Here is a 57671-nt window from a genome sequence, read left to right on the forward strand (position 1 = left end):
CGGTGATCACCGCGTGCAGCAGGCGCAGCCGCTCGAGATAGAGCAGGCTATTGCGTCGTGCGTCCATTTCGGCCTTGACGGTCGAGCCGAAGCGCTTCTGCTCGCGAAAGGTCATGCCGAATGCGCGCACCAGCGACATATTGCTGATCACGTCGACGAGCTCGCCGTCGACGGCCGCAGCGCGCGCGGCGAACGCCTGGTGACGCGCGGAGCCGCGGCCGGCGAGCTTGTACAGCACGATGGCGAGAATCGCCGAACAGGTAAGCAGCGCGGCGGCCATGAGCGGATTCACTGCGATGATCATGACGATCGCGCCCATCACCGCGATGCATGGCGGCAGCACGTTCCACGCGGTGGTGTTCTCGGCGGTGTACACGGCGTTCGACGTCGCGGTGATGCGGCTCGCGAGCGTGCCGGGCTGCTTCTCGGCGTAATAGGTTGGCGAGTGACCGCTCAGATACTGAAACAGGTCGCGGCGCAGATCGCCGGTGACGACCACGAACGTGTGGGCGGCGAACCAGCCGCCGACGCGCCAGAGCAGGTTATCGGCGGCAATCAGGCCCACGAGGATCGCGAACGCGCCCCACAGCGGGCCCGGATGGTGGCGCCCCTGGCTCAGGACGTCGATCAGATGTTTGATCGCGTACTGCGACGCAAGCGCGCAGCCGACCGCGGCGAACACGCTTGCCAGCACCACCGAGTGTGCAAACGGATGGCGGCGGATGAAGCGAAACAGGAACGCAAGCGGCCGCTCCGCATAGCTCGCAAGCTTTGCGTTGTGGGCATTACGCTGGGCAATGGTGAGATGTTCCAATTGGGCGGGCTGTCGATTGAAGTCGGGTTAGGTCATCGGTCACGGGTAGCCTCGTAACACAGCGTAGGTTCCGCATTGTAAACATGCAAAAGCGAATTAGGCCCACGGAAAGACGAAATCCGGACACGTCACACGCGATTCATTTTGAGATGTCACGCGCACAACGTCGGTTCGCGCAACCCACTACCGGTGCAGGCGAGCGAGCGAATCGCGGTCTTTCGGGATACAATTACAGTTTGCATTCAATGCCGTCTGCCGGGCGGTCGTGATGCGGCGCGTTATACGCGCCGGCGCAACCTCCGCGGAAGCCCTCTGACCGGGCATGCAACCAAAGCATTTCGAAGCAGCATCGAAGCACAAACGGGGCCTACGGCGGCGCCTGCCGCGATTCAAGACGGTCCGCAACGTTGAACCCGGACCCGGCTCGGGCGCGAAGCCCGGATCGTACAACGGGGGTGCGACCGGGTTGCGAGTGCAATCCAAAAGTGGGACGGAAACCGCATCGAAATCGCACGTCCGGGGGGACGCGCAGCTACAGGCTCCCAATGTAGAACTGTCTTAGAAAACAAGGGTTTGCAAAGTGTTTCCCCTTTGTAACAACGTAAAGTCTTTGAAATGTACGTGCTGTTCGGCGCGCTTGGCATCGATAATGCGTGCTCGGTCAGCCCAGGATGGCTGACATTTGTCAACGGTTGCGCTTCCTGTGCGTTTACGGCGAGGCGGCGGGCGGCAGTGGCTGGCTCCGGCGTCCCTATCAGGCGATCCATCGCAGGATTTCTCGAAGAAGCAGGTGCGGGTCCGCGTCAGTCGCGGCAGTGCAACCTTGGCGAGCATGCGAGTCGCTTTTACAAACTGCAGTTACTTAGCCTGATCACTTAGCCTGATCTTTTACGAGGAGTTTCTCCACCATGCGAATCGCTCAAATTGCTCCGTTGCATGAGGCGGTTCCGCCGAAGCTGTACGGCGGCACGGAACGGGTCGTGTCCTACCTGACGGAAGCGCTGGTCGAGCAGGGCCATGACGTGACGCTGTTCGCAAGCGGCGATTCGCAAACCTCCGCGAAGCTTGAAGCGTTCTGGCCGCAGGCGCTGCGTCTCGATCCGACGATTCGCGACGTGATGGCTCCTCACATGCTGCTGCTCGAAGAAGTGCGCCGTCGCGCGGACGAATTCGACGTGCTGCATTTTCACATCGACTACTACCCGTTTTCGCTGTTCGCGCGCCAGCCGGTGCCGTTCCTGACGACCATGCACGGCCGTCTCGATCTGCCCGAACTGCAGCCGATCTTCAACACGTTCAACGACGTGCCGGTCGTGTCGATTTCGGACAACCAGCGCCAGCCGCTGCAGCAGGCGAACTGGCTGCAGACGGTCTACCACGGCCTGCCGGAGAACGTCCTTACGCCGATCCCGAATGTCGAGCCGGGCTACCTCGCGTTCCTCGGCCGCGTCTCGCCGGAGAAGGGCCTCGACCGTGCGATCCGCATCGCCGGCCAGGCTGGCATGAAGCTCAAGGTGGCCGCCAAGATCGACAAGGCCGACCGCGCCTATTACGAAGAAGTGATCAAGCCGCTGATGGCGCTCCCGCACGTCGAGTACATCGGCGAAATCGGCGAAGCCGAAAAGCGTGAATTCCTCGGCAACGCGCATGCCCTCGTGTTCCCGATCGACTGGCCGGAGCCCTTCGGTCTGGTCATGATCGAAGCGATGGCATGCGGCACGCCGGTCATCGCGTTCAAGCGCGGCTCGGTGCCGGAAGTGATCGAAAACGGCGTGTCCGGTTTCGTCGTCGAAGACGAAATCAGCGCGGTCGCCGCGATCAAGCGCCTGTCGCAACTGCCGCGCGCCGCGGTGCGCAAGGCGTTTGAAGCGCGCTTCACGTCGCAGGTGATGGCGCGTAACTACGTGGCAACGTACGAGGAACTTCTGCGCCAGAAGCGCCGCACGGTGTTGCGCGAAGTCAACGCGAGCTAGAGGCGCGAACCGGCCGCGCACCGCCGCCGCGACGGCGGCGGGTTGCGCCGGCACGACCCATCGACGCCCCGCGTGTGCATTGCACGCGGGGCGTTGTCGCATCTGGCTGCGGCGACGGCACCCGGCATGCAACAGGGCGGAATCCGGACCAGCGTGCAGACGTGCGCGGCGCGCGCCACGGTCGGCCTGGATCGCTGCGCCGGGTTGTGTTCCCGATGCGCCGTGCATTGAAAACAGCGCCCTGCACGCGCGCGGGTGAGCACGACGTCCAATATCCCTATAATGGCCGTGCCGCAAAATCGGTGGACTGCCGCACAGACAAGAGGAGAGGGCTTTGGCGAGAACGAAACAGACGCGGGCGAACGCCGCGCCGGGCGCCGGCACGATCTTCGCGCTGCGTGCGATCGGTCTCGTGATTCTCGCGCGATGGCTGTTCTCGATGTCCGATATGGACGTGCTGACCGCGCTGTCCGCGATGGCTTCGTCGCCGTGGGCCTGCATCAATCTCGTCTTTTTGTTTCTGCTGATCTTCCTGCCGGGCGCGCGCGCCCGCGCCGAGCGCCCGTTCCATCCGCTGCCGCAATGGCTGCGGCAGGCGCTGCGGCTTTTTGCGTTTCTCGGATTTCTGTTTGCTGTCTGGTCGGTCGGCGCATTCGCGTGGACCTCGGGCTGGCGGCGCGCGGCTCATGCGGTCGCGGCGACCAACGGCTGGCTGCTCGCCGCGCCGGCGCTCTACGCGGCCGTGCTGTGGATCTGCCGGCCGCGCGCATTGTGGCGCACGAACATCGGCGCACGCCGCTTTGCGATAGGCCGCTACGCGATTTCAATCGATAACCTGACACGCACCACCATTGTGTGGATGGAAAGCCGCAAGGTCGGACAGTACGATGCGCGCGAGCTTTCGGTGCGCTGGCCAGGGACGACGGCCGGCGGCGGCAGTCGCGGGTTCGCGCAGCGCGAGGTGCGGGGCAGCGTCGTATCGGGCAGTGCCGCGCCCGATGCCGCGCAGCCGCATGCTGCCGTTGCGTCGGATGCGCACATGGCGGCGCACGGCGCGTCGCCTGCATCTGGCCCTGATCCATCGCGGCAAGGCGCGGAATCCGGGTTGGCTTCCACGGGCGCAGATGCACCGGATGCCGCCTCGTCAGCTGGCGCGGACACTTCACCGCCGCCGGCCACGGCCGCCACCGCGACTGGCGGCGCGGCTGCCTTGCGGCCGCGGCGCGCCGGTCTTGCGGGCTGGCTGCGCCGGCCGAAGATCGAATTGATGTGGGACTCGCCGGCGGCCGCCGGACATAACCGTCAGACGGTTTTTCGTGCGCCGCTCGTCTCGGAAGGCGATCGCGCTGCTGCGCGCGCGCTCGATGCGAGTCTGCGGCAGGCCGGATAGGCGGAATCAGCGAGCGGCCGTCGATCAATCGCCGCGGCTGAACAAGACAAGCGAGAAATGCGTCAACCGCGACAACGCGACAACGGCGTGAAAGAACTGCGAAAAGACTCGAAATCATAGAGACACCCGTATGGAGACGCCCTTACTGATCCGCTGGTTGCTGGCCACGCTCCATCTGCTGGGCTATGGCCTTGCGCTGACCGCGATCATTGCGCGCACACGGGCGCTCAGCCGCTGCACGTCGGAACACAGCTTGCCCAGCGTGTTTCTCGCCGACAACGTCTGGGGCCTGTCCGCGCTGCTGATGATCGTCACGGGCTCGTTGCGTGCGTTCGGCGGCTTCGAGAAAGGCGCGTCGTTCTATCTGCAGGAACCGCTGTTCGAGGTGAAGATGGGCGCGCTCGTGCTGATCCTGCTGCTCGAAATCGCCCCGATGATCGCGCTGATCCGCTGGCGCATCGCCCTCAGGAAAGGCGTGCCGCCGCTGCTCGGTCGCGTGCATCAGTTCGCGGCGATCGGCTCGGTGCAGACCGCGTTGCTCGTCGTGATGGTGTTCGCTGCGACCGGCATGACGCGCGGCGTCGGCGTGGCCGGCACCGACTGGTAGTCGACTCCCGGCCGCAGCGCGAAGCGTTCCTCGCGACTCGTCATGGTTCCGACGCGCCGCGATGCGACACGTACCCGTCGTCCGTTTCGATTTCGGCTTTTTCAACATCAGATCTGGAACAACACGCCATGACTGACCCACAAGCGCGGATCTCGAGCGCGCGCAAGCCCTTTCATCGTCTTCTGTTGACCGGCGCGGCCGGCAATCTCGGCGTGCAATTGCGCGGCGCGCTCGGTGCATGGGCCGACGTCGTGCGCGTGTCGGACATCGCGCCGCTCAGCGCGGCGGCCAGCGCCGATCTTGCCGATCGCGCGGCCGTCGATGCGCTGCTCGAAGGCGTCGACGCGATCGTTCATCTCGGCGGCATCTCGATCGATGCGCCGTTCGACGATCTGCTCGAAGCGAACATCCGCGGCGTCTACAACCTGTACGCGGCAGCCGTGAAGCACGGCGTGAAGCGCGTCGTGTATGCGAGTTCGAACCATGTCGTGGGTTTTCATCCGGTCACGTCGGTCGTCGACGTCGATGCGCCGCTACGGCCGGATAGCCTGTACGGCGTGACCAAATGTTTCGGTGAAGCGCTGTCCCGCTATTACTTCGATCGCTTCGGTATCGAGACCGTGTGTCTGCGCATCGGCTCCTCGTTCGACGCGCCGAAGAACCGCCGCATGATGGTCACGTTCCTGAGCTTCCGCGATTTCATCGAGCTGGTCCGCTGTTCGCTGTTTACGAATCGCGTCGGTCACGCGATCGTCTATGGCGTATCGGATAACCCGACGAAGTGGGTCGACAATACGAAGGCGTCGTTCCTCGGTTTTCGTCCGCAGGATAGTTCGGAGCAGTTCGCCCATCTGTTCGAAGCGGTCGCGCCGAACGCGGATTTCGACGATATTGCGCAACGCTTTCAGGGCGGCCCGTTTGCGGCGGCGGCGCCGCTCGAACGCGACGCTTCGTAAGGGCACGCACGCCGCGGGGACGAGGCGGGCGGCCTGCTTCGCACCGGTTCGCGCGCTTGCCTTGCTCGCGTATCGTCTTCACACGGTCATGCTATGGTCGCACGTCGTCCGGCCGGTCCTGCCGCCGCTGCAACAAGCGTTGAACAACGATCGCGTGATCCGCAATGACCCGTTCAAGTCTTTTCCCGCAGAGGCGGCGCCGCGCGTGGCCGCTCGTTCTGTTGTGCGTCATCGTCGTCTTGCTGGCGACCGTCGTGCTGGCCGGCTGGCTGATGCTGCGCGCGAGCCTGCCGCAACTCGACGGCACGCATGATGCGCCGCTGTCGGCGCCGGTCACGATCGGTCGCGACGCGCTCGGCGTACCGACGGTACAGGGGCGCACACGCGTCGACGTCGCGTACGCGACGGGCTTTATCCACGCGCAAGACCGTTTCTTTCAGATGGACCTGCTGCGCCGGGTCGCCGCCGGAGAATTGAGCGCGCTGATCGGGCCGCCCGCGTTGCCGATCGACCGGCGCGACCGTCCATTGCGGTTTCGCGAACATGCGCAGGCGGCGCTTGCCGCGTTGCCCGCCGCCGACCGGCAACTGCTCGAACGCTATGCGGCCGGCGTCAACGACGGACTGCGCTCGCTGCGCGCGCGGCCGTTCGAGTATTGGGTGTTGCGCGCGCAACCCGTGGCGTGGCGCCCTGAGGACACGCTGCTCGTCGTCTACGCGATGTACTTCGATCTTCAATACGATCAGGTGACGCGCGTGCTGTCGCGCGCCGCGCTGCGCGAGCATGCGAACGGCGATCTGCTTGCGTTCCTGTTGCCGGCGACGAGCCACTGGGACGCACCGCTCGATAGCCCGAACCCGGCTGCGCCGAACACCGTGTCTCCCGCCTTGCCCGCAGAGCCGACGCAGCCCGCGCTGCCATCCGTGCCGGACGCGAGGCCGCCGTGGCTGCACGCCGTGCAATCCGCCTCCGGCAGCGAACCGGAGATAACCGGGCTCCTCACCGGCGTGCCGGGCTTCTCGCACGGTCCGGCGGGCTCCCTCAACTCGATGGTCGGCAGCAACGGCTTTGCCGTCGACGGTGCGCATAGCGCGCACGGCGGTGCGCTCGTCGCAGGCGATATGCACCTTGGCCTGTCGCTGCCGAATATCTGGTATCGCATGTCGCTCGTCTATCCGGCGCCCGACGGCGGCACGCGCCGTATTACCGGCGTCACGCTGCCGGGCGCGCCGCTGATCGTAGCGGGCAGCAACGGTCATATCGCGTGGGCGTTCACGAACAGCTACGGCCGTTTCGTCGATCTGGTCGAACTGCAGCGCGATCCGGCCGACCCGCTGCGCTATCGCGTGCCGGGCGGCGCATGGGAGAAGGCGCAGGTCATTCACGAGCGTCTCGACGTAAAGGGTGGCGCGAGCGTCGATCTGCCGGTCGTGCAGACGCGCTGGGGGCCGCAACTCGTCGTCGGCGCGCATGCCTATGCGCTGCGCTGGGTTGCGCAGGATCCGCAGGCGGTCAATACGAATCTCGTGCGTCTCGAAGACATCACGACCGTCGCCGATGCGTTGCATACGGCGCAGACGTTCGGCCTGCCGACGCAAAACTTCACGGTCGCCGACGCGCAAGGCCATATCGGCTGGACACTCGCCGGCCCCGTGCCGCGCTTTTCCGATGCGGACGTGAGCGCGGCGGCGTCTTCCGCGAACGCGGGCGCCGCGCCGTTGAGCCTACCGTACTCGTCCGCGACCTACGTCGGCTGGCAAGGCTATCTGCCGCCGGGCGCTTACCCGATGCGAATCGATCCGCCGGCGGGCCGCATCTGGACTGCGAACAACCGGCTGCTGCCGCTTCCCGAACTGGCCCGCATCGGCGACGCCGGCACCGATCTCGGCGCGCGCGCGACGCAGATCCGCGATGATCTGCTCGCGCTGCCGCATGCGACCGAGCGCGACATGCTGTCGGTGCAGACGGACGACCGCGCGTTCTGGATCGGGTTCTGGCGCCGGGTCGCGCTCGATGCGCTCGATGCGCGCGCGATTTCGGGTCACCCGCAGCGCGCGGAGTTTCGACGGCTCGTCGAAACCTGGGACGGCCGCGCCGATACGGGCGCGGTCGGCTATCGGCTCGTGCGTGCGTTCTACTTCTCGCTGTACGACGCCTGGTTCGGCCCGCTCGACAAGCAGATGAACAAGCTCGCGCCTCAGCTCGGTTATCGCGCGGCGAACTCGCGTTATGAGGCGACGATGGAGATGCTGGCCGATCGTCGCGCCTGGATACCCGACGGCTTCGCGGACTGGCGCGCGTTCATGCTCGAGCGCATCGACCGCTCGATCGCACAGCTGCCGCCGGGCACGAAACTCGAAGATGCGCGCTGGGGCGATCGCAACCGCTCGACGATCGCGCATCCGTTCGCGCGGCTGCTGCCGGCGTGGCTGCCGTGGGCGCGCGCGTGGCTCAGCACGCCGCGCGATCCGCTGCCGGGCGACATCAATATGCCGCGCGTGCAGGGGCCGGCGTTCGGTGCCTCGGAGCGTTTTGCGGTGTCGCCGGGGCACGAAGAGGACGGCATCTTCGAAATGCCGGGCGGCGAGTCGGGCAATCCGATGTCGCCATATTTCATCGCCGGTCACGAAACGTGGGTGCACGGCGACGTGGCGCCGTTTCTGCCGGGTGCGGCAGTTCATACGCTGACGCTCGAGTCGAACGCGTCGGCCGGCGCGCGATAAGGCAACGGCGGGCCACGTGGCCGCTTCGGGCTCATCGCCGCGAGTCAATCGTTGCGAGGAGGGCCATCCCTTCTTTGCGGACGACTGCGTTGAACACAGCGTACGAGACGCGTGTTTTCTCGCGGATAGCTTGCGCATTCGCACGTCAGCGCACCGGGCGAATCAGATAAATGTCGTGCGGGCGAAGAAGGCGTGTGAAGGGCGAGGCGGCACGATCGAGCCTGTGCGCGGCGGGACGGATAGACGGAGAAGGATGTCTTCGCCCGCGCGCTGATCACGCGCCGGCATGACGCGCCCGACGGCATCGGCCGTGGCTGCGCGTCGGCGCCTCCACGGACCTCGACATCATGATTCGAACGAATACCGCGAGAACGTTTTTTATCACTGGCGTAAGTTCGGGCTTCGGGCGCGCCTTGTCCGAAGCCGCGCTTGCGGCCGGCCATCGTGTCGTCGGCACGTTGCGCGACGAGAGCCAGCGCGCCGCGTTCGATGAACTGAAGCCCGGTTGCTCGTTCGGCCGCCTGCTCGATGTGACCGATATACCGGCGATCGCACCGCTCGTCGACGAAGTGGAGCGCAATGTCGGCGCGATCGACGTGCTCGTCAATAACGCCGGTTACGGCTATGAAGGGACGATCGAGGAATCGCCCGTCGACGAATTGCGCAAGCAGATGGAAGTGCATGTGATCGCGCCCGTCGCGATCGCTCAGGCGGTGTTGCCCTATATGCGCGAGCGGCGTAAGGGGCATATCGTCAATATCACGTCGATGTGCGGCATCGTCACGTTTCCGGGGCTTGGCTTTTACCACGGCAGCAAGTTCGCGATCGAAGGAATCACCGAGACGCTGTGCAAGGAGGTGAGGCCGTTCGGCATTCGCGTAACCGCGGTCGAACCCGGCAGTTTTCGCACGCGCTGGGCCAGCAAGTCGATGGTGCGCGCGGCGCGCACGATTACCGACTACGACGAGATGTTCGAGCCGCTGCGCGCGGGTCGCATGCGGCGCGATGGTCATCAGATCGGCGACCCGGCGAAGGCCGCGCAAGCGATTCTTGCGGTCGTCGATGCACCGAATGCGCCGACGCATCTGCTGCTGGGCACCGACGCGCTCGGCTTCGTGCGAAGCAAGTTCGCCGATGTCGAATTCCAGATCAAGGCGTGGGAGAAGGTCACGGTGTCGACCGATTTCGACGAATGAAACGCTTGATTGAAACGCGTGATCGGGCACGCGAGGGTATGCGTTGCCGGATAGTTGGACAGTTCGTCCTGGCGGTGACGCGCAGGAATATCGCTGGATCGCGAGGTGTTCTGTAGGTTATCGACACCGCCGCAGTGTCCCGTCAATCTGAGCCGGCAAGCGACACGATGTATACGGTACGTGGGCCGGCGCTTGAGGCCGATGCGGTGGTGGACCATGGCGAACGCTTAGCGACCTTCCCGCGGATGTCACTGTGGGTGTTACGGCGTTCGTTCTATCTCAAGGAGGCTTTCACATGAGATGGTCCGACCTCGCGGATACGGTTGCGCGCCACGCGCCGTTGATCGGCTCGGCACTTCGTTCACCTGATGCAAATGCGGGACCGGTGCACGCGATCGTTGCGTCGATCACCGGAACCGCCATCGACGACCCGGCCGCGGCAGCGGCTGCAATCGCGGCCGATTCCACGGTGCTCGACAGACTGCGCATTGCCGAAGCGCAAAGCCGCGCGGCGCTCGTTGCTTATGTGCTGCGTACGGGAGGCGGCGCGGCCGCCGCACCGGCGTTCAATGCGACGCGAGGCGCGCAGCCCGGCTTCTGGAAAAACCTTGGCTTGATGCGCTACGCCGCGCACCTGCGCAGCAACGATCGGTTGCGCAGCAAGTACTTCTTCATGCGTCCATTGCTGACGGCAGCCGTGGTGATCGCGACGATCATCGTCGTGTTTCTCGTGCTGCTCGGCTTTGCTGATCGTGCGTTGCACGATCCGTCGATTGCCGCGACCGCGGGCTGCGTGCTGATGTACTTCATGAGCGAGGCGCGTCTCGTGACCTCGTACTGGTTCGGTGCGACGCACGAGTCGAGAGACGCCAATGCGCTGGCGCGGCTGCTCGAAATGGGCGAGCGTCGCGAGCGGCTTGAACGTATCGACGGCATCGAAGGCGTGGAAGGCGTGGAGGGTTTTGAGGGCCGCGAAGTGGTCGCGCGTGAAGTCGAAGATTTCGTCGATGAGCGAGAAGTGGAAGAGACGCTGCTCGAGCGTTCCGGGCGCGGCGAGTTGCCGCCCACGGAGCGGACGGCGGCGGAGCTATTCGAGTTGAGGACGCCGCGCGTTTGAGAGGATGACGGAGCGCGCCGTGGCGCACTGGCGGCGATAGAAGCGGCAACAAAAGCGGCAACAAAAGCACAAAGCGGCAACCTGAAAGCAAAAGGCCCCCGGCAACTGCCTGAGGGCCTTTTTTCGCTTTTTACGCGGCTTCCCGCGAATTCTGGTGGGTAGTACTGGGATCGAACCAGTGACCCCTGCCGTGTGAAGGCAGTGCTCTACCGCTGAGCTAACCACCCGAAGAGCTGTGCATTATGTCAGAGCTTCACGACCCCGTAAAGGAATTTTTAAGCGCTTTGCGCGTCCGCATTCGCTTCGATGGCGGCGTCCACAGGCGGCGCCGGTTCGATGCGCCATACGCTCACACCCTTGAGCGCCTTGTCGAGATCGTTCAGTACCGCTTCGTGCGCGGCGAGTTCTTCATCGGTGGCCGCGAGCACGGGCAACTCGAGCGCCTCGAGCACGACACCGGGCGCCAGCGTCGCGCCTGCCGCCGCCGTATCGCCGATCATGTCGATGACGAGGCTTTCCTGGCCGCGCGTCATCGCAAGGTAGACCTCGGCGAGCAACTCCGAGTCGAGCAGTGCGCCGTGCAGCGTGCGGTGCGCATTGCTGATGCCGAAGCGGTCGCATAGCGCGTCGAGCGAATTGCGCTTGCCGGGGAACATCGTCTTCGCCTGCACGAGCGTATCGATGATGGCGGTACCGCAATGGTCGCAAAAGCCCGGCAGCCCGAGCAGCGAAAACTCGGCATCGAGAAACGCGATGTCGAACGGCGCGTTGTGGATGATCAGCTCGGCGCCTTTGACGAAGTCGATGATCGCATCGGCCACCTCCGCGAACTTCGGCTTGTCGCTCAAAAATTCGGTCGTGAGACCGTGCACCGCAAGCGCACCGGGATCGCTGTCGCGCTCGGGATTGACGTAGAAGTGCAGGTTGTTGCCGGTGAGCCGCCGGTTCAGCAGTTCGACGCAGCCGATTTCGATGATGCGGTCGCCGCTCTTCGCATTGAGGCCCGTCGTTTCGGTATCGAGGATGATCTGGCGCATGTCGGAATAGGCGTTGGTTCTTCAGAGGTCGGCAAGCGCGGCCACGCCGCGATTGGCCAGCGCATCGGCGCGTTCGTTTTCCGGATGCCCCGCGTGCCCCTTGACCCAGCGCCATTCGATCTGATGCTGCGCGACGAGCGCATCGAGCCGCTGCCAGAGTTCGACGTTCTTCACGGGCGTCTTGCCCGCGGTCATCCAGTTCTTCTTTTTCCAGCCGTGAATCCACTCGCTGATGCCTTTTTGCACGTATTGCGAGTCGGTATGCACGATTGCCTTGCACGGGCGCTTCAAGGCTTCGAGCGCGGCGATCACGGCCATCAGCTCCATGCGGTTGTTCGTCGTATTCGCTTCGCCGCCGAACAGTTCCTTTTCGTGCTCGCCGAAGCGCAGAATGGCGCCCCAGCCGCCGGGACCCGGATTGCCCTTGCAGGCGCCGTCGGTGAAGATTTCGATCAGATCAGACGTCATGAGTATTGTTGCGTGTATTGGGCGTGGCCGCGGGCGCGAGGCCGGCGGCGAGCACGGGTTTCTTGACCTTGACCGGGCCGACGAGGCGCATGGCGCGCACGCGCTTGATCGCCGTCACCATGTATGCGGCGCCGAAAATCGGCCACCACCGGTCGCCTGCGGCTTCCATGAACGCGTAGCGGTTGAGCCACACGTCGCTGACGAGGGGCGGACGATAGCAGCCGAAGCGCCCGCGATCAAGATCGAAGCCTAACAGCTTGATCCAGTCCTTGAGGCGCGTGAAGGCAATCAGGTCGTGCGCGGCGGGCACGAAAGGACGCCCCGTCATCTTGCCGACCGACTGCCGTGCGCCCCACAGCGACAACGAGTTGAAGCCGAGAATGATTAGCCGGCCTTCCGGCATCAGCACGCGTTCGGCTTCGCGCAGCAGCCGGTGCGGATCGCTCGTGAATTCGAGCGTGTGCGGCATCACGATCAGATCGACGCTTTGCGCTTCGAACGGCAGATCGAGCAGGTCGCACCATATGGTGCTGCGCGAGGGCGGCGAGTGGCGGCCCGGCAAGCCGCCCGCCTGGGCGTCGGGCAGGACGTACGGCGCGCTCGAGCCGCTTGCCGCATCGAGCACGAGAGCGCGGCCCGGCATGCGGTTTTCGCGCAGCGCATCGAGTTGCGGCAGGCCGAGCTGCAGCGCGTGAAAGCCGAACACGTCCGACACGACCCGGTCGAGCTGCGCCTGCTCCCACTGCAGCACGTAGCGGCCGGGCGGCGAATCCGTCCAGGCGGGCCAGTCTATAATCGATCGGTCAGACATGTTAGAGATGCGTCGCCTATGAATTCGCTTGAATACGTACCCGTCCCGGCCTTCGAAGACAACTACATCTGGCTCGTTTCCGACGGCCGCAATGCGGTGGCGGTCGACCCGGGTGAAGCTGCCCCGGTGCAGGCCTATCTCGCGAAACGGGGCTGGCGGTTGAGCGCTATTTTACTCACGCACCATCATCGCGACCACGTCGGCGGCGTGGCCGATCTGCTAAAAGGCCAGGAGAAAGACCAGGACTTGCCTGTCTACGGCCCCGCGGGCGAATCGATCGAGCATCTGACCTACAGACTATCCCACGGCGAGCGCGTCAGCATCGCCGAACCCGCGCTCGAATTCACCGTGCTCGATGTGCCCGGCCACACGAGCGGTCACATTGCGTATTTCCAGGCGGCGGACCCGCGCGGTACGCCTCATGTTTTCTGCGGCGATACGCTGTTCGCCTGCGGTTGCGGACGGCTTTTCGAAGGCACGCCCGCGCAGATGCTCGATTCGCTCGATTCGCTCGCGGCGCTGCCCGGCGCGACCGAGGTGCATTGCGCGCACGAGTACACGTTGTCCAATATCCGTTTTGCGCTCGCATGCGAGCCCGGCAATGCCGAACTGCAGGCGTGGCGCGACGAAGCAGCCGCGCGGCGCGCGCGCAACGTGCCGACCCTGCCCACTACGATCGCCCACGAACGCGCGGTCAATCCGTTCCTGCGCGCGGGCGAACCGGCCGTTCAGGCGACGCTCGCCGACGTGCTCCACGAAGCGGTGCCGGACCGTCTTACGGCGTTTACGCTAATGCGGGAATGGAAGAACAGATTCCGATAAAGCGCTTTGAAAAGTTCCCCTGACCCAGGCGCGTCTAAGGTAATCTTCATCTGAATCATCAAAAAGCCCGCCAAGCCCCAGATTTGGCGGGCTTTTTCACACATTTCTGATTGACGGAAACCGCGCTCTTTCGTACTATCGGCTGCAAATTCCAACCGCATTTCACTCTGCGGTCCCAATCCGCCGTCTTAACTCGCATTCAGTGGGTCGTTCCGGTCGGCGGTGTTTTTCCAGTAATTCCAGCCAGCCGTTTCAGGTTGCAGTTCCAGCCTTTTCGGGAAGCCGAGACGTTCATGAGATTTATCTTTAGCGCGTTGTTGGTCCTGATGCTCGCCGCGTGCGCGAGCCAGGGGCCAACGACCGTCGGTTCCAACACCGCCACCGCCTCGAATCCCGCCACCCAGCAAGCCGTAGCCGATACCCTTCGCAAGACCGCTTCCGCCAAAGAAACCATCAACGTCGACCAGGGTTCCGTCAATCAGTTGACGAGCGCGGATAGCGATCTATGGAGCCGCATTCGTCGCGGCTTCCAGATGCCCGACCTGCAAAGCGATCTGGTCGACATGCAGGTCAACTGGTACGTGCAGCGTCCGGACTACGTGCAACGGATGACCGAGCGTTCGCAGAAGTATCTCTATCACATCGTCGAAGAACTCGAGGCGCGGCACATGCCGACCGAGCTCGCGCTGCTGCCGTTCATCGAATCCGCGTACAACCCGCAGGCGCTGTCGGTCGCGAAGGCGGCCGGCATGTGGCAGTTCGTGCCGGGCACGGGCCGCACGTACAACCTCAAGCAGAACATGTGGCAGGACGAGCGGCGCGATGTGCTCGCGTCGACGAGCGCGGCGCTCGACTATCTGTCGAAGCTGCACGACATGTTCGGCGACTGGTATCTCGCGCTCGCTGCGTACAACTGGGGCGAGGGCAATGTGCAGCGGGCGATCGCGCGCAACGAGGCGGCGGGCTTGCCGACCGACTATCAAAGCCTGCGCATGCCGATGGAAACGCGCAATTACGTGCCGAAGCTCCAGGCGGTGAAGAACATCATCGAGAACCCGCAGGTCTACGGGCTCACGTTGCCGGAAATTCCGAACCACCCGTACTTCGTCACGGTCACCACGTCGCACGATATCGACGTCGACGTCGCCGCGAAACTTGCGAACATGACGCCGGAAGAATTCCGCTCGCTGAATCCGTCGTTCAAGAAGCCCGTTATTCTCGGCGCCACGCAGCCGCAGATTCTGTTGCCATTCGACAACGCCAGCGCGTTCGAGCGCAATCTGAAGTCGTATAGCGGGTCGTTGTCGTCGTGGACCACTTATACGGTGACCGAGCGTTCGCGCCCGGCGGCGATCGCGCAGAAAATCGGCGTCGACGCGGACACGCTGATGGAGGTCAACAAGATTCCGGCAGGCATGCGCCTGAAACCGGGCTCGACGATCGTCGTGCCGCGCGGCGATGACGATGACGAGGACATCAGCGCCGACATCGCCGAGGGCGCAGTGCTCGCGATGGAGCCGGACGTTCCCGATACGCGCAAGATGCTGATCCGCGTGCGCCGTTCGCAGTCGATGTCGTCGCTCGCGAGCCGTTATGGCGTATCGGTCGGTCAACTGAAGGGCTGGAATCGCACGCATCGCAACGAAGTGCGAGCCGGCCAGGTGATCGTGCTGCACGTGCCGGTCGGCCGGCGCGTGCCGACCGAGCCGGGCCCGGAGCGGCTCGCGACGGACGTGCGCGGCGGCGGCGTGCAGAAGATCAGTGCGCACGTCGGCGGCGACAGCGCCGAAGACCGCAAGCCATCGAAGGCCGAGAAAAGCAGCCAGAAGGCGCGCGGCAAGTCGGGCGTCGTGAAGGCATCCGGGCATGCTGGCAAGACGGGCGACGTGAAAAGGGTTTCGACGGCGGCTGACGCGCCGGCCGCGAAGTCGCCGAAAGCCGCGGCGCCTAGCCGCCAGAAGACCGCGGCTAACGCGAAGAAGGGCAAGAAGTAACCAGAACAGGCGGTATGCCGAGGATGTCGAAACATGCGCTGCGGGGGCAGCGCATGCAGTGCGCTCCGATACGCCTCGTTTATCCAGCGCCGCCACCTTCGTGGCGGCGTTCTCATTTAAGCGACTTTTTCACAAATCATTTATTGTTCTGGATCCGGCCGATCTCCCGTGAGCCCCGGCCAGGCCGCCTTTGTCCATTGTTCGTCCAGTCCAGCGCCGATGTTGTCGACCCCAGTCCGCGTTTTCCTGCTGTTTTCCGCCGGCTACTTCGTTTCGTACGTGTTTCGCGGTGTCAACCTTGGGTTCGCGCCTCTCATCACGCGCGAGATGGCGCTGTCGGCCACCGACCTGGGCTTGCTGACAAGCCTCTACTTCCTCGGTTTCGCCGGTGCACAGATTCCGGCCGGCGTGCTGCTCGATCACTTTGGCTCGCGTCGCACCACGGCGGGCATGCTGCTGTTCGCGGCCGCGGGCATCTGGGTGTTCGGCGCGGCGCATGGCATCGGCGCGATGATGATCGGGCGCCTGCTGATTGGTATCGGCGTGTCGGTGTGTCTCGGTGCTGCGTTCAAGGCGCTTGCGCAACATTTTCCCGCCGCGCGCCTGCCGCTCGTCAACGGGCTCACGATGGCGGTCGGCGGTCTCGGTGGCGTGGTGGTCGGTTCGCCGCTCACATGGGTCCTCACGCTCGCGACCTGGCGCACGGTCTGTGTCGGCCTCGGCGTCATGACCGTCGTCGTGGCCCTGATCCTGTGGACCTGCGCGCCCGACACGAATAGCGCGCCGCGCCATACGACGCTGATGGGGCAGTTCAAGGGCACGGCCGATATCTTGCGTAGCGCGGCGTTCTGGAAAATCGCGTCGTTTCCCGTGATCACGCAAGGTGTGTTTTACGCGATGCAGTCGCTGTGGGTCGGTGCGTGGCTGCGCGACGTCAGCGGCTTCCAGCCGGGGCCGGCGGCGGCGCTCGTCTCGGTGCTCGGGTTCGCGATGATGGCGGGCTGCGTCGGCTTCGGCGCGGCCGCGCGCAGTCTCGAGCGGCGTGGCGTGTCGCTGTATGCGTTTTGCGGAATCGGCGGCGGCATGTTCGTCGTCACGCAATTGCTGATCATGATGAATGCGCCGCTGCCGGCCGGGCTGCTATGGGCGGCCTACGGGTTCTTCGGCGGCACGGGCATTCTGAGCTACGCGTTGCTGCCGCGGTATTTCGAGGCGCACATGATCGGCCGCGCGAACACAACCATGAACCTCGTGATCTTTCTGCTGATCTTCGGCTTTCAGGTTGGCGTCGGCGCGGTGCTGTCGCACTGGCAGGCCGTGGCGGGGCACTATCCGGCGGTCGCCCATCTGACCACGTGGGCAATCATGCTCGGCCTGCAGGTCGCCGGAGCGATATGGTACGTATTGCCGAGTCAGGTGCTGCCAAACGCCGCGCAAATGCTGGCGAAGCACCAGCCGTAAGCGCTGGCCGGCGGTTCCATGAACCGGTTCGCGTGCGGCCGGAGCTATCTCGGATTTGAAGGGAGGGGCGCTTTCGGGCTATAATTCCAAGGTTTGAGCTTATCAACCCGCACCCTAGCGCCTACCTCTTCTAAACCGTTCATCCGCCGCCGCGCCCGATGCCACGATGCCCCCGCTCATGGATGCGAATCTTGTGGATCACTGGCTGGCCGCGCCACGCGAGCGGGCTAACGCCTGCATCGGCCGATGCGCTGTCGCACCATGCGCGCACACCGGCACGAGCGGATGACCAGGTCGGCAACAGGGTGTTCCGCCAAGGAGTCCCCCGTGTTGCCGTCATTTTCTCCCGCTCTGCTCGCGCTTGCCGACGGCACGGTCTTTCGTGGTTATTCGATCGGCGCCGCCGGTCATACGATTGGTGAAGTCGTGTTCAACACGGCGATCACCGGCTATCAGGAAATCCTGACCGACCCGAGCTACGCGCAACAGATCGTCACGCTGACGTATCCGCACATCGGCAATGTCGGCGTCAACGCAGAAGACGTAGAAGCCACGAAAGTCCATGCCGCCGGCCTGATCGTCCGCGATCTGCCGGTTCTCGCGTCGAACTTCCGCATGGAGCGCACGCTGTCCGACTATCTGCGCGACGAAGGCGTCGTCGCGATCGCCGGTATCGATACGCGCAAGCTCACGCGCATTCTGCGCGACAAAGGCGCGCAGAATGGCGCCATTGTCGCCGGCTCGGATGACGAAACGAAGGCAATCGAGCTCGCGCGTTCGTTCCCCGGCCTCGCGGGCATGGACCTCGCGAAGGTCGTGTCGACGAAAACCCCGTACGAGTGGAAGCAGACCGAGTGGCGCCTCGGCAGCGGCTTCGGCATGCAGAACGCGCCGAAGTATCGCGTGGTCGCGTTCGACTACGGCGTCAAGCACAACATCCTGCGCATGCTCGCGGAGCGCGGCTGCCATGTGACGGTGCTGCCCGCCGAGGCCACCGCGGCCGACGCGTTCGCGCTCAACCCGGACGGCGTGTTCCTGTCCAACGGCCCCGGCGACCCGGAGCCGTGCGACTACGCGATCGAAGCGACGCGCGAATTCATCGCGCGCGGCATCCCGACCTTCGGCATCTGCCTTGGCCATCAGATCATGGGCCTTGCGGTCGGCGCGAAGACCATGAAGATGAAAACCGGCCACCACGGCGCGAACCATCCGGTAAAGGATCTCGCTGACGGCCGCGTCGTGATCACGTCGCAGAACCACGGCTTCGCTGTCGATGCGGCAACCTTGCCCGCGAATGCGAAAGTGACGCACGTATCGCTGTTCGACGGCACGCTGCAAGGCTTTGCGCTAACCGACAAGCCCGCGTTCTGCTTCCAGGGCCACCCGGAAGCGTCGCCTGGTCCTCACGATATCGGCTATCTGTTCGACCGCTTCACCGCGCTGATGGATGCCTGCAAACACCGCAGCACCAGCAGTCACACCGCGGCGGCATAAGCATCTCGCGTACGCGAACAGAATTCTGGCGCGCGCGTGGCGGGGCGGTAACCGCACCCGCGACTTCAGCGCGCCAACGGAAACAACCGCAGTAACCCTGCATGGGACCGGAGTAAGCGCAAAGCGCCCACTCCAGTCGACACAGCATTAGAGATTAGCGAGAGCGTTATGCCCAAGCGGACAGACATCAAAAGCATCCTCATCATCGGCGCGGGGCCGATCATCATCGGCCAGGCGTGCGAGTTCGATTACTCGGGCGCGCAGGCCTGCAAGGCGCTGCGTGAAGAAGGCTACAAGGTCATTCTCGTCAACAGCAACCCGGCGACGATCATGACCGACCCGAACACGGCCGACGTGACGTATATCGAACCGATCACGTGGGAAGTGGTCGAGCGCATCATCGCGAAGGAGCGCCCGGACGCGGTGCTGCCGACGATGGGCGGCCAGACCGCGCTCAATTGCGCGCTCGACCTGCATCACCATGGCGTGCTTGCGAAGTACGACGTCGAACTGATCGGCGCGTCGCCGGAAGCGATCGACAAGGCCGAAGACCGCCAGAAGTTCAAGGACGCGATGACGAAGATCGGCCTCGGCTCGGCGAAGTCGGGCACCGCGCATTCGATGGAAGAAGCGCTGAAGGTGCAGGCCCAGATCGCGGTCGAAACGGGCGGTATCGGCTACCCGGTCGTGATTCGACCGTCGTTCACGCTCGGCGGTTCGGGCGGCGGCATTGCGTACAACCGCGAAGAGTTCGAAGAAATCTGCAAGCGCGGTCTCGACCTGTCGCCTACGCGCGAACTGCTGATCGAAGAGTCGCAAGTCGGAGGCCAAGCGGTCTTAGGAAGACAAAACATTCTACCAACTCCTTGGCTCACAGAACGACATGGCTACGATCCGACTTCGAGAACCTCGATCCGATGGGCATCCATACCGGCGATTCGATCACGGTCGCGCCGGCGCAAACGCTCACCGACAAGGAATATCAGATCCTGCGCAACGCGTCGCTTGCGGTGCTGCGCGAGATCGGCGTCGACACGGGCGGTTCGAACGTGCAGTTCGCGATCAATCCGAAAGACGGCCGCATGATCGTCATCGAGATGAACCCGCGCGTATCGCGTTCGTCGGCGCTCGCATCGAAAGCAACGGGCTTTCCAATCGCGAAAGTCGCGGCGAAGCTCGCGGTCGGCTACACGCTCGACGAACTGAAGAACGAGATTACCGGCGGTCAGACGCCGGCGTCGTTCGAGCCGACGATCGACTATGTCGTCACGAAAATCCCGCGCTTCGCGTTCGAAAAATTCCGCGAGGCCGATCCGCGTTTGACCACGCAAATGAAGTCGGTCGGCGAAGTGATGGCGATCGGCCGCACGTTCCAGGAATCGTTCCAGAAGGCGCTGCGCGGTCTCGAAGTCGGCGTCGACGGGCTCGACGAGAAGACCACGAGCCGCGACGAAGTGATTCGCGAGATCGGCGAGGCGGGTCCGGATCGCATCTGGTATGTCGGCGATGCGTTCCGCCTCGGTCTGACGCCGCAGGAAGTGTTCGAGGAAACCGCGATCGACCCGTGGTTCCTCGCGCAGATCGAGCAGATCGTGCTGAAGGAGAAGGCGCTCGAAGGACGCACGCTCGCAAGCGTGTCCGCGGACGAGTTGCGCTATCTGAAGCAAAGCGGTTTCTCGGACCGGCGTCTGGCGAAGCTGTTGAAGGCGAGGCCTGCAGAAGTCCGCGCGCGCCGTATCGAGCTGAACGTGCGGCCGGTGTACAAGCGCGTCGACACATGCGCTGCCGAGTTCGCGACGAAGACCGCGTATATGTACTCGACGTATGAAGAAGAGTGCGAAGCGAACCCGACGAACAACAAAAAGATCATGGTGCTCGGCGGCGGTCCGAACCGGATCGGCCAGGGCATCGAGTTCGACTATTGCTGTGTGCATGCGGCGCTTGCGATGCGCGAAGACGGCTATGAGACGATCATGGTCAACTGCAATCCCGAGACCGTTTCGACCGACTACGACACCTCGGATCGTCTGTATTTCGAACCGCTCACGCTCGAAGACGTGCTCGAAATCGTCGACAAGGAAAAACCGCTCGGCGTGATCGTGCAATATGGCGGTCAGACGCCGCTGAAGCTCGCACTCGATCTCGAGGCGAACGGTGTGCCGATCATCGGCACGTCGCCCGACATGATCGACGCGGCGGAAGACCGCGAGCGTTTCCAGAAGCTTCTGCAGCAACTGCAACTGCGCCAGCCGCCGAACCGCACCGCGCGCAACGAGGACGAAGCGCTGAAGCTCGCCGATGAAATCGGCTATCCGCTCGTCGTGCGCCCGTCGTATGTGCTCGGCGGCCGCGCGATGGAGATCGTGCATGAGCCGCGCGATCTCGAGCGTTATATGCGCGAAGCAGTGAAGGTCAGCCACGATTCGCCCGTGCTGCTCGACCGCTTCCTCAACGACGCGATCGAATGCGACGTCGATTGCATTTCCGATGGCGACGCGGTGTTTATCGGCGGCGTGATGGAGCACATCGAGCAGGCCGGCGTGCACTCGGGCGACTCGGCGTGTTCGCTGCCGCCGTATTCGCTGTCGCAGGAAACGGTTGCCGAACTGAAGCGCCAGACCGCCGCGATGGCGAAGGCACTGAATGTGGTCGGTCTGATGAACGTGCAGTTCGCGATCCAGCAGGTGCCGCAGGAAGACGGCTCGAAGCGCGATGTGATCTACGTGCTCGAGGTGAATCCGCGTGCGTCGCGCACGGTGCCGTATGTATCGAAGGCAACGAGCCTGCCGCTCGCGAAGATCGCCGCGCGCGCGATGGTCGGTCAGAAGCTCGCGCAGCAGGGCGTGACGAAGGAGGTCGAACCGCCGTACTTCAGCGTGAAGGAGGCGGTGTTCCCGTTCATCAAATTTCCGGCCGTCGACCCGGTGCTCGGACCGGAAATGCGTTCGACCGGCGAGGTGATGGGCGTGGGCCGCACGTTCGGCGAGGCGCTCTTCAAGTCGCAGCTCGCTGCTGGCTCGCGCTTGCCCGAGTCGGGCACGGTGCTGCTGACGGTCATGGACGCCGACAAGCCGAAGGCGGTCGAAGTCGCGCGCATGCTGCATGAGTTGGGCTACCCGCTCGTCGCCACGAAGGGCACGGCCGCGGCGATCGAAGCGGCCGGCGTGCCGGTGCGCGTCGTCAACAAGGTGAAGGACGGCCGCCCGCATATCGTCGATATGATCAAGAACGGCGAGATCGCGCTTGTGTTCACGACCGTCGACGAAACGCGCGCGGCGATCGCCGATTCGCGTTCGATCCGCATGAGCGCGCAGGCGAACAAGGTCACGTACTACACGACCATGTCGGGCGCGCGGGCGGCGGTCGAGGGTCTGCGGTATCTGAAGGATCTCGAGGTCTATGATTTACAAGGGCTTCATGCTCGCCTAAACTAAGGCTTCGAATCTCTGTCGAAGCTGTATGTGCCGCGGTTAAGCGGCGTCCCTGAAGGTACCGGATCGGGCTCTTGTACGAGCGCCACGGCATCGTGTACCTCTTTGGGGATGCACTTAACCGCGGTTGATTTTTTTTGAAGGCCGTTTTTTTGCCAAAGAGTTGTTTATGAGCACTATTCCCTTGACGAAACGCGGCGCTGACAAGTTGCGCGATGAATTGCAGCGCCTGAAATCGGTTGAACGTCCTGCGGTCATCAATTCGATCGCGGAAGCGCGTGCCCAGGGCGATCTGTCGGAAAACGCCGAATACGACGCAGCGAAAGAGAAGCAGGGCTTTATCGAAGGGCGTATCGCCGATATCGAATCGAAGCTTGCCGCTGCCCAGGTCATCGACCCGGCCGCGCTCGATGCGGATGGGCGCGTCGTGTTTGCGGCGACCGTCGAACTCGAAGATCTCGATAGCGGCGATGCGGTCACCTATCAAATCGTCGGCGACGACGAAGCGGATCTCGAGCACGGCCTGATTTCGGTCAGTTCGCCGATCGCGCGCGCGCTGATCGGTAAGTCCGAAGGCGACGTCGCATCGGTGCAGGCCCCGAGCGGCGTGCGCGAATACGAGATCATCTCGGTTCGCTACGTCTGAGCGACATACGCCAGGTGCCCTCGATGCCGCATCGAATTTTCCGGCTGTTGACGGTCGTGTGGGTCGGCAGTCTGCTGACCATCGGTTATGCGGTCGCGCCTGTGCTGTTCGCTTCGCTCGATCGCATCACGGCGGGTTCCGTTGCCGCGCAACTGTTTCGGATCGAAGGCCTGATCGGCGTTGTGTGCGGCGTGTTGCTGCTCGCGCTGTGCAATGTACTGATTCGTCGCGACGAAGTTGTCTATAAACGGCTACGCTGGCTTGTGGCCGGCATGCTTGTGTGCGTGCTTGTCGGATATTTCGCGCTGCAGCCGTTTATGAATGCGCTGCGCATTGCCGCGCAGGAAGCGGGCACCGATGTCGGCCACTCGGCCTACGCCGGCCGCTTCGGCATGCTTCACGGCGTATCGAGTCTGTTCTATCTGATCGAGAGCGTGCTGGCGCTCGTCCTCGTGTGGAAATTGCCGACCGCTACAGCGTCGGCAGCGTCTGGGACGCACGTGGGATCGACTGCAGGTCGCCCAAAAGCGGCTGGCTGAAACGTCGGCATTCGCGCCGCGTGTTGTGCGGCTTCTTCTGCGCAAAGTCGAATTGGAACCCGAGGTGCGCGGAGGCGGCTCGGCGATGGCCAGCGATAACAGTGCACGATGATGCTGTTTGCGCCCGTTTCCACCCCGTGTGCACGCGCTTCTTATTGCACAGGCCTAGCCCGTGTCACCTCTGCGCTGCGCTTCGCCGCGACGTTTCGTCGCAGCCGCAGAAGCGTCATACCGGTTACTTCGTCGATTGATGCTGGCGCTTCGCGCTGCTCTGCCGTTTCTTCGCGCGCTTGATGTTGCCGCCCGCGGTAACGCGTTCGTTGCCGCGTACCAGTACCTTTTGCGGTTTTGGACGGCGCATCGGGTTATCGGGGGACACCTTGACGACCTTGACGACGCGTGGTGCCCGGCCTTGCGCGGACGCTTTTTCAGCAGCGGCGGCTTCGCCCGCGCTCGGCAACGCATTGCGACGCGGCGCTCGGGTTGCAGGGCGCGCGGCTTCGGGCTTCCAGATCACGAGCAGCTTTCCGATATGCTGAATCGGCGCGGCGTCGAGGCGATCGCAGATCTCGTCGTAGATCGCGACGCGTTCCTCGCGCTCGTCGCCGAATACGCGAATCTTGATCAGTTCATGGGCGACGAGGTGGACCTCGATTTCGGCCAGCACGGGATCGGTCAAGCCCTCGGCGCCTACGAGCACGACGGGTTTGAGCGCATGAGCCTGCGAGCGCAGCGCGGCGCGTTGTTCGGAGGAGACTTTGAGGGCTGGCATGGAAAGTGAGGGACTCGACTAAAATGGCACGCTGCGGCCGCGCGCGGCTCGTTGCGGTGCGCGCGATGAGCATTCGTATGACCGCGGCGCAAACCGCGGCGCACATATATCCGCGGCAGAAGGCGCAATCCTTACAGGATCGACCCGGAAGCGGCGCACGCGCTGGTTGTGCAGATTAAACGCGTATTATCCGCTAAAAGCGCGGTATCACGCAGCAAAAGTTCAACGATTAATGGCAAAAAACCGCTTCAACCAGTCATGGCTGCACGACCATATCAACGATCCGTACGTCAAAATGGCGCAACGGGAAGGCTATCGTGCCCGTGCGGCCTACAAGCTGAAGGAAATCGACGAGCAGGACAGGCTGATCCGCCCGGGCCAGGTCATCGTCGACCTCGGCGCCGCGCCCGGCAGCTGGAGCCAGTACGCGCGCAACAAGCTCGCGCAAAGTCCGCGGCGCGACGCGTCGCGTGAAGGCGGCATCGACGGCACGATCATCGCGCTCGATCTGCTGCCGATGGAGCCGATTGCAGATGTGCACTTCATTCAGGGCGATTTCCGCGAGGAGAGTGTGCTCGAACAACTTGAAGAAGTGGTCGGTGAGCGCCTCGTCGATCTTGTAATTTCGGATATGGCGCCCAATCTGTCTGGGGTTGCGGTGGCGGATGCCGCGCGAATCGAGCATGTATGCGACCTCGCGCTGGAGTTCTCACAGAATCACCTGAAGCCGGATGGTGCCCTTTTAGTCAAATGTTTTCACGGCAGCGGTTACAGCCAGATTGTCGAGAAGTTCAAGCAGCAATTTAAGACGGTGGCGGCCCGCAAACCGAAAGCGTCGCGGGACAAATCGTCCGAGACGTTTATTTTGGGCAAACATTTGAAGCGTCCCCGTTGAAAAAAGCGATTCAAATGCCAGCTTGTTATTTTCAATGTGCCGGAAAACGGCGCCGGCGCGGTGCGGCTCTCGCTATATATGCCGTAGCGAATGCTTATGGCAGGGGTCTGCGGTCTGGATTAGAATGCCTGAGTGGTGCCGCAAGGCAAATGTAGGCGCTTGTCTATGAGTGAAGGAGTGGTGCTTTGAACAACAACATGTTTTCCAAGGCGGCAGTGTGGCTGGTTATCGCACTGGTGCTGTTTACGGTGTTCAAGCAGTTCGACAAGCCCCGTGTCCAGGAAGGCGTTTCCTATTCGCAGTTCATGGACGATGCGAAAAGCGGCAAGGTCAAGAGCGTCATCGTCCAGGGCCGTAATCTGACGGTAACCCCGGCGGATGGCCAGAAGTATCAGATCGTGTCGCCCGGCGACATCTGGATGGTCGGCGACCTCATGAAGTATGGCGTTCAGGTCAGCGGCAAGGCCGACGACGAACCGAACGCACTCGTTTCCGCGTTGTACTACCTCGGACCAACGATCCTCATTATCGGCTTCTGGTTCTACATGATGAGGCAGATGCAGGGGGGCGGCAAAGGCGGGGCCTTCTCGTTCGGGAAATCCCGGGCGCGCCTGATTGACGAGAACAACAACGCAATCAATTTCTCCGACGTCGCCGGCTGCGACGAAGCAAAGGAAGAAGTGTCCGAACTGGTCGACTTCCTGCGCGATCCACAAAAGTTTCAGAAGCTGGGGGGGCGGATTCCGCGCGGCGTGCTGTTGGTCGGCCCGCCGGGAACCGGTAAAACGCTGCTCGCGCGCGCAATTGCCGGCGAAGCGAAAGTGCCGTTCTTCAGCATCTCGGGTTCGGACTTCGTCGAAATGTTCGTCGGTGTCGGCGCGGCACGTGTGCGCGACATGTTCGAGCAGGCGAAGAAGCACGCACCTTGCATCGTGTTCATCGACGAAATCGACGCGGTCGGTCGCCATCGCGGCGCCGGCATGGGCGGCGGCAACGACGAGCGCGAACAGACGCTGAACCAGATGCTTGTCGAGATGGACGGCTTCGAGGCGAACTCGGGCGTGATCGTGATCGCTGCGACGAACCGCTCGGACGTACTCGACAAGGCGCTGTTGCGCCCGGGCCGTTTCGACCGCCAGGTGTACGTGGGCTTGCCCGATATTCGCGGCCGTGAGCACATCATGAAGGTGCACTTGCGCAAGGTGCCGATCGCGAACGATGTCGACGCGGCAGTGATCGCACGTGGTACACCGGGCTTTTCGGGCGCCGATCTCGCGAATCTTGTCAACGAAGCGGCGCTGTTTGCCGCGCGTCGCGGCAAACGCATCGTGGAGATGCAAGATTTCGAAGACGCGAAGGACAAGATTTTCATGGGTCCGGAGCGCAAGTCGGCGGTGATCCGCGAAGACGCAAAGCGGGCGACGGCTTACCACGAGTCTGGCCACGCGGTTATCGCGAAGCTGCTGCCGAAGGCGGACCCGGTGCACAAGGTCACGATCATTCCGCGCGGTCGTGCGCTCGGCGTCACCTGGCAGTTGCCGGAGCATGACAACGAAACGTACTCGAAGGAATATCTGCTCGATCGCCTCGCCATCCTGTTCGGCGGCCGTGTGGCCGAAGAGCTGTTCCTGAACCTGATCAGCACCGGCGCATCCGACGACTTCAACAAGGCGACGGCGACGGCCCGTGCGATGGTCGCGCGCTTCGGCATGACCGACGCGTTGGGACCGATGGTCTATGTCGACGACGAAAACGATGCGTCGCCGTTTGGCCGGGGCTTCACGCGTACGATTTCGGAAGCGACGCAGCAGAAGGTCGATGCTGAAATCCGCAGCGTGCTCGATCAGCAGTACAACCTCGCGAAGCGTCTGCTCAACGAGAACCGCGACAAGGTCGAGGCGATGACCGCAGCCTTGATGGAATGGGAAACGATCGACGCCGATCAGATTAACGACATCATGGCCGGCCGACCGCCGCGTTCGCCGAAGAGCACGCCGTCGCCGGGCGATGCGCCTTCGGGCGGCAGCAGCCCGGGCGCTGAAGTCAAGCCGGGCAGCGCTACCGCGCCGGCCTGATCGAGGCCAACTCAGTCATACGGGCCGGTGCCAATCACACCGGCCCGTTTTGTATTCTCTGCGCCTTATCGGCTCAGCCCGAACGAGTCCAAACAAACAACGGGCGGATCCCGCCGGTTTCGCGTGAGCGGTCCCATAAAGCCGGTTGGTCAACCCGGGTTCACTCAACTACACGCTCTCCCATTCGTGTCCACCGACGCAACTTCCAGACAACGCGCCGAACCGCTGCAATGTGGCCGTTTTTCGCTGCCGCTCGAGCGGCCGCTCGTCATGGGCATTCTCAATGTCACGCCCGATTCGTTCTCGGACGGCGGCCGTTACGTCGCACAAGGCGAAGCGCTGCGCCAGGCTGAGCGGATGCTGCTCGAAGGCGCCGACATCATCGATATCGGCGGCGAGTCGACGCGGCCAGGCGCGCCGCCCGTCGCACTCGATGACGAGCTGGCGCGCGTCATTCCACTGGTGGAACAATTGCGCGGTGCGAACGTGCCGTTATCGATCGATACGTATAAGCCCGAAGTCATGCGCGCCGCGCTTGCAGCCGGCGCCGACATGATCAACGATATCTGGGCTTTCCGGATGCCCGGCGCGATCGACGCGGTGCGTGGCAGCGGCTGCGCTTTGTGCGCGATGCATATGCTCGGCGAGCCGCGCACGATGCAGGTCGGCGAGCCTGTCTATCGCGACGTCGTCGCCGATGTTCGCGCGTTCCTTGTCGAACGCACGGAAGCGCTGCTACAAGCTGGGGTCGCGCGGCCGCGTCTCGTCGTCGATCCGGGATTTGGTTTCGGCAAGACAGTCGAGCAGAATTACACTTTGCTTGCGCACTTGCCCGACATCGCACCAGGCGGCGCCTCGCCGCTACCGATCCTCGCTGGCATGTCGCGCAAGTCGATGCTCGGCGCGGTCACTGGCCGCAACGCGGCCAGCGAGCGGGTGGCGGCAAGCATTGCAGCCGCGGTGTGTGCGGCTGAGCGCGGCGCGGTGATCATTCGCGTGCATGACGTCGCGCAAACGGTGGACGCACTGAAGATATGGTCGGCAACGTGTGCCGCGGCGCGCCGCAGCTGACTCCACAAACAGGAAAACTCAACAATGACACGGCGCTACTTCGGTACAGATGGCATTCGGGGCAAAGTCGGCGACGCGCCGATCACGCCGGATTTCGTATTGCGGCTCGGCTATGCGGCCGGCAAGGTGCTGGCGGGCGCCGATCGCTGGGCGAAAAGCGGCACGCGCCCGACGGTCCTGATCGGCAAAGACACGCGCGTGTCGGGCTATATGCTCGAAGCGGCGCTCGAGTCGGGCTTCTCGGCCGCCGGCGTCGACGTGATGCTTGCGGGCCCGATGCCGACGCCGGGCGTCGCGTATCTCACGCGGGCGCTGCGGCTCGCGGCGGGCGTCGTGATCAGCGCATCGCACAATCCGTACTACGATAACGGCATCAAGTTTTTTTCCGCGGACGGCAACAAGCTGCCGGACGAAGTCGAAGCGCAGATCGAGCAGCAACTCGAACAGCCGCTCGATTGCGCGCCGTCGGAGCAACTCGGCAAGGCGAGGCGCCTCGACGATGCAGCCGGCCGCTACATCGAATTCTGCAAGAGCACGTTCCCGGCGAACTACGACCTGCATGGCATGAAGCTCGTCGTCGATTGCGCGCACGGCGCCGCGTATGACGTCGCGCCGCACGTGTTCCACGAACTCGGCGCGGACGTGGTGCCGATCGGCGTCGCGCCGAACGGTTTCAATATCAACGACGGCGTCGGCGCGACCGCGCCCGATGCGCTGATGCGCGCGGTGCGGGCCAACAACGCGGACCTCGGTATCGCGCTCGATGGCGATGCCGACCGGCTGCAGGTCGTCGATTCGACGGGCCGCCTCTTTAACGGCGACGAACTGCTGTATGTGCTCGTCAAGGATCGCATTTCGACCGACGGCAAAGTCGACGGCGCAGTCGGCACGCTGATGACGAACATGGCCGTCGAAGTCGCGCTGCAGCGCGAGGGCGTGGAATTCGTGCGCGCGGCGGTCGGCGACCGCTATGTGCTCGAAAAATTGCGCGAGCGCGGCTGGCAGCTGGGTGCCGAGGGCTCGGGGCACATCCTGTCGCTGGACCGCCATTCGACCGGCGACGGCATCGTCTCCGCGCTGCTCGTGCTCGCGGCCATGCAGCGCAGCGGCAAATCGCTTGCGCAATTGCTCGACGGCGTGACGCTATTCCCGCAGAAACTGATCAACGTGCGCATGCAGCCCGGTTCCGACTGGAAAGGCAGCGATGCCATCCAACGCGCGATTAGCGCGGCACAGGACGCGCTCGACGGCAGCGGACGTGTGCTGATTCGCGCCTCGGGCACCGAGCCCGTGTTGCGTGTGATGGTCGAGGCCGCGCGCGAACAGGATGCGCTCGGGCATGCGGAAGCGATCGCGGACGTCGTCCGGCGCGCGACCGCCTGATCCGTCGTCACCGCCGGCCGCCGCGGCCATCCTCGCACCCTGGCGGTGCGTATCGCGACCCCGGTCGCGTCTTTTGTCGGAATATTTTCACGCTGCGGCCGCCTTTCACGGGCCGCGGCATGAACACGCCGTCCGCGTGCGCCATTGCGATGCTAACGGCGCCGTCAGCTTCCCCGCAAACCGCATGAAGCGGAACCTTCATGCAAACCAACGAGCACGGTTCAGCCCGAATGCATATCCAGAACTGCGCGTATATGCATACAGCCACTTTGCGCAATCCTTTCGATTGTGTAATGTTTTTGTCACGCGAGTTTCACGGACAGTCACATTACTGTCACAGGGAGACCCTATTCTTCGCGGTGTCGTGTCATCCGCTCACACCACTGGAGGTCTCATGAAATTGATGCAAACCGCGTTCGCTGGCATTGCTGGCGCGCTCTTCGCGATCGCAGCGCATGCAGCAACGGATATTACCGGCGCGGGCAGCACCTTTGCAGCACCGATTTACACGAAATGGGCGGACGCCTATCAGAAGAGCGGCGGCGGCAAGGTCAACTACCAGGGCATCGGTTCCTCCGGTGGTATCAAGCAGATCATTGCAAAGACGGTCGATTTTGCCGGTTCGGACGCTCCGCTGAAGGATGACGACCTCGCGAAAGACGGTCTGTTCCAGTTCCCGACGGTCGTCGGCGGCGTGGTGCCCGTCGTCAATCTGCCGGGCGTGAAGCCCGGCGAAATCGTGCTGTCGGGCGAAGTGCTCGGCGACATTTATCTGGGCAAGATCAAGAAGTGGAACGACCCGGCCATCGCCGCGCTGAACCCGAAGGTCAAACTGCCGGATACGGACATCGCCGTGGTGCGCCGCGCGGACGGTTCGGGCACGACCTTTATCTGGTCGAACTACCTGTCGAAGGTCAACAACGAGTGGAAGACGAAAGTCGGCGAAGGCACGACGGTCAACTGGCCGACGGGCACGGGCGGCAAGGGTAACGACGGCGTCGCGGCGTTCGTGCAGCGTCTGCCGGGCGCGGTCGGCTACGTCGAGTGGGCCTACGCGAAGCAGAACCACATGACATATACGGCAATGAAGAACGAGTCGGGCGCGGTGGTCGAGCCGAAGACGGAAACGTTCAAGGCAGCCGCAGCCGGCGCCGACTGGTCGAAGACGTTCTATCAGATCCTGACGAACGAGCCGGGCAAGGACGCATGGCCGGTCGTCGGCGCGACGTTCGTGCTGCTGCATACGACGCAGGACAAGCCGTCCGAAGGCGCGGAAACGCTGAAGTTCTTCGACTGGGCGTTCAAGAATGGCGGCCAGGCTGCTGCGGATCTCGACTACATCTCGCTGCCGCAATCGGTGGTCGACCAGATCAAGTCGCAGTGGAAGACGAAAGTGAAGGACGCGTCGGGCAAGTCGCTCGCAGCGGAGTAAGCTGAATTGATGTAGTGAAGCCGGAATGCGAAACGCGCGTTCCGGCTCGACCAGATGCCGCGGAGCACATCCGCGGCATACTGCGCGGTACACTGCGCGGCTCCATGCGCAGTCGCGTCGTTTCGCGTAAGTCGGCGCAGGAAGATCGGCCGAGGTAGTGGTTGGCCGTCAGGTTGGCATCAGCGCGTGGGCAACTCGTCTTGCATCGACGCGCGGGCGTGCAGTAACCCGCAGTACACGCTGTCCGGCATCCTGCCGCGCGGCATCCGGAAACAGTTTCGACAGGCTCCCATGTCCGACATTCCAATTGTGTCGAACCCGCCAGGCAGCGCAGCGCAGCAGAAAGCGCCCAGCCGCACCGGCGATGTTATCTTCGGCGGCCTTGCGCGGCTTGCCGCTATCGTTACCTTATTGTTGCTCGGTGGCATTATTGTGTCGCTGATCATCGCGTCATTGCCGACCATCGAGAAGTTCGGCCTGAGCTTCCTCTGGACGGCCGACTGGGATCCGCCTTCCGAGCAGTTCGGCGCGCTGGTGCCGATTTACGGCACGATCGCGACGTCGATCATCGCGCTCATTATCGCGGTGCCGGTCAGCTTCGGCATTGCGCTGTTCCTCACGGAATTGTCTCCCGCGTGGCTGCGCCGGCCGCTGGGCATCGCGATCGAACTGCTCGCCGCGATTCCTTCGATCGTCTACGGCATGTGGGGTCTGCTCGTGTTTGCGCCGATCTTCGCGACGTGGTTCGAAAAGCCGCTCGGCACGCTGCTCTCGGGCGTGCCGATCGTCGGTGCGCTGTTCAGGGGCGCGCCGATCGGCATCGGCATTCTCTGCGCGGGCGTGATTCTCGCAATCATGATCATCCCGTACATTGCATCGGTGATGCGCGACGTATTCGAAGTCACGCCCGTGCTGCTGAAGGAGTCCGCATACGGCATCGGCTGCACGACGTGGGAAGTGATGTGGAAGATCGTGCTGCCGTTCACGAAGAACGGCGTGATCGGCGGTGTCATGCTGGGCCTCGGCCGCGCGCTCGGCGAGACGATGGCCGTGACGTTCGTGATCGGCAACACGAACCTGCTCGACAACGTATCGCTGTTTTCACCGGGCAACAGCATCACGTCGGCACTCGCCAACGAGTTCGCCGAAGCGGGCCCGGGCTTGCATACCGCGGCGCTGATGGAACTCGGTCTGATCCTGTTCGTGATCACCTTCATCGTGCTCGCGATTTCCAAACTGATGCTGTTGCGTCTCGAGAAAGGGGAGGGCACGAAGCGATGAGCCAGCCTCTGAACATGCCCGGCATGGCCGACGCGGCCACGCTCGAAAGGACCCGCAACAAGCTGCAAAAGCGCCGCCGGATCACCAACGCGGTGGCGCTCACGCTGTCGCTCGCGGCGATGGCATTCGGCCTGCTGTGGCTGATCTGGATTCTCTACACGACGCTGCGCCTCGGCGTCGGCGGCCTGTCGATCGATCTTTTCACGCAGTCGACGCCGCCGCCGAATACCGATGGCGGCGGTCTCGCGAACGCGATCGTCGGCAGCTTGCTGCTCTGTGTGCTCGCCACCGTGATCGGCACGCCAATCGGCATCATGGCCGGCGTCTATCTCGCCGAGTACGGCCAGAAGGGCGCGCTTGCAAGCATCACGCGCTTTATCAACGACATCCTGCTGTCGGCGCCGTCGATCGTCGTCGGTCTGTTCGTGTACGCGCTCGTCGTCGCGAAGATGGGGCACTTCAGCGGCTGGGCCGGTGTCGTTTCGCTTGGCTTGCTGCAGATTCCGATCGTGATCCGCACCACCGAGAACATGCTCAAACTCGTGCCGAACGCGCTGCGCGAAGCGGCCTTCGCGCTCGGCACGCCGAAGTGGAAGATGGTGCTGTCGATCACGCTCAAGGCGTCGCTCGCCGGCATCGTGACCGGCGTGCTGCTCGCGGTCGCGCGCATTGCCGGCGAAACCGCGCCGCTGCTCTTCACGGCGCTGTCGAATCAGTTCTTCACGTGGGACATGAACCAGCCGATGGCGAACCTGCCCGTCACGATCTTCAAGTTCGCGATGAGCCCGTTTGCGCAGTGGCAGTCGCTCGCATGGGCCGGTGTGTTCCTCATTACGCTCGGCGTGCTTGGGTTGAATATCCTCGCGCGTACGATCTTCTCGAATAAGTAAGGGCGGAGCGATCCGATGAACATGGCAGAAAGTCACCTGAATCCCGTCGAACGTCCGGCCGCGCCGGCAGGGTTCGATCCCGCCCATAACGGCCAGGCCCATGCGCCTTCGCGGCCGAAGATCGAAGTCAACGATCTGAACTTCTTCTACGGCAAGTATCACGCGCTGAAGAACATCAACCTGCATATTCCCGAAGGCAAGGTGACCGCATTCATCGGTCCGTCGGGTTGCGGCAAGTCGACGCTGCTGCGCACGTTCAACAAGATGTACGCGCTCTATCCCGAGCAGCGCGCCGAAGGCGAAATCCTGATGGACGGCGAGAACCTGCTGACGACGAAGCGCGACATCTCGCTGCTGCGCGCGCGCATCGGCATGGTGTTCCAGAAGCCGACGCCGTTCCCGATGTCGATCTACGACAACATCGCGTTCGGCGTGAAGATGTTCGAGACGCTCACACGCTCGGAAATGGATGACCGCGTCGAATGGGCGCTCACGAAAGCGGCACTGTGGAACGAAGTGAAGGACAAGCTCGGCCAGAGCGGTTACGGCCTGTCCGGCGGCCAGCAGCAGCGTCTGTGTATCGCGCGCGGCATTGCGATCCGTCCCGAAGTGCTGCTGCTCGACGAGCCGTGCTCGGCGCTCGACCCGATTTCCACGGGCCGTATCGAAGAGCTGATCGCCGAGTTGAAAAGCGATTACACGGTGGTGATCGTGACGCACAACATGCAGCAGGCCGCGCGTTGTTCGGACTACACTGCTTATATGTATCTGGGCGAACTGATCGAGTTCGGCGACACCGAAAAGATCTTTATCAAGCCGGTACGTAAGGAAACGGAAGACTACATCACCGGCCGTTTCGGTTGATGGCAACGAGCCAAGCGAAGGGAGCACGCCATGTCCGATAAACACCTGTCCAGCCAGTTCGACGCCGACCTGAACCTGCTTTCGTCGAAGGTGCTCGAAATGGGCGGCCTCGTCGAAGCGCAGATCGTCGACGCGATGAACGCGCTCAACAACTTCGACCTCGAGATCGCCGAGAAGGTGATCGCGGCCGAAGACCGTCTGAACGTGATGGAAGTCGAGATCGACGAAGAGTGCAGCAACATCATCGCGCGCCGCCAGCCGGCCGCACGCGATCTGCGCCTCCTGCTCGCGATTTCGAAGACCATCACGAATCTCGAGCGCGCCGGCGACGAAGCCGAGAAAATCGCAAAGCGCACGAAGCGCCTGATGGAAGACGGCGCGTCGCGCACGATCAATATCGCCGAGATCAAGCTGTCGGGCGAAATGGCCGTGTCGATCCTGCGCCGCGCGCTCGATGCGTTCGCGCGTCTCGATACGGTCGCGGCCGCGCAGATCGTGCGCGACGACAAGGCGATCGACGAGGAATTCCGCGCCTTCGTGCGCAAGCTGATCTCGTACATGACCGAAGATCCGCGTTCGATTTCGGTGGGCCTCGACTTCCTGTTCATCGCCAAAGCGATCGAACGGATCGGCGACCACGCGAAGAACATCGCGGAATTCATCATTTATATCGTGAAGGGCACGGACGTGCGGCACAAGTCGCGCGACGCGCTCGAGCGAGAGGCGCTCAGCTGACACGCTAGCCACCCGTGCTAGCGTGCCCGGCCGAGAGCCCCTGATCGATTTCTGTTAAGAGCTCACGAGGCACCGATGCCCAGCAGTATTCTTATCATCGAAGACGAACCCGCGATTTCCGAACTGATTTCGGTCAATCTTCAACACGCAGGACACTGCCCGATCCGCGCGTACAACGCGGAACAGGCGCAAAACCTGATCAGCGATGTGCTGCCCGACCTCGTCCTGCTCGACTGGATGCTGCCGGGCAAATCGGGCATTGCATTTGCCCGCGATCTGCGTAACAACGAACGTACGAGGCATATCCCGATCATCATGCTGACCGCGCGCGGCGATGAGCAGGACAAGGTGCTCGGCCTTGAAATCGGCGCCGACGACTACGTGACGAAGCCGTTTTCGCCGAAGGAACTGATGGCGCGCATCAAGGCGGTGCTGCGCCGCCGTGCGCCGCAGCTGACCGAAGATGTCGTCGCGATCAACGGACTGAAGCTCGATCCGTCCACGCACCGCGTCGCCGCGCATGCGCAGGGCAGCGAGATCAAGCTCGATCTCGGCCCGACCGAGTTCCGTCTGCTGCACTTCTTCATGACGCATCCGGAGCGCGTGCACAGCCGCACGCAACTGCTCGACCAGGTGTGGGGCGACCATGTGTTCGTCGAAGAACGGACGGTCGACGTGCATATCAAGCGTCTGCGCGCTGCCCTTAAACCGGCTGGTTGCGATGCTATGATTGAAACGGTCCGCGGCAGCGGTTATCGGCTCGCGAAAAGCGCTTAAGCCGTTTAAGCCACTTAAGGCACCGCGGCGTCACGCACGCGCTTTCAATTTCAAACGGCGAAAGACGCATAGAGCGCGCTGGCTGCGCGCGCCTTAAGCGCAGCTCCCGGTTACTCTTCGATCGCTGAACATGAACATCATCTGGGCGCGCTCCCTTGTTTCGCTCGTGTTGCTCGCTGTTCTGTGCGTGGCGGTCGGTGCAGTTGCGGGCGTCAAGGCGGCGCTGATTCTCGCGATCGTCGTGCTGCTTGCGCAGGGCGTTTTCAGCACCTTTCACAAGCAGCAGTTGTGGCGTCTGCTCGACGCGCCGGTGTACGGCGAAGTGCCTAGTGCGCCGGGCATCTGGGGCGAAATCTACTACCGGCTGCATAAGCTCGCGAAGCGCTGGCACGCGCAGGTGCGGCAGGTCGAGCAACAGCACTCGCGCTTTATTCAGGCGATCCAGGCATCGCCGAACGGCGTCGCGATGCTTGACGATCATGACCAGATCGAATGGTGCAACGCGATTTCCGAGCTGCATTTCGGGCTCGATGCGAAACGCGATCTGCGTCAGCACATCACGCATCTCGTGCGTCAGCCCGATTTCGTCCGCTACCTGAACTCGCACCATTACGAAGAGATGCTGATCATGCGCGGCATGGGCGAGCGGCGGCAGAACGTGCTGTCGGTGCAGGTGTTCCCCTACGGCGAAAATCGCAAGCTCGTGCTGTCGCAGGACATCACCGAGCTCGAGCGTACGGACTCGATGCGCCGCGACTTCGTCGCGAACGTATCGCATGAGCTGAAGACGCCGCTCACGGTGCTCTCGGGCTTTCTCGAAACGATGCGCGAGCTGCCGCTCAACGATGCCGAACGCGCGCGCTATCTCGAACTGATGGAACAGCAGGCGTCGCGCATGCAGCACATCGTGCGCGATTTGCTGGTGCTGGCGACGCTCGAAGGCGACGGCAAGCCGCCGAGCGAGCAGATGATCGATATGCGCGCGGTGTTGCGGCATCTGAAGGACGATGCCGAAACGCTATCGGCCGGCCGGCATCGCATTTCGTTCGATATCGACGAAGGCCTGACGGTAACCGGCGTCGAGACCGAGATACTGAGCGCGCTCGGCAATCTCGTGACGAACGCGGTCCGTTATACGCCCGACGGCGGGTCGATTCATGTGAACTGGCACGTGCATGGCGCGCAGGCGACGTTCTCCGTTATCGATAGCGGCCTCGGGATCCCTGCCGCCGATATTCCGCGCCTGACCGAGCGCTTCTATCGCGTCGACCGCAGCCGGTCGCGCGATACGGGCGGCACGGGGCTCGGGCTCGCGATCGTCAAGCACGTGCTGCAGCGGCACGACGCGCAACTCGAAGTGAAGAGCGAAGAGGGACGCGGCAGTACGTTCACCGCGCGCTTTCCTGCGTTCCGCACCGCGCGCCGGCAGCCGGCGCCGGCCTGAACGAGCGGCCGGTAGCCGATAGCCGGCGAGCCGGCCGGACCGGCTGCTACGCCGCTACGCCGCTACGCCGACTACGAACAGAACTTCGTCAACTGGCTCATCTGCGCGTTGCGCGACGACTTGCCCGGCCGGCGCCGGCGATAGTGGCCGTCGCTTTGCATGAGCCAGGCGGCCTGGTTGTCGCCGAGGAAGGCCGACAGCCCCTCCGCAATGACGCGCCGCTTCAGACGCCGGTTATTGATCGGAAACGCGACTTCGACGCGCCGGAAGAAATTGCGATCCATCCAGTCGGCGCTCGACAGGTAGACCTGCTCCTTGCCACCGTCGTAGAAGTAGAAGATGCGGTGGTGTTCGAGAAAGCGCCCGACGATCGAACGCACGGTGACGTTCTCCGACAGGCCTGGCACGCCCGGCTGCAACGCACAGACGCCGCGCACGATCAGATCGATCTTCACGCCCGCCTGCGACGCTTCGTACAATTCGGCGATCACCGTGGGTTCGAGCAGCGCATTCATCTTCGCGACGATGCGCGCACGCTTGCCGGCACGCGCGTGCTCGGCCTCGTTGCGGATCGCTTCGACAAGACGCGGATGCAGCGTGAACGGCGATTGCCACAGCTCATGCAATGCGAGTTCGCCGCCGATGCCGGTCAATTGCTGGAACACGTGATGCACGTCTTCGCAGATCTTCTGATCGGCGGTCATCAAGCCGAAGTCGGTGTATAGACGCGCGGTGCGCGGATGGTAATTGCCGGTGCCCAGATGCACATAGCGTTTCAACATCGACTTGCCGGCCTCGGACACGCGCCGCACGATCAGCATCATCTTTGCGTGGCACTTATGACCGACGACGCCGTAGACGACATGCGCGCCGACCGCTTCGAGCTGCGAGGCCCAGTTGATGTTGGTTTCCTCGTCGAAGCGCGCAAGCAGTTCGACGACGACGGTCACTTCCTTGCCGTTGCGCGCGGCCTGCATCAGCGCGTCCATTAGCGGCGAGTCGGTGCCGGTGCGGTAGATGGTCTGCTTGATCGCGACGACGTTCGGATCCTTCGCGGCCTGCAGCAGCAGCTCGAGCACCGGCTGGAAGCTCTCGTACGGATGATGGAGCAGCACGTCGCCCTGATCGATCACGTCGAACAGGTTCGCGCTCGTGGCGATTTGCGGCGGCGTAGCCGGAATATGCGGGACGAACTTGAGGTCGGGGCGGTCGACCATCTCGGGCAACTGCATGAGCCGTACGAGATTCACGGGGCCGTCGACGCGGTAACAGTCCTTCTCCGACAGGCCGCTTTCGTCGAGCAGGCGCTGCACCAGATGCGCGGGCGTATCGGCTGATACTTCGAGCCGCACGGCGTTGCCGAGATGCCGCGCCGGCAGTTCGCCCTGCAGCGCGACGCGCAGGTTCGTGATTTCGTCCTCGTCGACGAAGAGCTCGCTGTTACGCGTGATCCGAAACTGGTTGCAGCTGCGCACCATGAGATTCGGGAACAGCTCGTTGACGAAGCGCTGCATCAGCGAACTCAACAGCACGAAACCGTGCGGATAACCGGATAGTTCGTGCGGCATCCGCACGAGCCGCGGCAGCGCGCGCGGCGCTTGCACGATGCCCATCACCGCCTGGCGGCCGAACGCATCCTTGCCTTCGAGCTCGACGACGAAGTTCAGGCTCTTGTTCAGCACGCGCGGAAAAGGGTGAGCGGGATCGAGGCCGATCGGCGTGAGCACCGGCAGCAGTTCGTCGACGAAATAACTGCGCGCCCATTCCGTTTGCGCTTCACTCCACGCTTCGGTGCCGTGAAAGTAAATGCCTTCGTCTTCGAGCGCGGGCAAAACCGTCTCATGCAGCATTGCATACTGGCGATGCACGAGCTTTTGCGCGCGTTCGGCGACGAGATCGTACACATGCTGCAGCGACATGCCGTCCGGCGATAGCGCGCCGGGGTTGTCGCGCATCTGTTCCTGCAATCCGGCCATGCGGATTTCAAAGAACTCGTCGAGATTGCTGCTGGTGATGCAAATGAAGCGTAGACGTTCGAGCAATGGGACGGCCGGGTCGGCGGCCTGAGCGAGGACGCGCTCGTTGAAACCCAGAATGCCCAGCTCGCGATTCAGAAGAGGGTAGCGGATGGACATCGGCAGAGGCGATGATGCGCGATAGGATTCGAAAGGACGCTCGGAAATTCTCACAGATTGATGGTATTTTTGTGACGTTTACACTTCTCTCAAATTTTATCGCTATCTGACCCACGTGTCGTAAATATGACGCAGGTATTTGCGAACATATGCCGGACGTCCGTCCGCGAGGTGACATGATGGGAACCAGTATGCTTAAAATGGCGCCTTTCAACAGGGCGGGCGTGAGCAGCAGCAACGCGTCCGCGCGCATGGAGTCCTCACAACCGATGGCTAATAATCCGCCATTGCTCGCATCGGTCGACCTCGGTTCGAACAGTTTCCGCCTGATCGTGGGGCGCGTCGAAGAAACCGACGCAGGCAGCCAGATCTACCAGGTCGACGCGCTGCGCGAGCCGGTGAGGCTTGCGGCGGGCCTGTCGCGCGACAAGATGCTCGATCGTGCGTCGCAGGTGCGTGGCTGGGATGCGCTGCGGCGCTTCGGCGAACGGTTGCGCGATTTTCATCCCGATCACGTGCGGGCCGTGGCCACCAACACGCTGCGCGTTGCGAAGAACGCGGGCGAATTTCTCGCCGAAGCGGAAGCGGCGCTCGGTTTTCCGATCGAAGTGATCGCGGGCCGCGAGGAAGCGCGGCTCATCTATGCGGGTGCCGCGCACTCGGTGCCGGCGAGCGCGGGCAAGCGGCTCGTCGTCGATATCGGCGGCGGCTCGACGGAATTCATCATCGGCTCGCATTACACGCCGATCAAAATGGAAAGCCTCTATATCGGTTGCGTGAGCCACAGCCGTGCATTTTTTCCGGCTGGCAATGTCGATGAATACACGATGCGTCAGGCGGAACTCGCCGCGTCGCGTGAAATCCAGATCATCTCCTCGGACTACAGGAAGACCGGCTGGGAACAGGCGATCGGTTCGTCGGGCACCGCGCGTGCGCTTGCGGAACTGGTCGAGGCGAACGGCTTTAACGATGCCGGCATCACGCATGGTATTTCGCGGATCGGCCTCGAACGTCTGAAGCGTGCGCTGATCAAGGCGGAAAACGTGAACCGGCTGAAGTTGATCGCGCTCAAACCCGATCGCATTCCGGTGCTCGCGGGCGGGCTGTCGATCATGCTGGCCGTGTTCGAAGAACTCGATATCGAATATGTGGACACGACCGACGGCGCGCTGCGCCTCGGCGTGCTGTATGACCTGCTCGGGCGCTCGCAGCATCAGGACATGCGCACGATCACGGTCGAGGGGTTTATGCGGCGCTATGGCGTCGATCGCGCACAGGCCGGGCGTATCGGCGAACTGGCCGTGCGCTTCTACGATCAGCTCGACGAGCCCGATCCGGAGCATCGCGCAGAAAACCGCATGTTCCTCGGCTGGGCAGCTGCATTGCATGAAATCGGACTGTCGATCTCGCATAGCTCGTATCACAAGCATTCCGCCTATATCGCGAGCAACGCCGACATGCCGGGTTTTTCGCGCACCGATCAGGCGCGCGTCGCGTCGCTCGTGCTCGGCCACGCGGGCAAGCTCGGCAAGCTCGCGCAGACGCGCGATGTGGAGTGGCCGCTGCTGTTCTGCCTGCGCCTTGCCGCGCTGCTGTGCCGGCGCCGCGCCGATGTCGGGCTGCCCGACATCACGGTCGCGCAGGCGAATGGCGGGTATGAGGTGCGCCTGCCGAATGCATGGGTGGCGAACAATCCGTTGACCGACTACAGCCTGAGCCAGGAAGCGGCGGAGTGGGAGAAGATCCGCACGCCGTATCGGGTCGTTTATACGGATGACTAAGGGGATGACTAAGTAGCTGCCTGCGCGGATGCCTAAGGGGATGCCTAAGCGGATGCCTAAGCGGATGCCTAAGCGGATGATCAAGCAGGGGACGAACGAAAGAACGGGCGGATGAACGAGCGATATCCACTCGTAGTTACCCGATCGGAATGCCAAGAGGCCCAGCAGGTTAAATGCCGGGCCTTTTCGTTTGATCAGCTTTTGTCTGGCTAACGCATGCGCGTTTGCGTGCGCGATGTTAGCGCTTGCTTGTCGCGAATGCGCGACAAGCTGCGGCGCTTGGCTGGACGGTGCGTCAGCGCGGCATTGCGTCGCCGAGGAAGTGGCGGGCGTAGCGTGCGTTGATTTCCGACAGACGGAAGAGCGTCAGGAAGTCGGCTGCGTTGAAGTCCGGATCCCAGGCCGGCGCGCCGCAAATCCTGGCGCCCAGGCGCAGATAACCTTTGATGAGCGGCGGCGGCGCGACTTTCGCGCCTGTTTGCAGATCGTCGTACGGCAGCGGCGTATGCGGGAACGCACGGTATTCCGGCGCCGTCAGTTCCGAGTCGCGCAACGACTTGTACAGGTTCGCCGCGTAGTGGCCGCCATCGCCCATCGGCACGCTCGCGCAGCCGAGCATCGTCTCGTAACCGCTGTGCTGCATATACGAGGCAAGGCCGGCCCACAGCGACATGATCACCGAACCGCTGCGGTAGTCGGCATGCACGCATGAACGGCCGACTTCGACCATTTTCGAGCGCAGATGCGTCAGACGCGACACGTCGAATTCGCCTTCCGCGTAAAGGCGGCCGATGCGCGCCGCCTGATGCGGGGGCAGCGCACGGTAAGTGCCGACCACTTGCAGCGTGTCGAGATCGCGGACCGTCAGGTGATCGCAATACGCATCGAATGCGTCGACGTCGAGGCCGGCGGGCCCCGACAGACGCGCTCCCATTTCGTCGGCGAACACGCGGTAACGCAGACGCTGCGCTTCGCGAAGTTCCTCGTCGGAGCGCACCCACGACACTTGCAGGCGGTGTTGCGGGGTGACCGTTTCCTCGGAGCGTGGCAGACGGCGGCGCGGCTCAAGCGGGATCGAAGCGAAGGGCAGAGTGGGCGTCGGCAGTTCTCGCATTGTGGCGTTCCTGGTCGAAAAGGTGAGGATTCCGCTTTGCCGCCAATGTAGTAACGAGCAGTGACGTTCGCGTGGCAATGCCATGACGATTCGATGACTTCGCGTAAGGTTGACACACTCCTGTTCGTATGGTTTCCAGAAGGGTAGTGGTGCGATCAAATCCGTGCAGATCAGATGAGATCGGGGCTGATCGCGGCGCGCAGTACCGCTTCCACGTCGCCGTTGCGCTCGCGGCTTTCGATCCACCAGATGCCGCCTTTCTTGATCGCCCAGCTTTCGCCGCTCTTCGCGATCAGGCGCGCCGCGACGTGGCCGAGCGTCGGTTGATGTCCGACCACGACGATGGTGGGTGCGACGCCGTCGGGCCAGCCCGCAGCGCCGAGCACGTCGGACGCGCTCGCGTCCGGTGCGATCTCGCGGACCACACGGTACTGGTCGGTCAGTGCTTCGACGGTCTGAATGGTGCGCGTGGCGGGGCTAACGAGAATCACCGCGTCGTTATCGATACGGCTGCGCAGCCATTTCGCGCCGGCCTGCGCCTGCTTGCGGCCGCGCGAAGTCAGTTGGCGGGCGAGGTCATTGGCGGCGGTGTCTTCCGCCTCGGCGTGACGCCAGAGAATCAGGTTCATTGCATGCCTCCCATAAGCGTGATTGCGTGTCCTGGAGCGAGCTTCGATGCGGTCGGTCGCAAGCAATGTCGCATGCGGGATGCCGCGAACGCAAGGAAGGGGTATGGGGAGGGCGGTGCGGGGGGGCGATTGGCTTACAAAGCCTTTTCCGTTGCGTCTGATGTTGCGCCGGATGGAAACAAAAGCAGTAGAAAAGAAAAAAGGGTTTGGCGCGAGCCAAACCCTTGATTCCTTGCCTAGTTCCTTTGGTCGGAGCGAAAGGATTCGAACCTTCGACCCTCTGATCCCAAATCAGATGCGCTACCAGGCTGCGCTACGCTCCGACGAGCCGAGCATTCTATCCGGCTTTCGTACCGAGCGTCAAATCCAGGATCGTGCTGGCGTCAGGCGCACGCGAAAAAGGGGTGTGCCCGACGCCGAAGGCAAGAATCGCGACAGGCTTCCTGGCGCGTGGACCCGCTATATCGTCCCCATCAGCAACAGCACGATCACGACGACCAGCACGACACCGATGATGCCGGTCGGCTGGTAGCCCCAGCCGCGGCTGTACGGCCAGCTGGGAAGGGCGCCGATCAGCAGCAGGATCAGCACGATCAGCAGGATGGTTCCGAGCGTCATGTTATTTCTCCCTTGATGGCCTATGGCCTCGTTATGGCCCGCCCACACGGCGTTTGCCCGGCCGTCGCGCACTGGCGCATGAAATCGCGCCCGCGCGCCCCGGTCGGCACATCGGTCAACGGCACGGTGGTGGGCGAACCGCGCCGTCCAGTGACAGAGGTTCAGCAAGGCGTGTGCCCGTCCCGTGGTGCGGTGCGGGGGCTGTGCGCGGCGCCTCGCTGGAGTTTCGCGGCAGAGCCCAGCATGGAGGACGCGCGCGGCGCACGCGATAGGCGCGTCGTGCGAAAAGAGGGTATCGAAAACGAAGCCTTGCAGCGCCTAATGCTTGCGATGCATCCAGTCGAGCACGTGATGCTCGGCGAGCCAGTGATGCATCATGCCTTCCCCATTGTGTTCGCGCCGATAAGTTCTCGATTCGAAAACCGATAGCGCAACAAGCACCAGCAAGCCCACGCCAAGACCGACCAGACCGGCGATTGATTCGGCATCCATGGCAGCCTCCTCGGGCCATCGTGGCCCTGACTACGTCTCTCTACATAGTAGGACACAGATGCCGCGGACTACCGAATGCCGACCGGCATTCAAGGCGCCGCCCGACGCAGGCGGCCGCCGTAGGTAACATCGCATGACGGCCTTTGCGGGTAGACTCTAACCCCACATTGAATGTTTCGAGTCGAGCCTGCAATATCCATGAAGCGCACTTTTCTGCTTGCCCTCACACTCTCGGCCCTCGCGGGCTGCGCCGATGACGTGACCTTGCATCGTCACGCGCCGCCACAAGATCCGCCGGACTATCACGGCGTGCCGACCGACGACCGGCCGCCGCAAATCATCAACGCACCGGATGCCGCGTCCCAATAAGTGCGGACATCGCGCACGGCGCGGCACGTCGTTGTCGCGCGCGACAGTATTCAGGGCCTACGCAGTCTCGGGTCCGATACTGCGCGTGATGCGCGGCACGTAGCGCGCGAGTGCGATGCCGCGCGCGCCCATGAAAACGAGCAAGGCAGCCCACAATCCGTGGTTGCCGCCCGGGCCCGCCAACGCCCACGACGCGGCGACGAACACCGCAAGCGATACGACCATCGACGTCATCAGCTCGCGCGTGCGCGTCGCCCCGATAAAAACGCCGTCGAGCAGAAAGCCCCACACCGAAACAACGGGCGACAATGCGGCCCAGCCGAGATACGTTTTCGCGGACTCGCGCACGGCCGGCTGATCGGTCAACTGCGCGATGACCCAGCCGCCCGCCATCCAGTAGACCAACGAAAACGCGAGTGCGCCGAGCGCCGACCATAACAGCGTGACTTGCACCGCCCGGCGAAACGCATGACGATCGTGCGCGCCGAGTGCCGCACCGACGAGCGCTTCGGCAGCGTGCGCAAAGCCGTCGAGTCCGTACGACATGAAGGTCTGAAAGTTGAGCAACAGAGCATTCGCGGCGAGCGTCGCATCGCCCTGCCGCGCGCCCAGATGCGTGAACCACGCGTACGACGACAACAGGCACAGCGTCCGCACGAAGATGTCGCGATTGATCGCAATCAGACGTTTGAGCGCAACGCCATCGACTAGCTCGCCTCGCGAAAGCGCCGGCAAGCCGTGCGGCCGCATGCGCCACAACAGCCATGCGCCGAATGCGAAGCCGAGCGCATCGGCGGTCGCGGTCGCTGCGCCGATGCCCGCCACGCCCCAATCGAACCGATAAACGTAGAGCAGCACGGCCGCAATGTTGACGGTGTTGATCAACACCTGCGTGATGAGCGCGAGTCGCACGCGCTGCGTGCCGAGCAGCCAGCCGAGCACGACATAATTCGCGAGCGCGAACGGCGCGGCCCAGATGCGTGCGTGACAGTACGCGCGCGCATGCTGCTCTACCGCCGCACTGCCGCCGAGCACGCGAATCGCGTATTCGATCAACGGTATTTGCACGGCGAGCACCGCAGTACCGATCGCGAACGCAAGCAGCAGCGCGCGGACGACATTGCTGCGCACGCCCACGCCGTCTCCCGCGCCGAACGCCTGCGCGACGAGCCCGGTCGTGCCCATGCGCAGAAAGCCGAAGCCCCAGAACACGAAGTTGAAGAAGAGCCCGCCGAGCGCGACGCCGCCGAGATACGAGGCGTTTGCAAGATGGCCGGCGACCGCCGTATCGACCGCGCCGAGGATCGGTTGCGTCAGATTGGCAAGGACGATGGGAAACGCGAGCCCGAGTACGCGTCGATGCCAACGCACCGGCAACGCGGGCGCACTCGATGATGATTGCGCGTCATGTGCGGCGGCGTCCAACTGTCAGGCCGCATTCACGTGTGGATCAACCGCGCCGAAGCTGATGCGCATTCAACCGCGCTCCTGCACGCAAACCCAAGGCGAGACGACGACTGCCCACAGCTGCGGGTCGCGCGCGGCGAAATCGGCGGCCGTGTCGGCCTGCGCGCGTTCGACGAGCCCGGACGAGAGCCACCGGGTCACCTGTTCGGTATCGTCGTTGGCGATCGCCTCGGCAACGCTCACGAGGTCGAGATCGCGTGCTACGTGCAGCAGCATCCCACGCGCGAAAAAACGCTCGAGTTCCGACCAGCCGATCTTTGCGGTTTCGCCGAGCAGCTTGGCGTAGAGCGGACTTTGCGACGGGCCTTGCGGTGTATCGGGGGAGGTCATCGGAATGCGCGGGTAGCGTGGCCAGTGGGGGCAGTGAGGGAACCGATTGCAGACTTGCGGTCGTTACTATAAACCATCATGTGCGGCTCAACATTCGATTGCGTGGTCACGCGCACGGTCATTCGGGTCGCGTCGCCTCGCGCAGCGAACCGGCGCGAATCAAATGCTCAGTCGAAACAAAAACAACGGCTGGGTGCGCTTGCGTACCAAATCGAGCATGTCGGTCGGATGACGGAAATTGCGTATAACCCTGGCCCGCGTCGAACGCTTCGAACCGCTCCTGTATGACGCATACGAATCGAGATGCCCATTTCATGCGGGTTTTCAAGCAAAGAGCATTCCGATGAACAAATGCGCGGCCATGCAATGCGAGTTGATTCGGTTTCCAAAGCGAGCGCGATGACGCCTATCCGGCTTTCGATCCGTACGCCGACTCACATATTTCGATCAATTAATCGATTGCACGCCTATAGGGGCGTTGCTAGATTTCGTTTCGGCGCATGGTAAACCGGTCCTTTGCCGATATGCGCCGAACCCCCGTTAGCCCGGCCTCGCGCCGGGCCTTTTTTTTGGTTGCGCACGCATGCATTCTTTAAAAAAAACGGGCCCCCGAAGGGCTCGCGGCATGGCCGCATCGTCATAAAAGCACGCTCGCCCAGCGTTGTGCAGGACCTTACTGCTTGCAGCGAATCACCATCGAACGATTCTTGACGTTTGCGCCCAAGATGCCGCCAAGCGATCCGCCCGACGTCGCACCGTTGTCGACGTCCTTCGAGATCACTTCATAGCCATACGCACCGCACACTTCGCCTGCCCGTTGATAGCATTCGCCCCAGTTCGAACTCGCGTCGCTGCCGCTGCAATTGATCGCGAAGCCGGTATCGCCGCTCGGCAGATAAGTCATCGTCGTCGAGCTCGCGCAGCCGGCCAGCGCCGCCGCGACAGAGATCGAAAGGCCCGCTGCCATCGCGCGCGCCGCTGCCAATACGGTTTTCATTCACATTCCTCGCTGTTATCCTGGTGTCGATACGGCGTCGTGCCGTATCTGCCATGTCCCTTGCAATGGAGCCTGCTGCGCGATGCCGGGTTCCCGACGCCGGGTTGCGAACGACGCGTTCACCACGACGCGTCCACAACACGACAGAGCTCGCGCTGCGTAGGCGTCTGTCTCGTGCGCGAACGTTTGCGCGATGCCTTGAAGCGTGACACGCAATGCACACCGATGCCGTCAACGCGGCGGCAACGAATGCGACGGGTCGATCGAGCGGCCATCGTAACGGAGCTCGAAATGCAGCATCACGCGGTCGTTGTCGGTATCGCCCATTTCCGCGATCTTCTGGCCTTGCTGCACGGCCTGTCCTTCCTTCACGAGCAGCGATCGATTGTGCGCATACGCGGTCAGATAGTCGGCGTTGTGCTTGATGATCAGCAGATTGCCATAGCCGCGCAGACCGTTGCCCGCATAGACGACAGTGCCCGACGCGGCCGCGACGACCGGCGTGCCGGCGGTATCCGCGATATCGATGCCCTTCGAGTTCTTGCCGTCGAAGCGGCGGATCACGGTGCCGGCCGCAGGCCATACGAGCGAAATCGGCGGCGCGTTGGCGACGTTCACAGGCGCTTCGGCCGCCGCGCCATTCGGCGCCGCGGCGCTGCTCCGGCTGCGTGCGCTTGCGGTCGACGTCGTCGCCGATGCGGCGCCGGCCGGCGGTGCGACGCGCAGCACCTGGCCCACTTCGATCGCATCCGGATTCGGCAGATTGTTCCAGCGCGTGATGCTCGACACCGACTGCCGGTTATCGCGCGCGATCTTCGTCAGCGTGTCGCCCCGTTCGACGCGGTAAAACCCCGGCCCGACCGGAGCCGAGCCGCATGCGGCCAGCACTGCGACTACCGTCGCAACCAGTGGTGCGCAGGCGAGCCGTCTCATTCTTGTTGTCAACATTGGACCTCGCAAAACCGCCGCCGCGCGGTGGCCGACCGTGCCGGGCTACATGAATGCCGGAAGGGTCGGCGCGCTTATGTCGTACGAACACGCGGCGAAAAGAAAACGCCCGATTCTAACGGTTTTGCACCGCAGCACGGAAAAACCGGTGCCGCGCGCGGAGGTTTCGTCTGCCCGCGTGCGCTCCGGTCGCTTCGGTGCGATTCGATGCGGCTCGGTCCTGTGAATGCTGAAGAACAAACGCCCGCATCACGGCAACGAGCCCACCGCGATGCGCAGCGCCGCGGTTTCTGCCTCACCGGGCTCGAGCCAGCGCAAGCCTTCTTCGTTGTGAATCGCATCGGGCAAGCCGAGCCATGGCTCGACGCAGTAAAAGTCCGACTCCGGCTTCTCGGTCCAGGTAGTGACGGCGAACCAGGGCACCGACCCCGGCCGCTGCAGATCGATGGTGATGCTGCGATTGAGTCCGAGCTGAACCAGACGGACCGGATGCGCGGAAGCGCTCTTCAGGCAGTGGAAGCGATCGAGGATGCGATCTTCGTCGAGCCGGTAGCTCGGCTCGCCGGGCTCGGGCGCCGCAAGCGTGCCGTCCGCCAGCTGATAGAGCGTTTCGGTGCACGGCAACTCGAGCACCGTCTCGTTGCGCTGCGTGTGCGGCAGCGCAAAGTAGAAGTGATGGCCCGCGTAGTACGGCAGGGCGGTGTCGCCGGTGTTCGACGTAGTCAGCTCGACATCGAGCGTATGCGTATCGATAAGCCGATACGTCGCTTCGAAGCGGAAGCCGAACGGGTAGCCGGTGCGTGTCGCCTCGCTGTCGGTGAGCGTCATGCGCACCGTTGCGCGCGCTTCGTCGAGTGCCGCGTCGAAGGCGAGGTCGCGCGCGAAGCCGTGCATCGGCAATGCGCGCACCGTGCCTTGCCGGTCGCGCCATTCGCCGATGCGGCCATCGACGAAATGCCGGCCGAGAAACGGAAACAGCAACGGATTGCCGCCGCGAATTTTCGCGGGGTGGGTCCAGTCCGCCTGATCGGGCCAGAAAATGACGGGGCTACCGTCGATGTCCCAGGACAGCAGCCGGCCGCCGGCTTGTGGCGCAACGCGCAGCCGCGACGGGCCTTGTGCGATCTCGAGGACGTCCTGTTGCTGGAATTGAGGCATGGTCGGTGCGATGTCAAAGCGGTTGATCGAACGTCAAGCGTAGCTCAGCAAGCGGCGCTGCGTGCAGACCACGTGCCCTGCGCGATGCCGCCACGGCGGGGGCGCTCGGGTTGCTGCGGGTAGCGCGGGTTGATGCGGGTGATGCGGGTTGCCGCGGGTTGCCGCTGATTGTGCGCCGCTTTGCGCTACGGGGAAACCCTTTGTCGGGAAATTGCGAGTGTCGTCGAACGGTCGCGGGCGTCGATAATCTGTACCGAGGCCCGATTAAGCCGATCCGGAAATCGGGCTCATCGCTTTCGGAGGCGCTATGGATCTCGCAATGGCAATGGGCGTGGCACTGCTCGGGATGTTCGCGGGCAGTACGATTTATTTTTTCCATAAAGTGACACGCTAAAACGGGGCGTCGAGATCCGCGAAGCCGGACACGCGTTGCGTTAGCCGGCCGAGCGTCCTCTTTGTGCAGGCCCGCCTTGAACGGCGGGCCTTTTTGCTTTCACGGTCGAAAGATTCGTCCGCGGCGCGAGCGGCGCAAGCGTCGCTCGCGAGGGGAAACTGCGCATACGTGCGCCGCACTGCGGAAAAAAAATGGTGAAAAAATCGCCGGGCGCTTGGCGGGTTCGCGTCCCCCAGGCATAATCGACGCGCCTTCAGATCGCCGGAAATCCATGCCCGGTGCGCTGTCTCCCAACCCTTCTCTTCCGTGAGGACCGCCGCGTGAGCCTGTCGTTTCTGATTTTTCTGAGCGTGCTGCAGGGCGTCACCGAACTCTTTCCGGTCAGCAGCCTTGGTCATACGTTGCTCGTTCCCGCATTGTTCGGGATGCACATCGACAAGCACGCGCCACAACTGCTGCCGTTCCTCGTCGCGCTGCATCTGGGTACCGCACTTGCATTGCTATGGTATTTCCGTGAGCGCTGGATCGCACTGATCGGCGGCTTTATCGCGTCGCTCGGCGGGCGGCGCACCGAAGACGGTCACATGATGTGGGCGCTGATCATTGGCACGATTCCGGCCGGCATCGTCGGCCTCGTGCTCGAGAAGCGGCTCGAACGCGTATTTCACGACTTGCGTATCGTAGCGATCGCGTTGATCGTCAACGGCATCCTGCTGTGGCTGGGCGACCGTCTGCAGCGCTCGCGCGCGCACCGTCCGCCGGAGAAGCTCACGTTCAAACAGGCGTTTTTCGTCGGCCTCGCGCAGGTCGGCGCGCTGATCCCGGGCTTCTCGCGCAGCGGACTGACGATGATCGCGGGCAATGCGGCGGGACTGACCGCGGAGAAAGCCGCCGAATTCGCGTTTCTGCTCGGCACGCCGATTATTTTCGCCGCCGGCTTGCTCGAGGTGCCGAAGCTCTTTCACGCGCCGGAGCAGCTTGGCGATGCGGCGCTCGGCGGCGTGCTGACAGCGATTGCCGCTTATCTGAGCGTGCGTTTTCTGATGCGCTATTTCGAAGGGCGTGGGCGGCTCGCGTCGTTTGGCGTCTATTGCGTGATCGCGGGGCTCGTGTGTCTCGGCTGGTTTATCACGCATCCGCAGCCGGTGGCGTGACGGTCAGGCGGCTCCCGTAATACGAGCCGCGCACACCGCGGCGGCTTCGCGCTCGGGTAGAATGCCGGCTCGCCCGCAATGGGCGAGCATCGAGGCGGCGAACTGACGAATGAATCAATTCGCGGAGAATTCCTCCGGCCGCGTTCGGTCACAGGTGAAATGAGCGGTGCATTGGTGTAGCATCACCGCTCTTTCGTGCGGCAGTAGCTCAGCTGGATAGAGCATCGGCCTTCTAAGCCGAGGGGCGGGGGTTCGAGTCCCTCCTGCCGCGCCAATACTGGTAAGGCTTTCCGTCGAATTGGTAAGTTACGGAAAAAGATTTTTATTTGCTAGTAGGACATTCTGAGGACAAATCTCGCGCATCTTCGGGAATGCGGGCCCTCGACAGTCCTCTGCGGTATGCGTTCCCTCGCCACGCTTGATACGAGATTCCTCGCACCGCGACGGAGATGCGTACCCGGCCGCCTATTCCCAACCGTACTGGTTTGGCGCAGTACGTTTGTCCCCAAGAGGCTGCACGTTACATTGGCCGATTGCTCAGCTTCAATCAGCTTCCCCGTGGAGCACCGATAATCTGTAGGGCAGCCCCTCGCGGCCATAGGGATGCCGAACCAGATCACGGTCCCAATGGATTGAATCGAGCCTGCGTCATTACAACAAATGGCGCCGTGACGCGCAGTCCCGGGTGTCTTAAGACGGGCCCGCGGGACAATCGATACGCACCTTCGGACGCAGACACCTCCCTTGTTGCGGGCGCGCGATGCGGACCTTGAGACAACAAAGTCCAAGTCGGATCGTAGCCATGTCGTTCTGTGAGCCAAGGAGTTGGTAGAATGTTTTGTCTTCCTAAGACCGCTTGGCCTCCGACTTTCCATACCTGTTCTCTATGCTTATTTAGTTCGTTCCCTAATTTAAGAGTTTTCGTATTGCCACCTTTCCATTGTCGACCGAGCATTGCGAGTCGCGCGGCACAAGCCGCCATTGCATTGCCGGTCGCATCAGCGGTCGGCGGTCTTCGACTTACTCACAGAGGAACTGGAGATGTTGGAGCAAAAGAGAAGAGGCACGTTCCATTTCTTCGCGACGATCGGGGCGCGCACTGAGCGTGGTGGCCGTGTGACGAGCGGATCAGACATGAAAATGTGCGAGCTGCCGGTCCCCCGTGTCGGCGATGTTGTCGCCTATCCCGACGCGAGTGAAGCCGTCGTCATGAACCGCGCAGGCGCTGCCGCAGCGTATGGCAATCAACTCGTCGCCCTTGTCGGTAGCACGCTCAGTAGCGGCGATCGCATAGTCGCAACGATTTGGACCGAGCTTGAAATCGGTGTTCTTGCTCGTCCGGGCGAAGTCACGGGAACACAGCGCCGCGCCGGATGCGTCGGCGATTTCATCAGGTATTCCGACGGCTCTCGCGCCCGCATCATTATCGGTATCGGCGTGCTGGGCGGTACTCACGCGTTCGCGGTCGTCGGTAGGCTGCTTGATAACGACGACATGATCACGGACGGCACGCATCGCGAAGCCAGCACCGTAACCGCCTATGTGCCTGCAGACACGCATGGCCTGGCGCTCACACGTCGCTGAGGAATCACGATGAAACGTCGCATTGCGGTCGTCGGCGACACACTGACGAGCGGCGGGTATGTCCTGCCATACGAACGAAAAACGGGCTTCACATTCCACGGCCACGACGCCGCGCTTGTCGGCGGTTACGCGTACTGCGAAACCTGTCAAAGCACCGGCACCATATGCAAGGCGGGCGGCCCGAAGCGCGTCAGCTACATGGGCTCGTGTGAGGCTGCGCTTGATAGAGATATTGTGTTTTGCAAATGCGAAAGCCCTCCGCAGATCATCGCGGTGCTTGCGGGAGATTCGACGGTCGATGACGAAGCGGAGAAATATGCGGCCACAGCGCACTCAACGGGTATGAACCGCAGTGAAGCAGGCAACGCGAACACGCAGTCGAGCACTTCCTATGACGAGCAGGTAGCCGCACGTGGGAGTTACGTCGCGTTGCGAGGCTATCCGTACCTGATTGAAATGGCGAACGGCAAATCCGTCTGCGGTCGTATCGACTCTGGTGGCCGTTTGCCTCGCGTCCAGACGGATAGCGCCGACACCTACTCGATTCATTGGGGTGATGAAGCCCTGAGCCACGAGGGCTGGAACTGATGCCAAACAGCAAAACCGTTGTGCGTACAAACAATACGCCAGGCTCGATAAAAGAAGTTGAGCTGAAGGCTGTCACGTTCGCGCAACTATGGAACAACTACCCGACAGGCAACCCGTACGATAACCCGGCATACAAGAATCAATGTGCCATACGCATGAGCGTCACACTTCATCGCGTCGGGATTGGCATGAAGTCATTCTCGTCCAAACTGGTCCGACCTTCGTCGGGCCACGCAACCATTGGCCGTATCATGCTTGGGGGAAAGCCCATTGCGACACGCGCCGACGAAATGGGCCAATGGCTTGGACTCCAACCCTTCGCAGGATTGCCAAAAGCCCAGGACGTAACTGGCCCAGATTGGCAAGAGAGGATAAAAGGTCGCACGGGCATTATTCAGTTTTCGCGTTACTGGTCACGCGAAGGCGAGAGCGCGGACAGCGCGAGCGGCGGCCATATTGACTTATGGAATGGCCGTTCTTTAACGGGTGGGATTTCCTCTTTCCTGCGCTTCCGTGTAGGTATGGCATCAACCTGGTGGTATTCGGACTTGGGCCAATCCAGGCAGATTCTTTTCTGGGAAATCCGGTGAGACGATTTGCATCGCTCGTACTGTTCGGCGTGTCGGGCTATTTGACGGGATATGCGATTACCGCGCTACTTCTCGCGTTCGTGCCGCGCTGCGGGTACGACTGCGAAAATCATTCGTTCACTGTCGCCTCGCTGTCGGTAGCTGGCTGTACGCTCGCGTTTCTTTTAGCGGGCTATATGTTGACGCGTGGCGCGCGCCTCACCGTCGTTCGAACGCTTGCCGCATCTGCTGCTCTAGCGGCGTTTGCGCTTCTGGCGGCGAGTGGGCGATATGTCTATGAGTTGCACGCCCATTATCAAAATGCGGAAGCGGCGAGGCCCGTTGTTGCTGACTTCGATTTTATGTATATGGCGATAGCAACGCGCGACGTGCAGACCTACACCAAAGCCAAGGAAGGTACGGCGAAGCTCGCCAGCGTCATTCCGCGATGGCAACGTTGCCTGATTGACGGTGCATGGTGCGACGGTCACCCCAAACAAGCGCATATGCGTTGCAAAAGTGGGGTCGTGTATGTCAATGAGCCGGACTGGAATGCATTTTCTCTGATACCGCAGGAGAACCTACCGGGCGCAATTCCGATGCAGTCTATGAATCTTTGCGCGCGTGACAATGTGCCCGATCCTTGAGCAAGCGATGGCAACATTAAAGCGCTACTGCACCGGGAGTACGGCGGACACTTTACTCGATAAGTCATTGAGATCAACGTTTTACGGGCCGCAGTGGACTGCTCTGGTTGGAAAAAAGCTCTTCCAGCCGAGGGGCGGGGGTTCGAGTCCCTCCTGCCGCGCCAATCGCTTCGCGGCCGTCCGCTTTATAGCAATCGGCCAGCCATCTCGTCTGCCGCCCTGTCTCGCCCTCTACATCCACCCCAGGCCCGCTTGCGTCCCATCCGCCGGAAAGTACTCGGCGCCGATCCATCCGCTCCAACCGGCCGACTGCAGCGCCTCGAAGACTTTCGGATAGTTGATTTCGCCGGTCCCGGGCTCATGCCGGCCCGGCACATCCGCGATCTGTATGTGCGCTGCGTACGGCAGGCTCGCCAGCATCCGCTCGATCAGATTGCCTTCGCCGCGCTGCACATGAAACAGGTCGAGCATGATCTTCAGATTCGGACGTTTCAGCGTCTCGATCAATGCAATCGCCTGCTGCTGTTTCGTCAGAAGGTAGGTGGGGCGATCGACGGAATTGAGCGGCTCGATCATCACCGTCAGCGCGTGTCGTGCCGCCATGCCGCACGCTTCGTCGATGTTCGCCCGATACGCGTCCCACGCCGCTTCGTGCGATAGCGACGCGTCGACGATGCCCGCCATCACATGAACATTCGGACACCCGATCACCTGTGCGTATTCGAAAGCCTCATGCAGCGACTCGATAAATGCGCTGCGCCGGCGCGGATCGGCGGCGAGGCCCCAGTCGCCAGCGTTCACATTGCCGGGCGCGGTATTGATGCCGATCATCGGCAGGCCGTGCGCGAGCAACGTGTCGCGCAAGCGGGCAGGCGGGACGTCGTACGGAAACCACATCTCGACGGCGTGAAAGCCGCTCGCGCGCGCCGCCGCGATACGTTCGGCGAGCGGGCGATCCTGGAACAGCGTCGACAGATTGGCAGAGAACTTGAACATAGGCGGTGAGCGTGATTGCGGTGATGGGTGGGAACCGGGCTCAGGCATCATAGATCCGATGATCCCGGACGCGATGGCTTGCCTGTCCTCGCGCTGCGATAAATGCCGACGCCATCGAGCACGATACGTTCGCAGCAGCCGGTGAAGAACCGGTCACGGTGGTCCGCGACGCGCGATCATTGCACAGAAAGCCGCTATTGTGCAGCGCCCAATGCAAGTCCGGCGACTAGTCCAGAAGGTACCGGGCCGACCGCATACTGGTCATTCGTTCGATCGCGAGCCCGCGTCGCGACCGGCCCTCGCTCGACGACCCGCTACTCGACAACATGGTCGTCGTTCCTCGATACGTTCACGGACGGGGGATCCACGGCTCGCGCGCCCTCGAATCCACGCGTGCGGAGCCGCATCGGTCGATTACGCCGTGGCGCCACGCGGCGAACCACGATTTCGCGCGCTTTGTGAGATCGGCCGCGTCGCGCGCGTGCTATTCTTTTCAGGTCCAGATCGAGACACGCCGATCATCGGGCCGCCCGTCGATTGGCCTCCTGAGGCCAATTCGCCGAGGCCGACCCGCGCCCGACCACCCACGGAGATCCAAGCAAAATGCCGATCCGAAACCGGACTTCACGTCAACTGCGTCATTCCCGTTTGCTGAGCCACCTGACGATCGGCGCTGCGCTCGTCGCGGGCTCGCTTGCCGCGCACGCGGCGAACCTCGGCTTTCTGAACGACACGCCAATCAGCTACATGAAGCAGCGCGATATCGATTCGCTGCGCTCGGCCGCGGACAAGGTGCTCAGCAACAAGGCGGACGGCGAATCGACTACGTGGAATAACGAGGGCACCGGCAACGGCGTGAAAATCGATGCGCAGCTGACGCCCGTCGATACCGCGAAAGACGGCGCGAACACCTGCCGCACGGTGCGCGTGGTGCTCAACGCGAAAGGGCAGTCGGTGAATCTGGGGCCGCGCTACTGCCGACAGGGCAACAGCGGCCGCTGGATCCTGCAGAAGAAGCATTGAGCGAGCGCATCGTTTCATGCGGCGTCGTGCTGCTCACGCCCGATGGCCGCGTGCTGCTCGCGCATGCGACCGGCACCAATCATTGGGACATTCCGAAGGGGCACGGCGAAGCCGGTGAAGCGCCCGCGGTCACGGCATTGCGCGAACTGGTCGAGGAGACCGGCATCACGCTCGGCGTCGAGCGACTCAAGGATCTCGGCCGCTTCGTCTACCGGCGCGACAAAGACTTGCATCTGTTCGCCGCGCGGGCGCGACCGAACGAACTCGACCTGACGCCGTGCACGTGTACGTCGCTGTTTCCGCGACGTTCGGACGGCGTGATGATTCCCGAGATGGACGCATACCGCTGGTGCCGGCCCGACGAAGTCGAGCGGTATGCAAGCCGAAGTTTGACACGGCTGTTTCAGACGACGTTATCGCTTGCGGAACTGCATCAGTCGCTGTAACGACTCTGCGCCGCCTGTGGTGCGGCGGTGGTCTTCGCGCGTGCCGTTCGAGAGCCTGCCGCTCAGTCCAGCGCCTTGTCGTTCGGATGCGCGAACAACGCGCGCATTTCCTGCGATAGCGGGTAATTGAGGTTAATCCCATGCGGCGGAATCGGCTGCGTGAACCACACGTTGTAGAGCCGCTCCGCTTCACCCGAAGTCTGCATCTGCGAGATCACGCCGTTGACGAGGTCGCGAAACGGCTCGTCGCCCTTGCGGAACATGCATGCATAGGTCTCGTAGCCAAGCGGCGTGCCGGTCACGATGAAGTCGTCGGGGCGCGGGTCGCTTGCGCGAAAGCCGTACAGAATGGGCTCGTCCATCACGAAGGCGACCGCGCGGTCCGACTTGATGGCGGCGAATGCGTCAGAGTGGTCCTTCACGCTCGCGATGCGCATGTTCAGCTGCTTCTCGCTGTTCAGTTGCCGCACGAGCCGCTCGTCGGACGTGCCCGCGGTCGTCACGACCGGCTTGCCCGCGAGATCGGCGAAGTCGGTGATACCCGAGTTCTTGCGGACGAGCATTCGCACCGCGTACTGAAACAGGCTGTTCGAGAATGCGGCGACGTTTTCGCGATCGCGCGTGTGTGTCGTCGAGCCGCACTCGAAGTCGATCTGATTGTTGACAAGCATCGGGAAGCGGTTGGCCGACGTAATCGAAACTTCGCGCACGCGCAGATTCGGCAGGCCCAGCGTCTTGCGAATTTCCTCGACGATGGCGAGCGCGATTGTCTGCGAATAGCCGACCGTGCGGCCGCCGTCCGAATACGAAAATGGAATGGACGCTTCGCGCACGCCCAGCACGACAACGCCTTCGTCGCGAATCTTTTTGAGCGTGCCGCTGAGCTCTTCCGAGCGCGACCCCGACAAAGCCGATGCGGCATCCGATGTGGACGCGTACGCAGCCGCGCATGTCGCGATCGATGCGGTAAAGGTTGCGAACTTTACGAACCTGACGAATTTCGCAACAACAGGCAATGCGATCGCGGCAAGTGCGACACGCGAGTCTCGACGTACAACAGCGTTCATCAATCGTTTCCCCCGGGCAGGCGTTTCTTCCGGCCTTTCTGTCTCCTTCGAAGGACCGTTGTTATCG

50 protein-coding genes, 3 tRNA genes and 2 pseudogenes (1 of these 55 running past the window's edge) are annotated in these 57671 nt (G+C 62.9%); 36 read left to right on the plus strand and 19 right to left on the minus strand.

Going from position 1 to position 57671, the window contains the following annotated elements; genetic code table 11:
* Positions 1-814, minus strand: the beginning of a protein-coding gene (locus tag QYH69_RS21185; RefSeq protein WP_308833751.1) for an ABC transporter ATP-binding protein. Its footprint begins 1025 nt before the window's first position; only the first 814 of its 1839 coding nucleotides appear in the window; its start codon is at positions 812-814; the stop codon falls past the left edge of the window.
* Positions 815-1722: 908 nt separating this feature from the next.
* Here QYH69_RS21185 and QYH69_RS21190 point away from each other — a divergent pair.
* From QYH69_RS21190 to QYH69_RS21220, 7 genes are all read left to right on the plus strand, one after another.
* A complete protein-coding gene (locus tag QYH69_RS21190; protein WP_308833752.1) occupies positions 1723-2787 on the plus strand; it encodes a glycosyltransferase family 4 protein in 1065 nt (354 codons plus the stop codon).
* 334 nt (positions 2788-3121) lie between these two features.
* Positions 3122-4177, plus strand: coding sequence for a hypothetical protein (locus tag QYH69_RS21195; protein WP_308833753.1), 1056 nt, complete (start codon positions 3122-3124; stop codon positions 4175-4177).
* A 130-nt stretch (positions 4178-4307) separates the two neighbouring features.
* On the plus strand, positions 4308-4784 hold the full coding sequence (locus QYH69_RS21200) for a DUF2214 family protein (RefSeq protein WP_308833754.1): 477 nt from the start codon (positions 4308-4310) through the stop codon (positions 4782-4784).
* 128 nt (positions 4785-4912) lie between these two features.
* Positions 4913-5740: an NAD(P)-dependent oxidoreductase gene (locus QYH69_RS21205; protein ID WP_308833755.1), complete on the plus strand. Its 828-nt coding sequence runs from the start codon at positions 4913-4915 to the stop codon at positions 5738-5740.
* A 164-nt stretch (positions 5741-5904) separates the two neighbouring features.
* Positions 5905-8463: a penicillin acylase family protein gene (locus QYH69_RS21210; protein ID WP_308833756.1), complete on the plus strand. Its 2559-nt coding sequence runs from the start codon at positions 5905-5907 to the stop codon at positions 8461-8463.
* A 347-nt stretch (positions 8464-8810) separates the two neighbouring features.
* On the plus strand, positions 8811-9659 hold the full coding sequence (locus QYH69_RS21215) for an oxidoreductase (protein ID WP_308833757.1): 849 nt from the start codon (positions 8811-8813) through the stop codon (positions 9657-9659).
* A gap of 295 nt (positions 9660-9954) precedes the next feature.
* Positions 9955-10776 (plus strand): hypothetical protein, encoded by an 822-nt coding sequence (locus tag QYH69_RS21220; protein WP_308833758.1) that lies wholly within the window; start codon positions 9955-9957, stop codon positions 10774-10776.
* Positions 10777-10928: 152 nt separating this feature from the next.
* Here the strand turns inward: QYH69_RS21220 and QYH69_RS21225 are convergent.
* From QYH69_RS21225 to QYH69_RS21240, 4 genes are all read right to left on the minus strand, one after another.
* Positions 10929-11003, minus strand: a tRNA-Val gene (locus tag QYH69_RS21225).
* Between the two features lie 48 nt (positions 11004-11051).
* The gene (gene dnaQ, locus QYH69_RS21230) at positions 11052-11813 is read right to left on the minus strand and encodes a DNA polymerase III subunit epsilon (RefSeq protein ID WP_308833759.1); all 762 of its coding nucleotides are present in this window, start codon (positions 11811-11813) and stop codon (positions 11052-11054) included.
* A gap of 21 nt (positions 11814-11834) precedes the next feature.
* Positions 11835-12281 carry a ribonuclease HI gene (rnhA, locus tag QYH69_RS21235; RefSeq protein WP_075157715.1) on the minus strand — a complete coding sequence of 149 codons (447 nt, stop codon included), beginning with the start codon at positions 12279-12281 and terminating at the stop codon, positions 11835-11837.
* On the minus strand, positions 12271-13092 hold the full coding sequence (locus tag QYH69_RS21240; RefSeq protein WP_308833760.1) for a class I SAM-dependent methyltransferase: 822 nt from the start codon (positions 13090-13092) through the stop codon (positions 12271-12273). Before QYH69_RS21240 ends, rnhA begins: the two co-directional genes overlap by 11 nt.
* A gap of 18 nt (positions 13093-13110) precedes the next feature.
* Here QYH69_RS21240 and gloB point away from each other — a divergent pair, with 18 nt between their 5' ends.
* The 8 genes and pseudogenes from gloB to QYH69_RS21275 all read left to right on the plus strand — a co-directional run bounded on the left by gloB (position 13111) and on the right by QYH69_RS21275 (position 23479).
* Positions 13111-13914 (plus strand): hydroxyacylglutathione hydrolase, encoded by an 804-nt coding sequence (gloB, locus tag QYH69_RS21245; protein WP_308833761.1) that lies wholly within the window; start codon positions 13111-13113, stop codon positions 13912-13914.
* Between the two features lie 293 nt (positions 13915-14207).
* Positions 14208-15908 (plus strand): transglycosylase SLT domain-containing protein, encoded by a 1701-nt coding sequence (locus QYH69_RS21250; protein ID WP_308833762.1) that lies wholly within the window; start codon positions 14208-14210, stop codon positions 15906-15908.
* 219 nt (positions 15909-16127) lie between these two features.
* Positions 16128-17369 (plus strand): MFS transporter, encoded by a 1242-nt coding sequence (locus QYH69_RS21255; protein WP_308833763.1) that lies wholly within the window; start codon positions 16128-16130, stop codon positions 17367-17369.
* 327 nt (positions 17370-17696) lie between these two features.
* Positions 17697-18863, plus strand: coding sequence for a glutamine-hydrolyzing carbamoyl-phosphate synthase small subunit (carA, locus tag QYH69_RS21260; protein WP_308833764.1), 1167 nt, complete (start codon positions 17697-17699; stop codon positions 18861-18863).
* Between the two features lie 168 nt (positions 18864-19031).
* Positions 19032-19688, plus strand: a pseudogene (carB, locus tag QYH69_RS36125) (carbamoyl phosphate synthase large subunit); the annotation flags it as partial.
* 74 nt (positions 19689-19762) lie between these two features.
* Positions 19763-22297: pseudogene (carB, locus tag QYH69_RS21265) on the plus strand (carbamoyl-phosphate synthase large subunit); the annotation flags it as partial.
* A gap of 166 nt (positions 22298-22463) precedes the next feature.
* Positions 22464-22940 (plus strand): transcription elongation factor GreA, encoded by a 477-nt coding sequence (gene greA, locus QYH69_RS21270; protein WP_075158889.1) that lies wholly within the window; start codon positions 22464-22466, stop codon positions 22938-22940.
* Between the two features lie 23 nt (positions 22941-22963).
* Positions 22964-23479 carry a DUF4149 domain-containing protein gene (locus tag QYH69_RS21275; RefSeq protein WP_308833765.1) on the plus strand — a complete coding sequence of 172 codons (516 nt, stop codon included), beginning with the start codon at positions 22964-22966 and terminating at the stop codon, positions 23477-23479.
* A 235-nt stretch (positions 23480-23714) separates the two neighbouring features.
* Here the strand turns inward: QYH69_RS21275 and QYH69_RS21280 are convergent, their stop codons facing one another.
* On the minus strand, positions 23715-24251 hold the full coding sequence (locus QYH69_RS21280; protein ID WP_308833766.1) for a YhbY family RNA-binding protein: 537 nt from the start codon (positions 24249-24251) through the stop codon (positions 23715-23717).
* Between the two features lie 232 nt (positions 24252-24483).
* Here QYH69_RS21280 and QYH69_RS21285 point away from each other — a divergent pair, with 232 nt between their 5' ends.
* From QYH69_RS21285 to phoR, 11 genes are all read left to right on the plus strand, one after another.
* A complete protein-coding gene (locus tag QYH69_RS21285) occupies positions 24484-25146 on the plus strand; it encodes an RlmE family RNA methyltransferase (RefSeq protein WP_075157706.1) in 663 nt (220 codons plus the stop codon).
* 185 nt (positions 25147-25331) lie between these two features.
* Positions 25332-27221, plus strand: a complete 1890-nt coding sequence (gene ftsH, locus QYH69_RS21290) for an ATP-dependent zinc metalloprotease FtsH (RefSeq protein ID WP_075157705.1) — start codon at positions 25332-25334, stop codon at positions 27219-27221.
* A gap of 270 nt (positions 27222-27491) precedes the next feature.
* Positions 27492-28292 (plus strand): dihydropteroate synthase, encoded by an 801-nt coding sequence (gene folP / locus QYH69_RS21295; RefSeq protein WP_308833816.1) that lies wholly within the window; start codon positions 27492-27494, stop codon positions 28290-28292.
* Between the two features lie 24 nt (positions 28293-28316).
* Positions 28317-29675, plus strand: a complete 1359-nt coding sequence (glmM, locus tag QYH69_RS21300; protein ID WP_308833767.1) for a phosphoglucosamine mutase — start codon at positions 28317-28319, stop codon at positions 29673-29675.
* Between the two features lie 394 nt (positions 29676-30069).
* Entirely contained in the window at positions 30070-31107 is a 1038-nt protein-coding gene (gene pstS / locus QYH69_RS21305) for a phosphate ABC transporter substrate-binding protein PstS (RefSeq protein ID WP_308833768.1), read from the plus strand.
* A gap of 291 nt (positions 31108-31398) precedes the next feature.
* Positions 31399-32388, plus strand: a complete 990-nt coding sequence (gene pstC / locus QYH69_RS21310; protein ID WP_308833769.1) for a phosphate ABC transporter permease PstC — start codon at positions 31399-31401, stop codon at positions 32386-32388.
* Positions 32385-33278: a phosphate ABC transporter permease PstA gene (gene pstA / locus QYH69_RS21315; RefSeq protein WP_308833770.1), complete on the plus strand. Its 894-nt coding sequence runs from the start codon at positions 32385-32387 to the stop codon at positions 33276-33278. The genes pstC and pstA overlap by 4 nt, the downstream gene beginning before the upstream one ends.
* Positions 33279-33293: 15 nt before the next feature.
* Positions 33294-34142: a phosphate ABC transporter ATP-binding protein PstB gene (gene pstB / locus QYH69_RS21320; RefSeq protein WP_308833771.1), complete on the plus strand. Its 849-nt coding sequence runs from the start codon at positions 33294-33296 to the stop codon at positions 34140-34142.
* Between the two features lie 30 nt (positions 34143-34172).
* A complete protein-coding gene (phoU, locus tag QYH69_RS21325) occupies positions 34173-34877 on the plus strand; it encodes a phosphate signaling complex protein PhoU (protein WP_075157697.1) in 705 nt (234 codons plus the stop codon).
* A gap of 75 nt (positions 34878-34952) precedes the next feature.
* The gene (gene phoB / locus QYH69_RS21330) at positions 34953-35654 is read left to right on the plus strand and encodes a phosphate regulon transcriptional regulator PhoB (RefSeq protein WP_175109327.1); all 702 of its coding nucleotides are present in this window, start codon (positions 34953-34955) and stop codon (positions 35652-35654) included.
* Positions 35655-35784: 130 nt separating this feature from the next.
* Positions 35785-37098, plus strand: a complete 1314-nt coding sequence (gene phoR / locus QYH69_RS21335) for a phosphate regulon sensor histidine kinase PhoR (protein ID WP_075157695.1) — start codon at positions 35785-35787, stop codon at positions 37096-37098.
* Between the two features lie 71 nt (positions 37099-37169).
* On the opposite strand, the gene ppk1 is transcribed toward phoR, so the two are convergent.
* The gene (gene ppk1 / locus QYH69_RS21340) at positions 37170-39233 is read right to left on the minus strand and encodes a polyphosphate kinase 1 (RefSeq protein ID WP_308833772.1); all 2064 of its coding nucleotides are present in this window, start codon (positions 39231-39233) and stop codon (positions 37170-37172) included.
* 179 nt (positions 39234-39412) lie between these two features.
* On the opposite strand from ppk1, the gene ppx reads away from it, so the two are divergent.
* Positions 39413-41014, plus strand: coding sequence for an exopolyphosphatase (gene ppx, locus QYH69_RS21345; RefSeq protein ID WP_374992469.1), 1602 nt, complete (start codon positions 39413-39415; stop codon positions 41012-41014).
* Between the two features lie 295 nt (positions 41015-41309).
* Here ppx and QYH69_RS21350 read toward each other — a convergent pair whose 3' ends face one another.
* The 5 genes from QYH69_RS21350 to QYH69_RS21370 all read right to left on the minus strand — a co-directional run bounded on the left by QYH69_RS21350 (position 41310) and on the right by QYH69_RS21370 (position 43867).
* The gene (locus QYH69_RS21350; protein ID WP_308833774.1) at positions 41310-42128 is read right to left on the minus strand and encodes a GNAT family N-acyltransferase; all 819 of its coding nucleotides are present in this window, start codon (positions 42126-42128) and stop codon (positions 41310-41312) included.
* Between the two features lie 170 nt (positions 42129-42298).
* Positions 42299-42757 carry a histidine phosphatase family protein gene (locus QYH69_RS21355; RefSeq protein ID WP_308833775.1) on the minus strand — a complete coding sequence of 153 codons (459 nt, stop codon included), beginning with the start codon at positions 42755-42757 and terminating at the stop codon, positions 42299-42301.
* 246 nt (positions 42758-43003) lie between these two features.
* Positions 43004-43080 (minus strand) — tRNA-Pro (locus QYH69_RS21360).
* A 136-nt stretch (positions 43081-43216) separates the two neighbouring features.
* The gene (locus QYH69_RS21365) at positions 43217-43375 is read right to left on the minus strand and encodes a DUF3309 family protein (RefSeq protein WP_308833776.1); all 159 of its coding nucleotides are present in this window, start codon (positions 43373-43375) and stop codon (positions 43217-43219) included.
* A 318-nt stretch (positions 43376-43693) separates the two neighbouring features.
* A complete protein-coding gene (locus QYH69_RS21370) occupies positions 43694-43867 on the minus strand; it encodes a hypothetical protein (RefSeq protein ID WP_198039148.1) in 174 nt (57 codons plus the stop codon).
* Between the two features lie 198 nt (positions 43868-44065).
* Between QYH69_RS21370 and QYH69_RS21375 the strand changes: the two genes are divergently transcribed.
* Positions 44066-44236 (plus strand): hypothetical protein, encoded by a 171-nt coding sequence (locus QYH69_RS21375; RefSeq protein ID WP_308833777.1) that lies wholly within the window; start codon positions 44066-44068, stop codon positions 44234-44236.
* Between the two features lie 57 nt (positions 44237-44293).
* Here the strand turns inward: QYH69_RS21375 and QYH69_RS21380 are convergent, their stop codons facing one another.
* The 5 genes from QYH69_RS21380 to QYH69_RS21400 all read right to left on the minus strand — a co-directional run bounded on the left by QYH69_RS21380 (position 44294) and on the right by QYH69_RS21400 (position 49136).
* Positions 44294-45661, minus strand: a complete 1368-nt coding sequence (locus QYH69_RS21380; protein ID WP_308833778.1) for an MATE family efflux transporter — start codon at positions 45659-45661, stop codon at positions 44294-44296.
* Positions 45662-45712: 51 nt separating this feature from the next.
* The gene (locus QYH69_RS21385) at positions 45713-46033 is read right to left on the minus strand and encodes a DUF2288 domain-containing protein (protein ID WP_308833779.1); all 321 of its coding nucleotides are present in this window, start codon (positions 46031-46033) and stop codon (positions 45713-45715) included.
* A gap of 673 nt (positions 46034-46706) precedes the next feature.
* Entirely contained in the window at positions 46707-47030 is a 324-nt protein-coding gene (locus QYH69_RS21390) for a hypothetical protein (protein ID WP_075157687.1), read from the minus strand.
* Positions 47031-47261: 231 nt separating this feature from the next.
* Complete coding sequence (locus tag QYH69_RS21395; RefSeq protein WP_308833780.1) at positions 47262-47978, minus strand: peptidoglycan DD-metalloendopeptidase family protein; 717 nt, start codon at positions 47976-47978, stop codon at positions 47262-47264.
* Positions 47979-48227: 249 nt separating this feature from the next.
* Positions 48228-49136 carry an aldose epimerase gene (locus tag QYH69_RS21400; protein WP_308833781.1) on the minus strand — a complete coding sequence of 303 codons (909 nt, stop codon included), beginning with the start codon at positions 49134-49136 and terminating at the stop codon, positions 48228-48230.
* Between the two features lie 714 nt (positions 49137-49850).
* Here QYH69_RS21400 and QYH69_RS21405 point away from each other — a divergent pair.
* The 6 genes from QYH69_RS21405 (at position 49851) to QYH69_RS21430 (ending at position 54072) form a co-directional block, all read left to right on the plus strand.
* Positions 49851-50684, plus strand: coding sequence for an undecaprenyl-diphosphate phosphatase (locus QYH69_RS21405; RefSeq protein ID WP_308833782.1), 834 nt, complete (start codon positions 49851-49853; stop codon positions 50682-50684).
* Positions 50685-50881: 197 nt separating this feature from the next.
* Positions 50882-50958 (plus strand) — tRNA-Arg (locus tag QYH69_RS21410).
* A gap of 767 nt (positions 50959-51725) precedes the next feature.
* Complete coding sequence (locus QYH69_RS21415; protein WP_308833783.1) at positions 51726-52268, plus strand: hypothetical protein; 543 nt, start codon at positions 51726-51728, stop codon at positions 52266-52268.
* 9 nt (positions 52269-52277) lie between these two features.
* Positions 52278-52856 carry a PAAR domain-containing protein gene (locus QYH69_RS21420; protein WP_308833784.1) on the plus strand — a complete coding sequence of 193 codons (579 nt, stop codon included), beginning with the start codon at positions 52278-52280 and terminating at the stop codon, positions 52854-52856.
* Positions 52856-53446 (plus strand): type VI secretion system amidase effector protein Tae4, encoded by a 591-nt coding sequence (locus tag QYH69_RS21425; protein ID WP_308833785.1) that lies wholly within the window; start codon positions 52856-52858, stop codon positions 53444-53446. The genes QYH69_RS21420 and QYH69_RS21425 overlap by 1 nt, the downstream gene beginning before the upstream one ends.
* Positions 53443-54072, plus strand: a complete 630-nt coding sequence (locus QYH69_RS21430; RefSeq protein WP_308833786.1) for a hypothetical protein — start codon at positions 53443-53445, stop codon at positions 54070-54072. Before QYH69_RS21425 ends, QYH69_RS21430 begins: the two co-directional genes overlap by 4 nt.
* 231 nt (positions 54073-54303) lie before the next feature.
* On the opposite strand, the gene QYH69_RS21435 is transcribed toward QYH69_RS21430, so the two are convergent.
* Entirely contained in the window at positions 54304-55068 is a 765-nt protein-coding gene (locus tag QYH69_RS21435; protein ID WP_308833787.1) for a TIM barrel protein, read from the minus strand.
* 603 nt (positions 55069-55671) lie between these two features.
* Between QYH69_RS21435 and QYH69_RS21440 the strand changes: the two genes are divergently transcribed.
* Positions 55672-56091, plus strand: coding sequence for a hypothetical protein (locus QYH69_RS21440; RefSeq protein ID WP_308833788.1), 420 nt, complete (start codon positions 55672-55674; stop codon positions 56089-56091).
* Positions 56088-56537 (plus strand): NUDIX domain-containing protein, encoded by a 450-nt coding sequence (locus QYH69_RS21445; RefSeq protein WP_308833789.1) that lies wholly within the window; start codon positions 56088-56090, stop codon positions 56535-56537. The genes QYH69_RS21440 and QYH69_RS21445 overlap by 4 nt, the downstream gene beginning before the upstream one ends.
* A 62-nt stretch (positions 56538-56599) precedes the next feature.
* Here QYH69_RS21445 and QYH69_RS21450 read toward each other — a convergent pair whose 3' ends face one another.
* On the minus strand, positions 56600-57604 hold the full coding sequence (locus tag QYH69_RS21450; RefSeq protein ID WP_308833790.1) for a transporter substrate-binding domain-containing protein: 1005 nt from the start codon (positions 57602-57604) through the stop codon (positions 56600-56602).
* Between the last annotated feature and the right edge of the window lie 67 nt (positions 57605-57671).

This window comes from Paraburkholderia sp. SARCC-3016 (assembly GCF_031119615.1).
Taxonomy (GTDB): domain Bacteria; phylum Pseudomonadota; class Gammaproteobacteria; order Burkholderiales; family Burkholderiaceae; genus Paraburkholderia.

What these genes read in the sequence shown, in the direction of transcription:
- QYH69_RS21190 (WP_308833752.1), top strand. Translation starts at nt 1,723, where the DNA reads ATGCGAATCGCTCAAATTGCTCCGTTGCATGAGGCGGTTCCGCCGAAG.
- QYH69_RS21200 (WP_308833754.1), top strand. Translation starts at nt 4,308, where the DNA reads ATGGAGACGCCCTTACTGATCCGCTGGTTGCTGGCCACGCTCCATCTG.
- QYH69_RS21205 (WP_308833755.1), top strand. Translation starts at nt 4,913, where the DNA reads ATGACTGACCCACAAGCGCGGATCTCGAGCGCGCGCAAGCCCTTTCAT.
- QYH69_RS21210 (WP_308833756.1), top strand. Translation starts at nt 5,905, where the DNA reads ATGACCCGTTCAAGTCTTTTCCCGCAGAGGCGGCGCCGCGCGTGGCCG.
- QYH69_RS21215 (WP_308833757.1), top strand. Translation starts at nt 8,811, where the DNA reads ATGATTCGAACGAATACCGCGAGAACGTTTTTTATCACTGGCGTAAGT.
- QYH69_RS21220 (WP_308833758.1), top strand. Translation starts at nt 9,955, where the DNA reads ATGAGATGGTCCGACCTCGCGGATACGGTTGCGCGCCACGCGCCGTTG.
- dnaQ (WP_308833759.1), bottom strand. Translation starts at nt 11,813, where the DNA reads ATGCGCCAGATCATCCTCGATACCGAAACGACGGGCCTCAATGCGAAG.
- rnhA (WP_075157715.1), bottom strand. Translation starts at nt 12,281, where the DNA reads ATGACGTCTGATCTGATCGAAATCTTCACCGACGGCGCCTGCAAGGGC.
- QYH69_RS21240 (WP_308833760.1), bottom strand. Translation starts at nt 13,092, where the DNA reads ATGTCTGACCGATCGATTATAGACTGGCCCGCCTGGACGGATTCGCCG.
- gloB (WP_308833761.1), top strand. Translation starts at nt 13,111, where the DNA reads ATGAATTCGCTTGAATACGTACCCGTCCCGGCCTTCGAAGACAACTAC.
- QYH69_RS21250 (WP_308833762.1), top strand. Translation starts at nt 14,208, where the DNA reads ATGAGATTTATCTTTAGCGCGTTGTTGGTCCTGATGCTCGCCGCGTGC.
- QYH69_RS21255 (WP_308833763.1), top strand. Translation starts at nt 16,128, where the DNA reads ATGTTGTCGACCCCAGTCCGCGTTTTCCTGCTGTTTTCCGCCGGCTAC.
- greA (WP_075158889.1), top strand. Translation starts at nt 22,464, where the DNA reads ATGAGCACTATTCCCTTGACGAAACGCGGCGCTGACAAGTTGCGCGAT.
- QYH69_RS21275 (WP_308833765.1), top strand. Translation starts at nt 22,964, where the DNA reads ATGCCGCATCGAATTTTCCGGCTGTTGACGGTCGTGTGGGTCGGCAGT.
- QYH69_RS21280 (WP_308833766.1), bottom strand. Translation starts at nt 24,251, where the DNA reads ATGCCAGCCCTCAAAGTCTCCTCCGAACAACGCGCCGCGCTGCGCTCG.
- QYH69_RS21285 (WP_075157706.1), top strand. Translation starts at nt 24,484, where the DNA reads ATGGCAAAAAACCGCTTCAACCAGTCATGGCTGCACGACCATATCAAC.
- folP (WP_308833816.1), top strand. Translation starts at nt 27,492, where the DNA reads ATGGGCATTCTCAATGTCACGCCCGATTCGTTCTCGGACGGCGGCCGT.
- glmM (WP_308833767.1), top strand. Translation starts at nt 28,317, where the DNA reads ATGACACGGCGCTACTTCGGTACAGATGGCATTCGGGGCAAAGTCGGC.
- pstS (WP_308833768.1), top strand. Translation starts at nt 30,070, where the DNA reads ATGAAATTGATGCAAACCGCGTTCGCTGGCATTGCTGGCGCGCTCTTC.
- pstC (WP_308833769.1), top strand. Translation starts at nt 31,399, where the DNA reads ATGTCCGACATTCCAATTGTGTCGAACCCGCCAGGCAGCGCAGCGCAG.
- pstA (WP_308833770.1), top strand. Translation starts at nt 32,385, where the DNA reads ATGAGCCAGCCTCTGAACATGCCCGGCATGGCCGACGCGGCCACGCTC.
- pstB (WP_308833771.1), top strand. Translation starts at nt 33,294, where the DNA reads ATGAACATGGCAGAAAGTCACCTGAATCCCGTCGAACGTCCGGCCGCG.
- phoU (WP_075157697.1), top strand. Translation starts at nt 34,173, where the DNA reads ATGTCCGATAAACACCTGTCCAGCCAGTTCGACGCCGACCTGAACCTG.
- phoB (WP_175109327.1), top strand. Translation starts at nt 34,953, where the DNA reads ATGCCCAGCAGTATTCTTATCATCGAAGACGAACCCGCGATTTCCGAA.
- phoR (WP_075157695.1), top strand. Translation starts at nt 35,785, where the DNA reads ATGAACATCATCTGGGCGCGCTCCCTTGTTTCGCTCGTGTTGCTCGCT.
- ppk1 (WP_308833772.1), bottom strand. Translation starts at nt 39,233, where the DNA reads ATGTCCATCCGCTACCCTCTTCTGAATCGCGAGCTGGGCATTCTGGGT.
- ppx (WP_374992469.1), top strand. Translation starts at nt 39,413, where the DNA reads ATGGGAACCAGTATGCTTAAAATGGCGCCTTTCAACAGGGCGGGCGTG.
- QYH69_RS21350 (WP_308833774.1), bottom strand. Translation starts at nt 42,128, where the DNA reads ATGCGAGAACTGCCGACGCCCACTCTGCCCTTCGCTTCGATCCCGCTT.
- QYH69_RS21355 (WP_308833775.1), bottom strand. Translation starts at nt 42,757, where the DNA reads ATGAACCTGATTCTCTGGCGTCACGCCGAGGCGGAAGACACCGCCGCC.
- QYH69_RS21365 (WP_308833776.1), bottom strand. Translation starts at nt 43,375, where the DNA reads ATGACGCTCGGAACCATCCTGCTGATCGTGCTGATCCTGCTGCTGATC.
- QYH69_RS21370 (WP_198039148.1), bottom strand. Translation starts at nt 43,867, where the DNA reads ATGGATGCCGAATCAATCGCCGGTCTGGTCGGTCTTGGCGTGGGCTTG.
- QYH69_RS21375 (WP_308833777.1), top strand. Translation starts at nt 44,066, where the DNA reads ATGAAGCGCACTTTTCTGCTTGCCCTCACACTCTCGGCCCTCGCGGGC.
- QYH69_RS21385 (WP_308833779.1), bottom strand. Translation starts at nt 46,033, where the DNA reads ATGACCTCCCCCGATACACCGCAAGGCCCGTCGCAAAGTCCGCTCTAC.
- QYH69_RS21390 (WP_075157687.1), bottom strand. Translation starts at nt 47,030, where the DNA reads ATGAAAACCGTATTGGCAGCGGCGCGCGCGATGGCAGCGGGCCTTTCG.
- QYH69_RS21395 (WP_308833780.1), bottom strand. Translation starts at nt 47,978, where the DNA reads ATGTTGACAACAAGAATGAGACGGCTCGCCTGCGCACCACTGGTTGCG.
- QYH69_RS21400 (WP_308833781.1), bottom strand. Translation starts at nt 49,136, where the DNA reads ATGCCTCAATTCCAGCAACAGGACGTCCTCGAGATCGCACAAGGCCCG.
- QYH69_RS21415 (WP_308833783.1), top strand. Translation starts at nt 51,726, where the DNA reads ATGTTGGAGCAAAAGAGAAGAGGCACGTTCCATTTCTTCGCGACGATC.
- QYH69_RS21420 (WP_308833784.1), top strand. Translation starts at nt 52,278, where the DNA reads ATGAAACGTCGCATTGCGGTCGTCGGCGACACACTGACGAGCGGCGGG.
- QYH69_RS21425 (WP_308833785.1), top strand. Translation starts at nt 52,856, where the DNA reads ATGCCAAACAGCAAAACCGTTGTGCGTACAAACAATACGCCAGGCTCG.
- QYH69_RS21435 (WP_308833787.1), bottom strand. Translation starts at nt 55,068, where the DNA reads ATGTTCAAGTTCTCTGCCAATCTGTCGACGCTGTTCCAGGATCGCCCG.
- QYH69_RS21440 (WP_308833788.1), top strand. Translation starts at nt 55,672, where the DNA reads ATGCCGATCCGAAACCGGACTTCACGTCAACTGCGTCATTCCCGTTTG.
- QYH69_RS21450 (WP_308833790.1), bottom strand. Translation starts at nt 57,604, where the DNA reads ATGAACGCTGTTGTACGTCGAGACTCGCGTGTCGCACTTGCCGCGATC.